Raw genomic sequence first — 57,671 nt, 5'->3', positions numbered from 1 at the left:
CATCAACCGTTCCAACGGCGCAGTGGAATTATACGCCGTAAACGCCGCCTCCCATGAGATGACGGTCTCGATCAACGGCGCGTGTGTCGAACAGAAATAGACCCAGGATTTCGGGCCCCTCGAACACTTCTCCAAGATATCGACGCGATCGAGCGCCGGACGGCGCTGCAAGAACCCGTCCGGCATCGTGCTCCTCACCACGGCCTCCTCGCGCCAAGTCAGGCGCGACGCGTGAGCCAGGAAGCATATTCTCAATCTGATTTGCGATCGTCTCCTGAAGCTGCAAGGGAACCAATCCCAGTGCTGGCGGTTCTAGTTCCGTGTTCTCGGATCAGGCCATGCAAGGAAGACCGCAGGCGACATCCTACCTTCCTCAGCGGAGCTTGCCGCCGGAGTTCGAGGTGGGCTTTCACGTCAATGGCGTGGAACGCCGCGTAGTCCTGCGGCCGTGGACCACCCTGCTTGACGCCCTTCGTGAACATCTAGACCTCACCGGAACCAAGAAGGGTTGCGACCACGGTCAATGCGGCGCGTGCACGGTACTCATCGACGGGCGGCGCGTCCTTTCATGTCTCACGCTCGCCGTCATGAAGAACGGCGCCGAGATCACCACCATTGAGGGATTGGCGCAAAATGGCGAGCTGCATCCGCTTCAGGCCGCCTTCATTTCGCATGACGGTTTTCAATGCGGCTACTGCACGCCCGGACAGATCTGCTCGGCCGTGGGATTGATCGCCGAGGGCCGCGCCAAGACGAGCGATGAAATCAGAGAATTGATGAGCGGCAATATCTGTCGCTGCGGCTGCTATCCCAACATTCTCGCGGCGATCGAGGCGGTCATGCAAGGAGCGCAGACATGATCGATTTTGATTATGTCCGGGCGAACGACGTCGGCGACGCTCTTAGCCAGATCGCGAAACACCAGGCTGCGAAGTTCATTGCGGGCGGCACCAACCTCATCGATCTGATGAAGGAGGACGTCGAGCAACCGACCCGCTTAATCGACATCACAGGGCTGCCGCTTAACGAAATTCATGAGACGCAAACAGGGGGGCTGAAGATCGGCGCGCTTGTACCCAACAGCGACCTTGCCTACGACGAACGCATCACAAAGCGCTATCCCCTTCTCTCGAGCGCCATTCTTGCGGGAGCCTCGCCTCAACTGCGCAACATGGCGTCGACCGGCGGCAATTTATTGCAGCGAACGCGTTGTCTCTATTTTTACGACACCGCGACTCCCTGCAACAAGCGAAGTCCAGGGTCGGGCTGCGGGGCAGCGGAAGGGTTCAACCGCATGAATGCGATATTGGGTTGGAGCAAATCCTGTATCGCCGTGCACCCGTCGGATATGTGCGTCGCGCTTTCGGCGCTCGAGGCCGTGGTTCACGTGGCCGGCCCGAGGGGCGATCGCGCCATCAAATCCACCGATTTTCACCGTCTGCCGGGCGACACGCCCGAAATCGACACCAATCTCGCTCGCGATGAAATCATAACGGCGATCGAGCTGCCATCCGAGGAATTCCCTCGCAATTACAGCTATCTGAAAATCAGAGATCGGTTGTCCTACGCTTTCGCACTTGTTTCCGTCGCTGCTGCTCTGAGGATTGAAGCAGGCGCGATGACATGCGCGCGCGTCGCATTGGGCGGCGTCGCCCACAAGCCCTGGCGCGCGCCTGACGCCGAGCAGAGTCTCGTGGGCAAGCAGCCTGGCCGAAAGGCGTTCCTCGAAGCAGCCGATATCATCTTGCAGGGGGCTGTCGGCTTTGCCCATAATCGCTTCAAAATTGAACTTGCGCGGCGGGCGATCGTCCGCGCGCTTGAGCAGGCCGCCGCCGGAACGCCGCAGTCCCAGTCCGTGAAAGTGATCGTTTAGGTCGCGCTATGTCTCTCGGAACAAACAGTATCGGAAAGCCGGTCTCGCGAATTGACGGCCGGGTAAAGGTCACGGGGCGGGCGAAATACGCCGCTGAATTCAGCGCGCCCGACCTCGCATATGGCTTTGTGGTCTCAAGCGTGGTCGCCAAAGGCCGAATTCAAAGCATAGACCGAAGCGCGGCGCTGGCTGTGCCTGGCGTGATCGAAGTGTTTGCGCATGACAACAGGCCCTCCCTCCCCTCTTCGCATGAAAAATACACGGACCAAGTCGCCGCGCCGGGCTCGCCCTTCCGCCCGCTTTATAACGGTGAGATTTTGTTTTCGGGACAACCCGTGGCGCTCGTCGTCGCCGAGGAGCTCGAAATTGCGCGCTTTGCCGCGAGTCTTGTCGATATAAGATATGAAACCGAAGAGGCGGTCACCGATCTCGATACGCAGATCGACAAAGCTTTTGAGCCGCCGGAGAAGCGAGCGCCGGACTGGGATCCGCCCGCCCGCGGAGATGTCGACAGCGCCTTGTCGCGATCGCCCACGCATATTCGGAAGGAATATCGCACGCCGGTCGAACACCACAACCCGATGGAAACCTTTGCGAGCACGGCGGTTTGGGAGAAGGACGGCCGCCTCACGGTCTACGATAAAACGCAGGGCGCGCCCAATTGCCAGGAATATTTGTGCAGCGTGTTCGGCCTGGCCAAGGACAAGGTCCGGGTCTTGTCTCCCTATGTCGGCGGCGCCTTCGGAGTCGGTCTTAGGCCAAATTATCAGCTGTTCTTGGCGGCGCTCGCCGCCATTGGCCTCAAGCGATCGGTCAGGGTCACGCTGACGCGCCAGCAGATGTTCACGCTTGGCTATCGTCCGCAAACAATCCAGACGCTAACGCTGGGAGCGGAGAACGATGGACGATTGGTGGCCGTGAAGCATGATGCGATCGCCAATACGTCGCGCTTTGAAGACTACCAGGAGCCCACCGTCGTTTGGTCTGGCGCGCTTTATCCATCCGATCACTCGACGGTCACGTCGAGGCTTGCGCGGCTCGATCTCTTCACGCCTTGTGACATGCGGGCGCCCGGCGGCGCTGTCGGCATGTATGCGCTTGAAAGCGCCATGGACGAACTCAGCTATGCGGTTGGCGTCGATCCATTAGAACTTCGCCTCAAGAATTATTCCGAGAGGGATCAGAACAAAAACAGGCCTATTTCCAGCAAGGCGTTGAAGGACTGCTACCTTCAGGGCGCCGAGCGCTTCGGCTGGTCCAAGCGTCGGCCCGAGCCGCGTTTGATGCGCGAGGGGCGCGAACTGATCGGCTACGGAATGGCGACGGGGATCTGGTCAGCGTTTTTTGTGCCGACGAGCGCCAGGGCGATTCTCGCGCCTGACGGGACCTTGGAAATCGCCTGCGCCACGGCCGACATTGGCACCGGGACCTACACGATCCTGGCGCAGATTGGCGCTGAAATGCTCGGCCTTCCGCTCGACAAAGTCATTGTCAAAATTGGCGATTCCGATTTGCCGAGCGCTCCTGTCGAAGGCGGATCCTGGACGGCCGGCTCCGCCGGCTCAGCGGTGATGGAGGCATGTAACGGCATACGCAAAGAACTTCTCAAGCACGCCGGCGCGATCAATAACTCACCACTCCAGGGTGTCGACGTTGCGGATGTGACGATGGTCGACGGTCAAATCCGTGTGACGAGCGATCCCTCTCGCGCCGTGCCGCTGTCGGAAGTGCTACTCGGCCTCAACGAGCCCATTACGTCGGAAGTGTCGGCGGCGCCAGATGAGCGCGCCTTGGAAGAATATTCGCATTATGCGCATTCGGCGGTGTTTGCCGAAGTGAGGCTCGATGAGGAGCTTGGCATGCTGCGCGTCGCGCGCGTGGTCAGCGCGGTCGCCGCGGGCCGCATTTTGAATCCCAAAACGGCCAGGAGTCAGATCCTTGGCGCCGTCGTCGGCGGCATCGGCATGGCGCTTCACGAAGAGACGGTGATCGATCATCGCTACGGTCGGTTCATGAATCATAGTCTCGCCGAATACCATGTGCCGGTGCATGCCGACGTGCACGCCATCGACGTTATTTTTGTCGACGAGCAGGAGCATCGTTTAAACCCGCTCGGCGTGAAGGGCGTCGGCGAAATCGGCATCGTCGGCACGGCCGCCGCGATCGCCAATGCAGTCTTCCACGCCACCGGCGTGCGAGTCCGCGATCTTCCAATCACCATCGATAAGCTGCTCGAGCTGAGGCAGCCCACGAACGACCACGCGGCGTAAATGAATTATGTCCCAGACCCCTGCCAGCCGAGAGACGCACTCACCAGCGCCCGCAGATGGCTGGAGGAATTCGGACAAGCGGCGCTGGCGACCGTCGTCTCCACCTGGGGCTCCTCACCCGTGCCGGTCGGCGGCCAAATGGCGATCGGTCCAGGCGGACAATTCGAGGGCTCTGTCTCCGGCGGTTGCGTCGAAGTGGACGTGATTACCGAAGCGGCGGACGTTCTGGCGCGCGACAGGCCAAAGCTGCTAGAGTTCGGAGTCGGAGAGGAACTGGCGTGGAAGGCCGGCCTGCCCTGCGGCGGCGCGATCAGCATCTACGTCGAGCCGCTGCGTCGTGAGCGAGATTCGGCTTTTCTGGAGAGGGTGTTTTCAGCGCGCCGCGCGCGGACGTCGCTTGCCGTGCTCACGACTCTTGCGACCGCCGAGCGGCGCCTATTCGACGCCAGGGAGCCGATGCCGGCCGAGATCGCCCAATGCCTCAATTCGAGCGAGAGCCGGCTTCTCTCTCTTGGCGATGATCCGGTCTTCTTGCACGCACTCACCCCGCCAGTTCGCCTGGTCATTGTCGGCGCGACGCATGTCGGCCAGGTGCTCGCTGATCTGACGAACCGCATTGGTTTCGACGTCGTCGTCGTCGACCCGCGCGCCGCATTTGCGAGCGCCGACCGCCTCGGCGATTTCAAAAGTCTCACCGACTGGCCTGAAACCTCGCTGAAGACCTTGGGGCTCGACCCAAGGACGGCAGTCGTCACCCTGACCCACGCCGCCGCGATTGACGATGAAGCGCTCACCGAGGCGCTGCGCTCGCACTGCCTGTATATTGGCGCCCTGGGCTCGACACGGACGCACGCCAAGCGGTTGCAACGTCTCGCCGCCGCAGGATTCAACGATGCGGATCTCGCGCGCATCAGCGCCCCGGTCGGACTGCCAATTGGCGCGAAGGGACCAGCCGAGATCGCCGTCTCGATTCTCGCCGAAATCGTCAAGGTCGCGCGCGAAACGAGGCAAGCTTGAATATTGCAGCTGTGCTCTTGGCTGCCGGCGCCTCAAAGCGGTTCGGGGAGAACAACAAGCTTCTCTCTGACCTCGGCGGAAAGCCGCTCATCCGCAGGGTGGCCGAAGCAATCGTCTACAGCGGCGTCGAAGTTGTTGTCGTTACCGGCTGCGATCGCCTGCAGATCGAAAGAGCTCTCGAAGGCTTACCGCTGCGATTTGCACACAATTTGAACTGGGAAAGCGGCATGGGATCGTCGATCGCCGTCGGCGTAATGGCGCTCAGCCAACAAACACAAGGGGCGTTTGTGATCCTGGGCGATCTGCCCTTTTTGACATCGGATCTGATCAAAGACCTGACGGCTGTCTTTATGGAGAGCCGGGGAGCTTTGATCACTTATCCAACGACGTCCAAGGGCAAGCAGCGCAACCCGGTCTTGTGGCCCCGACGATTCTTCCCTTCGCTGGCGGCGCTCTCTGGGTCGTCGGGCGCCAAGCAATTGCTGCAGAACTGCGAGGATTCTCAAAAGCAGGCTGCGCACGTCCTCGACGAAGGCGCTTTTATCGACGTTGATATGCCTGCGGATTTGGAAGCCGCCCGTTCGCGATGGAACACTGCGAATCCCTAAGGCCTTTTACGCAGCGCAGAATTCGTCATGCGAGGGCCGCTTGTCACTGCGCACGCGACGATGGAAAAAGCAGCCGCGCGACTGCATGCCTCAAGAGCTGTGCGACCTTGATGTGTGTGGTTCAAGGAATATGATGCAACATAAGCGGCCATCAAGCGATTGACGTTCGGGAAGCGCTCCGACGCAAGAGGCTTCCGGCCGCGCCGAAACTGCAGGCCAAGCCATGCCGTATGAGTTCTATTATTGGCCCGGCATCCAGGGGCGTGGGGAATTCGTCAGACTCGCGCTGGAAGAAGCCGGCGCGCGCTACATTGATATGGCGCGTGAGCCAAACGCCGAGGCGACGCTTATAGCCTTCCTCGAACGGACCGACCTCGCCCATCCGTCATTCGCACCGCCGTTCTTGAAAGACGGACAGGTGCTCGTTGGACAGACCGCCGCAATATTGCTTTATCTCGGCGATCGTCACGGTCTCGCTCCGAAAGATCCGGCGCGCAGGCTTTGGGTTCACCAAATTCAATTGACGATCGCTGATTTGGTCGGCGAGGCTCACGACACACATCACCCTTTGGGCGGCGATTTGTACTATGAGGAGCAAAAACCCGAGGCCTCACGCAGAGCGAAGTGGTTCCGCGAGGAACGGATACAAAAATATCTTGATTGGTTCGAAACGATTCTCGCACGCAATCCCGCCAGCGACTCGCATCTCGTCGGCGATGCCTTAAGCTACGCAGATATCTCCCTGTTCCAGGTCGTCGAAGGCTTGCTCTATGCGTTTCCCAAGACAACGAAAGCCGTTCTCGCCGAGTCGCCGCGCGTGTCCGCTCTTCGTATGATGATCGCGCAACGCCCGCGCATTCGCGCATACCTCGATAGCGATCGCCGGGTGAAATTCAATGAGCAAGGGATATTTCGTCACTATGCTGAACTCGATGGCTGATCAGCGAGATCCGTCCTTACACGGATCTTAGATTGATCGGCTCGCCCTATATTGTCATCTTGTCCGGCGTCACAGTTCGGGTTCGGTTTGCTTCTTGGAGAGATGTTGATGGGCGGATTAGCCTTGATCCTCGATACGCAGCTTTCGGCGAGCGCCTCCAACGCCTTGAGCGATCGTCTTTTTGCAACCCGCAGGCTTTCGATCGAACTTGCGGCTCCACTCAGCGCCGAAGACATGGTCGTCCAAGCGATGGAAGACGCCAGTCCGACCAAATGGCATCTCGCTCATACAAGCTGGTTTTTCGAGACCTTTGTCTTGACGCCCTATCTGACTGGCTATCCCCTGTTCGACGAGGCGTTCAACTATTGTTTCAACTCCTACTATGAGCACCAGGGCCCCCGGCAGCCAAGGCCAAAGCGGGGACTTCTCACTCGGCCGTCGCTCGATCGGGTTCTCGCCTATCGGCAGCATGTCGACCTGGCGTTGGCGCAGCTCCTTGCTGATCAACCCGACGCGCCGCCAGCCTTGATCCATACACTCGAGGTCGGAATTCATCACGAGCAGCAGCATCAAGAACTGATGCTCACAGACATCCTCTCTCTTTTCGCTGCAAATCCCCTCAGGCCAGCCTACCGCCCGACCCAGCCGCGCTCCATTCCAGCGCTAAGCGAACCGCCACGCTGGATTGATTTTGCCGGCGGCGTCTACCAGATCGGCCACGAGGGAAAAGAGTTCGCTTGGGACAATGAGGAGCCTCGCCATGATGTGCTCCTCCGCCCATTTCGGCTTGCGGACCGTCTGGTCACAAACAGAGAATGGTTGGAGTTCGTCGACGACGGCGGCTACGAAACGGCGACCCTGTGGCTGTCCGACGGCTGGGCCGCGGTCACGCACGAGAACTGGCGTGCGCCACTCTATTGGGAGTCTCGTGACGGTGAGTGGTTTGAAATGTCGCTCGAAGGACTACAGCCGCTAAGCCTCGATGCGCCGGTTGCGCATGTGAGCTACTATGAAGCCGACGCTTTTGCGCGCTGGTCCGGCAAGCGATTGCCGACCGAATTCGAATGGGAGGTCGCGGCGGCCACAGCGCCCAAGCAGGGAAATTTTCTTGGAACGGCTGCATTGCGTCCGCGACCCGCCGAAACCGAACCAAATGGATCGCCTCGTCAGATGTTCGGCGACGTCTGGGAATGGACCCAGAGCGCCTATCTGCCCTATCCGGGCTATCGCGCCCCTGAAGGAGCGCTGGGAGAATACAACGGCAAGTTCATGGTTGGTCAGCACGTATTGCGCGGCGGCTCCTGTGTAACCCCACAAGATCACGTCCGCCCGAGCTATCGCAACTTCTTTTATCCGCATCAGCGTTGGCAGTTTTTGGGACTACGCCTCGCTTCGGAGATTGCCTGATGTCAGAGGCGACGGAACGCTCAGCGCCGCTCGTGCGGCAAGCGGACGACTTCTCCGTTAGCGTGCTCGAGGGCCTGTCCCGGCCAAAGAAGAGTCTTCCCTGTCGCTTCTTTTATGACGCTAAAGGCAGCGCGCTTTTCGAAGACATTACGCGCCAGCCCGAGTACTATCCCACAAGAGTCGAGCTTGGGATTCTCACAGCCAATGCGATGCAGATGCTCGAGGGAGCGCTCGGAGAGACGGTTCTCGTCGAATTCGGCTCGGGTTCGAGCATCAAAACGGAAATCCTGCTCGGACACATGCGGCGTCTACACGCCTATGTGCCGATCGATATTTCGGAGAGCGCTCTTACAGATGCTCGAGAGCGGCTGACGGCTCGATATTCCGGGCTCAACATTCAGCTGCTCTTGGCTGATTTTTCGCATCCGATCGAGCTTCCTCCCGAACTGGCGCCACGGCCTAAGCTGGGATTTTTCCCTGGGTCGACGATCGGCAATTTCGTCCCCGCGGAGGCGACGCGGTTGCTACGAGCGATGCGAGAGACACTTTCGCCGCGCGGAAAGCTGATCATCGGCGTCGATCTGAAAAAGGACGTTCGCCAGCTTGTTGCAGCTTACGATGACGCCAATGGCGTCACCGCCGCATTCAATCTGAATCTTCTAGCGCGCATCAATCGTGAGCTCGATGCGACGTTCGATCTTCAAGCGTTTCGCCATGCGGCGACCTACGAGCCCTTCGAAGGACGCATTGAAATGCATCTCGTCAGTGTGAAGGATCAGGACGTCTGGGTCGCAGGAAGAAAAATACGCTTCCGAGCAGCGGAGACGATTCACACTGAGAGCGCTTACAAATACACGATCGAGGAGTTCCATCTGATAGCGCAGGCGGCGGGTTGGACCCCTCTGCGCGTGTGGAAAGATGACCTAAGCTTGTTCAGCGTACATGAATTGGTCGCGCCTTGAGCGGAGTGCGACCCAGCCGGGACCAGCTGAATGACTGCGACCAGGATGAGCGAAGCAGAGCGAAACGCTTGGCCAGCATTGCCTTACTTCGCCTGGCGAGAGACCTATACGACTCTGCATCTTTGGACTCAGATCGTCGGTAAGATCCGGTTGTCGCTGACTCCCTGGCAAAACCACTCCTGGCACGTCGCGCTTTATGTGACGACGCGTGGCCTCACGACGTCGCCGATCCCATATAGCGCAAGGGTTTTTCAGATTGATTTTGATTTTATAGACCACGTGCTGCGTATAACGACGAGCGATGGCGGAGAACGTCAAATGCAGCTCCGACCTCAAACTGTCGCCGACTTTTACGCGGATCTTTGCAGCACGCTCGAGGAGTTGGACATTTTTGTCCATATCAATAAGCATCCCAACGAGATGCCTGATGCGCTTCCCTTCACCAAGGACCGGATTCATGCTGACTACGATCCTGCTTATGCAAACTGCTTTTGGAGATTGCTTGTACAAGCCGATCGCGTATTCAAACTCTTTCGCACGGGCTTCGTTGGCAAGGCCAGCCCTGTGCATTTTTTCTGGGGCAGTTTTGACTTGGCGGTGACGAGGTTTTCCGGTCGCCGTGCGCCGCGCCATCCGGGTGGCGTTCCAAATCTTGCAGACGCCGTTGTGCGCGAAGCTTACTCGCATGAGGTGAGCAGCGCGGGCTTCTGGCCTGGCGGCGGCTCGATCGAATTCCCCGCTTTTTATTCCTACGCCTATCCCGCGCCGCCGGGATTCGATCGCGCGCCGGTTGCACCGGACGGCGCATTTTTTAGCGAAGATCTCAAGGAATTCATCCTGCCCTATGACATCGTGCGCAAAGCCAAGCATCCAGATGAGACGCTCCTTCGCTTTTTGCAGAGCACATATGAGGCGGCCGCCGACGCCGGCGGATGGGACCGCGCCGCGCTCGAATGTCCGTTAGGAAACGTCGGCGTCCCGCGTCCAGTTCAAGGATAAGGTCGTCGACCGGTCAATTTGCGCGCGACTCTCTTTCTCACTCAGATCTCGGAGCACGGCGCGGTCCCCGCTTGGCGACGCCGCGGCGTCTCGGCCCTCGACAGACCAAGGCTTTGCGCTAGATTTTGCTTTATTCACAGATTCATTGGTTCAGCAACTGATGGAGAACTTAAATGCGGCATTCTCTTCCACGCAGGCTTCTGGCTGAATTTCTTGGGACTTTTTGGCTCGTGTTCGGCGGTTGCGGCAGCGCGGTGATTTCCGCCAGCTTTCCACAGCTCGGCATTGGCTTCCTCGGCGTGGCGCTAGCCTTCGGGCTCACGGTGCTGACGGGCGCTTACGCTTTCGGCCCCATATCCGGCGGGCATTTCAATCCAGCGGTGACGCTCGGCGTCGCGACGGCCGGCCGCTTCTCCTGGAAGGAGGTCGGACCGTTTTGGGTGGTGCAGCTTCTCGGGGCGACATTTGCGGCTTTCGTGCTGCTCAAGATCGCGCAGGGCAACATTGATTTTTCGGTCGCGAGCGGCTTTGCCGCTAACGGCTATGACGAACATTCACCCAATGGCTACACATGGCAGTCTGGCCTGCTTGCCGAAATCGTGCTGACGGCGTTTTTTCTGCTCGTCATCCTGGGCACAACGGAAGGTCGCGCGCCAGTCGGCTTCGCGCCCATCGCCATCGGATTGGCGCTGGCGCTAATCCATCTGGTCGACATCCCCATCACCAACGCTTCCGTGAACCCTGCGCGTTCGACAAGCCAAGCGCTCTTCGTCGGCGGCTGGGCGCTCGAACAACTTTGGCTGTTCTGGGTCGCCCCGCTCGCCGGCGCCGTCATCGGGGGACTCATTCATCGCTTCACCCTCGCTGATGACTGAGTGACACGAAGCGCCACGATCGTTGCGCGAAAAGCAGCTGCTTCTAGATGCATTCAGTGGACGCTCGGCTTCGCCGTAGCGTCCCTGACACACTTCTTCGTGAAGCTCGTCCGAGCTGCGCCTGCCAGCTTCTTTTCAGCCGCAGCGGCGTCGCAGGCGCTTGCAGCGGCGTCTCTGTCGCACTTTCTCATGAAACTTTTCAGCGCTGCGCCGTGCAGCTTCTTTTCCGTCGCCTGCGCGGCGCAGTCGGGGCCAGCTGGCGTTGTTTGAGCGAAAGCAGGAGCCGAGATCAAAGCGCCAGCGACGCATATACCGGCAATCAAAATTCTTACCGACATGTTGTCCTCCCGTAGCTTCGGCGAAGAGACCAAGTTAGCATGATGGCGACGCGATCTGCTGACATGGCCTGAGCCCAAGACACTAGGCGTCAAGAATGTCAGCGCTCCATGAGCGCATGATCGGCGTCGCTGTCTTCGCGCGCTCGCGCTTCCGCTAAAGAGAACGGCCTGTCCCTTTCCAGCCCCTCCAACAGATCGCGCAACCGATCGGGAAGCGGCTCTCGAAGAACGTCGTCGTACGTTTGCCGTAGCAATTCGCCGATTTCATCGCCGACCTTTTTGCCATGCATAGGGGACCGACGCATGTTACGCCTCCACTCGTCCACAGCGGACGTGAGAGCGTCGACTTAGGTTGCGGCCACAATGTGAGCGACGCTCCCCGGCGTGCCTGCAACAGGCGATTTGTAAAATTTATGGTAAATTAGACACACCACATCCTGCTCAATCGGCCCGCCATCGGTCTTCGGCAGCGGCAGCCGTTCGCATGGCGCCCTTGTCAGCATTGAAGGCAAAGCGAATTTTGACCGCTGGTCAAAAAGCTGAGCTCGAGTAGGCGCTTTCAATATCGATCATTTTGGCGCTATCTTTGCGCGACCAGCGCAGAGCGCTTGTTTTCTCTCTCGGAGGATCGCGTATGTGTCAGGCGTGTGGCTTTGCCGATATCGTCCATGGAAGCAAAATGCGCCGCAGAGCCTTTGTCTTTGGCGCCGCCACGGCGGGAGCGCTGACGGTCGTCGCAAACGCGCACGCGCAGAGCCGTAAATCTCAGTCGAAACAAGCTAAGCAGAGTAGTGCGCCGCCCAAGCCTGAGAATGTGATGACTCCGGACGACGCGTTGGCGCGCCTGATGGAAGGAAATAAGCGATATCAGCAAGGCATGGCGCGACGGCACGACTTCGTCGCGGAGCGCGAGGCGCTCGTCGGCGGACAAAATCCTTACGCCGCGATTCTCAGCTGTGCGGATTCGCGGATCGCGCCGGAATACGCGTTTGACAGTTCGCGCGGAGATCTCTTCGTCGTTCGCGTCGCCGGCAATTTCGCCAACCCGGACAATATTGCGAGCATGGAATATGCCGTCGAGGTCCTAAAGACGCCTCTCATCCTGGTGCTCTGTCACGAAGCCTGCGGCGCTGTTAGATCCGCAATTTCCTCAATCCAGGACCATACGACTTTGCCTGGCCACCTTCCCTCGCTCGTCGCTGCTCTGGCCCCGGCCGTCAAAGCAGTCGCTGGCCGTCCAGGCGATCAGTTAGAAAACGCGACGATGGAAAACGCCCGTCTTGGCGTTGAGACGTTGAAGACCGCAACGCCTTTGCTGAGCGCCGCTTTCAATGAAAAACGCTTCAAAATCGCGAGCGGAATTTACCGGCTCGGCGACGGTCGGGTCGATCTGTTTGCGTGAGGCTGAGGAGCTGACGCTGGCTTGTCGGCGCGGTTACAAAACCTAAGTCGATCGGCGGCGCAAGAACGTCAGTCGAGCGCGAAGGCTACCGCGCCTGCTATCAAGCGAGTATCCGCCGATCGATCTGCGCAACAGAAGCGACGCCCGTCAGAGTCATCGCCACGCGCATTTCCCTGGCGAAAATCTCGAGCATATTCTCGACGCCCGCCTGTCCGGCCGCGGCCAGCGCAAAGGCGGCGGCCCGGCCGAGCAGGACGCCCTTTGCGCCGAGCGCCAGCATACGCACCACGTCCAGTCCGGATCGAACGCCTGAATCGACAAATACTTCAAGATCGCTTCCGACGGCGTCGGCGATTGGGGACAAGGCTTTGACTGTCGACAGCGCCCCATCGAGCTGCCGTCCGCCGTGATTGGAGACGATGATCCCATTCGCGCCGAACCGCACGGCGTCCCGCGCGTCCTCAGGGTCCAATATGCCTTTGAGGATCAAGGGCCCTTTCCAGAAATCGCGGATCCATTCCAGGTCCGACCAGCTGATCGACGGGTCAATGTTTTTTCCAAGCCAGCCGATGTAATCCTGCAGTCCGGTCGTCTTGCCGAGATAATCTGAGATATTGCCGAGATCGTGCGGTCGTCCGCGGATCCCGACGTCAAAGGCCCAAGCGGGTTTTGTTATCGCCTGCAGTATTCGCCGCGGCATGGCGTAGGGTCCTGACAGCCCGGAATGGGCGTCGCGGTAGCGCGATCCATGCACGGGCAAGTCTACCGTAAACACAAGTTTTTCTATGCCTGCGCGCTGGGCGCGCTCCAACATCGACTGCATGAATCCACGGTCTTTGAGCACGTAGAGCTGGAACCAGATGGTTCCTGCGCTGCATTGCGACGCAACTTCTTCGAGCGAACAGACCGAGAGCGTCGATAACACGTAAGGAACGCCCTTCTTCGCCGCAGCTTTGGCCGCCTGGACCTCGCCTCGACGGGCAAACATCCCGCTCAGCCCGACCGGCGCCAGGATCACGGGAAGCTCGGAAGGCTGACCGAACCACTCCGTCGCCAGACTGAGGTCGGAAACGTTCTTCAGCACGCGCTGTCTGAGGTTCACGGCTCTCAAATCAGCGACATTGGCCTGCAGGGTGTCTTCGGCGTTCGCCCCGCCGTCGATATAATCAAAGAGGAAGCGCGGCAGCTTTCGCCGTGCGGCCTTTCGATAATCCGAAGCTGACGAAACGATCATTCGATTCTCCAAAGGCTCGTCGGGCGCCGGAACGAGGGCGCGCGTCCGCGCTTGAACGCACAGGCGCGCCGAGGCTCACGGCCTGCGCCTTTGATCGCAGCAGCGCGGCGCATCGTCAAACCGGTCTTTCGTCTCGGGACGCTTGCCGCTTCGTCACAGCTCAAGAGCGTTCGCCTGCAAGCTGGCCTGGTATCAAAATGGTTGGATTAGCAACACACGGCGCGCGGCGCGACGGCGGCGTGGCGCTGGGCGTGATCCATGAGAAGGTTTTGGACAAAGCCCAGCTTCTCTTTCACGACCGGCGAAATCACGAAGGGATAGATATCTGGCTGCCCCATCGATCGGTTGATGTTGTTCAACGCGAACGAAATGTCGAGCCAACTGTCGATCATCTCATTTATGTCGGGATAGCCATAGGGGTCAAAGTCGACCCGCGCCGGAGAACCGTCATTCCGCCGCACAACGAGTCCAGCGCTGCGACCCGTTTCAAGCGTGTCGACGATATGGAGATAATGCGCGAAGGTTTCCGCGAAATCTTCCCACGCGTGACAAGAGGCGTAGGCGCTTATGTGCTTCTGTCGCCAGTCGGCTGGGGGACCTTCATCATAATGTCTCTGCAGAGAGCTGGCGTAATCTTGCCGCTCGTCGCCAAAGAGCTCTCGAAACGGCCTAAGATGTTCGGAGCGCGGCACGATGCGATCCCAATAATAGTGGCCGATCTCATGCCTGAAATGCCCGAGCAACGTACGATAGGGCTCACCCATATCGTCGCGCATTTTTTCCCGGACCGGATCGTCCGCTTCCTTCAAGGCGATTGTAATCAGGCCCGAGCTATGGCCCGTTAGCACCGGCCTTTGCGATGGCTCCTCCGCCAAAAAATCAAAGACGAGCGGCTCGCCGTCGTTCTCGGAAGCCGTTGGCGCAGGAAGATTCAGTCTGATCAGGCTATAAAAGAGCCGCCGTTTGGCGGCTTCGATTTTTTGCCACGCGGCGTGGCGCTTCTCGTCCGACAAGTCGGGCACGGTTCGATTGTGCTGGCAGGCGAGGCAATATTCCGAAGGGCCGCCCTTCTCCACCATCCAATTACATCCGTGCAGCTCCCAGTTCTTGCAGAAGCGATATTCGCGGGTTCCGTCAGCGAACGCGCGCCATCCATCACCGACGGGTTCGACAGCGGTCATCTCGCCGTGCGTCGGCAAATAGCCGAGCGTGCGCCCGCAACTTTCGCATTTGGCGTTCTCGAAAAGTATGCTCTGGCGGCAAACCTGGCATCGAAAGGCTTTCATGGAGGATCTTTTCCAAACCGCGTTTGGCGCCTTAACTGCGCTGCAGGCGGAATGTTCCTGGTCAAGCAGAGCGGTGATCGCTGGGGAGCCTCGGTCTTCCGGAGCATCCTATACCGGCGCCAGTTGAATGCGCAGCCCCTATTCACCCGCTAGGCTTATTGCCGCAATTTCGGACAAAGCCGCCATTTTGGCGGCTCTTCAGATTGACACTGCGCGGCGCGGCCCCGCTAAACTCTCAGCCATGGCCATGCGCCAATTCGTAAGAGAATGGCGCTGAAATGAGACGCTGATTAACGTGTCGATCCAGATCGCACTTCACCATATCACCCACTACAAATATGACCGCCCGGTCGCGCTCGGTCCGCAGATCATCCGCCTGCGCCCGGCTCCGCATTGCCGCACGAAAATCTTGAGCTACTCGCTCAAGATCGCGCCTTCGGAAAATTTCATAAACTGGCAGCAGGACCCCCACGGCAATTGGCTGGCGCGTCTGGTGTTCCCCGATAGCGCGAGTGAATTTAAGATTCAGGTCGACCTGCTGGCGGATCTCGCCGTCTATAATCCATTCGATTTCTTCATCGAACCTTATGCCGAAGAATTTTCGTTCGCTTATCCCGACGAACAGAAAATTGAGCTTGCCGCCTATCTTAAACCCGAAGACGTCGGGCCTCTGACGGAAGAATTCGTCCGAAGCCTTCCGCGGCAAAAAATGCGGACAATTGATTTTCTCGTCGAACTTAATGCGCGGCTGCACCGCGATATTCGCTACGTCATCCGGATGGAGCCTGGCGTGCAAGCGCCGGAAGAGACTCTCGCGCTGGGGACGGGATCGTGCCGCGACTCCGCTTGGCTTCTCGTGCAGATCTTGCGCAAGCTCGGTCTCGCGGCGCGTTTCGTCTCCGGCTACCTCATCCAGTTAAAGGCCGATGTCGATCCTATTGAAGGCCCGAAGGGAACCGATCATGACTTCACCGATCTGCACGCCTGGGCAGAAGTTTTTCTGCCCGGCGCTGGTTGGATCGGTCTTGACGCGACGTCGGGACTGTTCTGTGGCGAAGGTCATCTGCCGCTATGCAGCGCGCCGCACTATCGCTCCGCCGCGCCTCTGTCGGGCCTCGTAGAGCCCGCCCAAGTCGAATTCGGTTTCGAGATGCGCGTCGATCGCATCAATGAGGCGCCGCGCATCACAGCGCCTTTTTCGGACGACGCATGGCGCCGGCTCGACGAGTTGGGCGAGAAGGTCGACGCCGACCTCGGCGCGCTGGACGTTCGCCTCACCATGGGCGGCGAGCCGACGTTCGTCTCGATCGACGATTTCGAATCCCCCGAGTGGAACACGGCCGCGACCGGCCCTACCAAGCGCGACCGAGCGGACGACCTCATACGCCGGCTGCGCAATCGCTTTGCGCCAAACGGGTTTCTGCATTACGGCCAGGGCAAATGGTATCCGGGCGAAAGTCTGCCGCGCTGGGCGTTTGGGCTTTACTGGCGCCGGGACGGCAAGCCGATTTGGTCGCAGCCGCAACTGATCGCCGAGATCGCGGAGCCGAAAGGCGCGACCACGGCGGAAGCGGAAGTCTTTGTGCAGGATCTAGCCGAGCGTCTCGGGGTGGGCGCCGAACATGCTTTGCCGGCCTACGAAGATCCCGCGCATTGGATGGTCAAGGAGAGCGTCCTCCCGATCAATGTCGATCCCTCCGATCCCAAGATCGACGATGCGGAGGAACGCTCGCGCATGATGCGGGTGTTCGAGCGCGGCCTGAGCAGGCCGACGGGTTTCGTCCTGCCGATTCAGCGCTGGAACGCGCGCGCCGAGTCCCAGTCGCGCTGGACATCGGAGAAGTGGACGCTGCGTCGAGGAAAGCTGTTCTTGGCGCCGGGCGATTCGCCTATCGGACTGCGTCTCCCGGTTGCATCCTTGCCCAAGCTGCCCGAAGGCGAATATCCGTTCATCTATCCGCAGGATCCCTTCGCGCCCCGCGAGCCGCTGCCCGAACCCGGTCATTTTCGCCGCATTCAAGGCGGCGGGGCGACGTCCGGCGGTCACGCGCGCCAGGACGTGCACGAACAGTCTATTGTCGAAGGGGCCGTGCGCACCGCCTTCACCATCGAACCACGAGACGGAAATCTCTGCGTGTTCATGCCGCCGGTCGAAACGCTCGAGGATTATCTCGAGCTGCTCGAGGCGGTGGAAGAGAGCGCCAAAGCGACCGGGCTGCCGCTCTATATCGAAGGCTATCCGCCGCCCGACGACCCGCGCCTCGAAGTGATCAAGGTGACGCCTGATCCTGGCGTCATCGAGGTCAATATTCACCCGGCCGCCACATGGCGAGAGGCCGTCGAAACGACGACCGCGCTCTATGAGGACGCGCGGCAAGCACGGTTGACGACCGCCAAATTTATGATCGACGGACGGCAGATCGGCTCCGGCGGCGGCAATCATGTCGTGCTTGGGGGCAAAACGCCAGCCGACTCGCCCTTCCTGCGCCGGCCCGACCTGTTGAAGAGCCTTGTGCTTTATTGGCAGCGGCATCCCTCGCTATCCTATCTGTTCTCCGGACTGTTCATCGGTCCCACCAGCCAGTCGCCCCGCGTTGACGAGGCGCGGCATGACTCGCTGTATGAGCTGGAGATCGCACTGGCGCAGGTGCCGTCTCCCGGAGAGGGCTATGTGCCGCCGTGGCTCGTCGACCGGCTGTTCCGCAATCTGCTGGTCGATGTCGGCGGCAACACCCATCGCGCCGAAATCTGCATCGACAAGCTCTATTCGCCCGACGGACCGACCGGGCGTCTCGGGCTGGTCGAATTCCGCGCTTTCGAAATGCCTCCCGACGCCCGAATGAGTCTGGCGCAGCAGCTGTTGCTTCGCGCGCTCGTCGCCTGGTTCTGGCGGGAGCCGCAGCACGGCGATCTGGTGCGCTGGGGGACGGCGCTGCACGACAAATTCATGCTACCGCATTTCGTATGGCAGGACTTCCTCGGCGTTATCGATGATCTGCGCCGCGCCGGCTACGCCTTCGAGCCGGAATGGTTCGAGGCGCAGCGCGAGTTCCGCTTCCCGCTCGCCGGAAGCGTCGAGCACGGCGGCGTTCATTTGGAAATCCGCGGCGCGCTCGAACCCTGGCATGTGATGGGCGAGGAAGGCGCGAACGGAGCCACGGTGCGCTACGTCGACTCATCGCTTGAGCGCCTGCAGGTCAAAGCGAAGGGTCTCGTTCCGGGCCGACACATCATCGCCTGCAACGGACGCCGCGTGCCGATGACCGGCGTTGGAGTCCCCGGCGAGGCGGTGGCGGGCGTCCGGTTCAAGGCCTGGCAGCCGCCCTCCGGCCTGCATCCGACGCTGCCGGTCCATGCGCCATTGACCTTCGACGTCATCGACTGCTGGAGCAAGCGTTCACTGGGCGGTTGCGTATATCACGCGACGCACCCCGGGGGCCGCAATTACGACGCCTTCCCCGTCAATAGTAACGAAGCTGAAGCGCGGTGCTTGGCGCGATTTCAGGATCATGGGCACACGCCCGGGCCTGTCGATCCGCCGCGTGAGGAGCCGGGCCAAGAGTTTCCGCTGACGCTGGATCTACGGAGGAGCATTGTCCGCTGAGCGCCCGATTGAAACGGACAAGGCGTCGCAGCGCGTTGCCGCCTGGATCGCTCAATATGCGCCGACGCGCGACGCGCCGGATGAGCTTCTCGACCCAGATGGACGGCCGCGCGCGCACTGGCTCCAATTCCTCGACTCGCTCGCCGCATTCGGCGATATCGGTCTTGAGCAACGCTTCGCCGCGGCTGGCCGCCGCATCGACGACATGGGAATTTCCTACCGGGTTCATGGAGAAGCCAAGGAGCGCAGTTGGCCGTTAGGGCGTTTGCCGCTTCTGATCCCGGAATCAGAGTGGCGCGATATTGCGGCGGGCGTTGCACAGCGCGCCGAGCTTCTCGACCAGATCCTGCATGACGTTTACGGCGAGGCGCGCCTTGTCGCTGAGGGCGTCCTGCCGGCTGCAGCCATCACCGGGTCGCCGGACTTCATTCGACCGATGCGCGGAGTCTCGCCGCCCGGCGGACGTTGGCTTCGCTTTTACGCCGCCGATATCGGGCGCGGGCCCGATGGCGCCTGGCGGGTGCTCGGCGATCGCGCGCAGGCGCCTTCGGGAGCTGGTTACGCTTTAGAAAATCGGATGATTCTGTCGCGCGCTCTGCCGAGTCTCTATCGAGACATGAACGTCGAGCGCCTCGCGCCGTTTTTCCGAGAATTCCGCGCGAGCATCTCCCGCGCCGCGCAACGCGTTGATCCGCGCATCTGCCTGCTGACGCCTGGCCCTTGGAGCGAGACCTATTCCGAACAGGTGCATCTCGCCCGATATCTCGGCCTTACGCTGGTCGAAGGCGAAGATCTCGTGATGAGCGACGGCAAGCTGCATGTGCGCACCATCGCCGGCTTGAAGCGCGCCGATGCGATTTGGCGTCGCGTCGACGCTGACTGGTGCGACCCGCTGGAGCAGAACGCCGCGTCGCGTCTGGGCGTCGCCGGGATGTTTGAAGCCATCCGTCGCGGCGCCGTTGTCGTCGCGAACATGCCCGGCGCGGGGCTCATCGAGTCGCGCGCGCTCATGAGCTTCTTGCCGGAGCTGTCTGAACGCGTGCTCGGCGCGGGCCTCAAACTTCCCAATGTCGCGACGTGGTGGTGCGGACGCGAAAGCGAACGCAATCAGGTTGTCGAGGCCTTGAGCGACTATGCGATCAGCGGGGCGTTCAGCGACAGGCTCCCGGGATTTGGCGAACGTCGCGAGGCGCTCGGCCATGCGCTTTCCAGCGAGGAACGCGCGCGGCTGACCGACGCCATAAATCAGCGCTGCGTCGACTATGTCGCTCAGGAACCGGTCAAGCTCTCCACGACGCCGGCTTGGACCGACCGCAGGCTGACGCCGAGACCTTTCGCCTTGCGCGTGTTCGCCGCCGCGACGACTGACGGTTGGACGGTGATGCCCGGCGGATTCTGCCGAGTCTCCAACCGGCTTAATGCGCGCGCCGTGTCGATGGACGCCGGCGCGCAATCGAGCGACGTCTGGGTGTTGACGAGCCGTCCGATCGAATGGTCGACGCTGCTGCCTTCCGACGAGAATCCTCCGATCGTGCGCGCGCTCGGCAATCTGCCGAGCCGCGCCGCCGATAATCTTTTCTGGATGGGACGCTATCTCGAGCGCGCCGAAGCGACGTTGCGCGTCGTACGGTCGCTCGGAGCGCGGCTGGGCGAACTCCAGCACATCGATCTGCAAGGGCGCCAGTCGATCGAACGGCTTGCGCGACTGCTGCTCGCCTGGGGCGCCGCGCCCGAAGACATGCCGGATATGGACCCGACGCAGATCGCATGGGCGGCGGCCGCAGGCGCCGACAATTACGGTTCGGCGCTCTCTGTCGTGCGCTATGCAAGACGCGCAGCCTCGATCGTGCGCGAGCGCTTGTCCCAAGATATCTGGCACCTCGTCGGACGCATCGAAACGCGTCTGACGCGCGCCGGCGCCGGCGCGATAACCGAGCCCGAGGCGCTCGAGATTGTGGAGCGTTCGCTCCATACGCTGGCGGCTTTGTCCGGACTGATCGACGAAAATTTCAACCGCGTCGCCGGCTGGAGTTTTGTTGATCTTGGCCGGAGAATCGAACGCGCCATCGGGACGTGCCGCTTCGCCCGACAGTTTGCCGGCGACGATGCGACGGTCGAGACGTTGGACGCTCTGCTCGATCTACTCGATTCGCAGATCACCTATCGCTCCCGCTACATCGCCGGCGCCGCGCTGGCGCCCGTCCTCGACATGGCCATGCTCGATCCGTTCAATCCGCGATCCGTCCTCTTCCAGGCGATGCGTATCGACGAACATCTCGCGGCGCTGCCGAATCTGCGCGACGATGGAGTCATGGAGCCGCCGCGGCGACTCTCCGTCAAGCTGCGCGCCGAGCTCGAGTCGGAAGATGCGCGCCGCTTGGACGCCTCGATCATTCTTGCGTTTGAGCAACGCCTGATGTCGCTCGCCGACAAAATCGCCGAGCGCTATTTCACGCATGACGCCGATGGCGCAGCAAATTCTCAGCCGTCGCGGATCGCGTGATTTACGATATCGCCCATCGCACGATCTACAAATATGACGCGCCGGTCGCTTCGGCGCGCTGCGCCATGCGCCTGGTCCCGCGAAACGATCGCGGCCAAACACTGCTGTCCCATCGTATCGAGCTGACGCCATCAGCCGAAATCCTCAATGAAAGAATCGACTTTCACGGAAACCGGGTCTGCGAAGCGCGCATCCTCAAGCCCCACACGAAGCTGCAGATCGCCCTTGCGGCGCGCGTCGCCGTCGAACGGGCGCCGCCGCCTGCTCCGGCCCTGACCCCGGCATGGGAAATCGTGAGGAACGCCGCCTACGCGTCCGACTCGCTCGCCGCGTCCTCTCCCGCCCATTACATTTATGCAAGCCGCTTTGCGCCGCTGTTCGACGCGGCGACGCATTATGCGCGCGAAAGCCTTTCGCCCGGGCGGCCGATCCTCGAAGGCGCAATCGAACTGACCCAGCGCATCCACGCCGACTTCGCCTATGATCCGGATGCGACGCATATTGCGACGCCGATCGCGCAGGCGTTCGAACGGCGCCGCGGAGTCTGCCAGGATTTCGCGCATATCATGATCGCGGCTTTACGCGGTGTCGGATTGGCGGCGTCCTATGTAAGCGGCTATCTTCGCACCTTCGCCGCTCCAGGCCAGGCGCGGCTGGAAGGCGCCGATTCAACCCACGCGTGGGTTTCTGTCTGGTGCGGGCCGGAATTTGGCTTCTTCGACCTTGATCCGACGAACGCCCTTGTCGTCGGAAACGACCATATCGCTATCGCCATCGGACGCGACTATGCGGATGTTTCGCCGATCGACGGCGTGATTATCGGCGCCGGCGATCAAGATTTGGATGTCAGCGTCGACGTCAAGGAAGCGACGATTTAGGGGAGGACGGCCTTACGCTGTCTTTACAGAAGCGCCTGTTCCTTCGTCGCGCTCATCTGCGCGTCAATCCAATCATAGAGCGTCTGCATCCCCTCACCTGTCTTGGCGGAGACTTCAACGATTTCAGCATCCGGATTGACGCGGAGAATATTCTCTCGCGCCCGCGCCATCGAGAAATCAAGATGCGGCAGGAGATCAATCTTGTTGAAGATGACGAGCTTGGCGGCGCTGAACATATGCGGATATTTGAGCGGCTTGTCTTCGCCTTCCGTCGTCGAAAAGATCACCGCCTTGGCGTGTTCGCCAAGGTCGAACAGCGCCGGACAGACGAGATTGCCGACGTTTTCGATGAAGACGAGCGAACCCACGCTCGGCTTGAGTTCGGAAAGACCGCGCGCGATCATTTCCGCGTCGAGATGGCATCCGGTCCCGGTGTTGACCTGAACCACCGGCGCGCCCGCCGCGCGAATGCGCTCGCCGTCGTTCGACGTCGCCTGATCGCCCTCGATGACGAACAGCGGGAGTTCGCCTGAGAGGTCCGCGATGGCGCGCTCCAGCAGCGTCGTCTTCCCCGCGCCGGGCGAGCTCACGAGATTGAGCGCCACGATCTCGCGGCCCGCGAGCCAGGCCCGGCATTTGGCGGCGATCGCGTCGTTCTTCGCGAGAATGCGCGCTTCCAAGTCGACTCGATGATGGGAGTGATCGTGTGCGTGATCGTGATCGCTGTGATCATGCGCATGCGCGTGGCTGTGATCATGCCCGTGCGCATGATGCTCATCATCTGCATGATGATGTTCGCCATGAAAATGACCATGGCCATGGTCCCCATGCGAAAGGGCTGCGCCGTCTTGCTCCGGCCGCGCCGCGATCTCCGCGCGCGCGCCGGTCTGTAGATTGGTCATCGTGGTCCCCTGCCCTTGGCAGCCGCAGCTCGTGCACATTATGCAGCCTCTTCAACTTCGATGCTTTTGATGTTCAGCTCTTCGCCGCGCAGGCGCTGGAATTGACGAGAGCCGCATGGACACGCCGAGAGCATGTCGGGCGTGGGAAACTCAGCGCCGCAAACATCACAGCGCGCCTCGGCGTCGACTTCGCGGATGTCCAGCGTCGCGTCTTCAACCGGCGTGCCTCGGGCGACTTCCGGAAAACAGAAGGCGACGGCCTGCGGCTCGACGCCCGACAATTTGCCGATCTCGATTATCACGCGGCGCACAGTACGGCCCTCGGCGGCCTGCGACGCCAATTCGACGATGCTGCAAACGATCGAGAGTTCGTGCACGTCAGCTCCTTTAGCAGATGCGCGGCAGTTGCTCGCCGACCAGCATGTCGACGATGCGGCGGCCGCCGAAAATCGTGCGCATGGTGACGCGACCCGGCTCGCCTGCGACGACACTGCCGATGATGGCCGACTGTCCGCCCAGCGGATGCGCCCGCATGGCTTCGAGCGCCTGTTCGGCCTCGTCGGGCGGGACAATTGCGACGATCTTGCCTTCATTGGCGAGATAGAGCGGATCAAGTCCCAGAATTTCACAAAAACCGCGCACCTCGTCGCGCAGCGGCGTCGCGGCCTCGTCGATGTCTATGGCGACCTGAGCGGCTTCGGCGATTTCATTGAGCACAGTCGCCACTCCGCCGCGCGTCGGATCGCGCATGAACCGCGTGTTCGGCGCCGCATTGAGCAGGCTTGCGATAAGACCCTGCAGCGGCGCGCAGTCGCTCTCGATCGGCGATTGCAACGCCATATCGCCGCGCGCGCCAAGGATTGCCGCGCCATGATCGCCGAGGAGTCCATTGACGAGCACGGCGTCGCCCAGTCTTGCGCGATGCGCGCCAAGCTCGACGCCGGCGGCGACAACGCCAACGCCGGTGGTGGTGATGAACATCTGGTCGCAGGCGCCCTTGTTCACGACCTTGGTGTCGCCGGTGACGATCTTCACCCCAGCCTCCTGCGCCGTCGCCGCCATAGACCTTGCGATCTGCCGCAGAAAATCGATCGAGACGCCCTCCTCGACGATCACCGCGCAGGAGAGATAGAGCGGAAGCGCGCCGCCCACGGCGAGATCGTTCACCGTGCCGCAGACCGCAAGCTTGCCGATGTCGCCGCCGGGGAAGACCAGCGGTTCGACGACGAATGAGTCGGTCGTGAAGGCGAGCCGGTCGCCATATTGCGCGAGGTCTAGGAGATCGATCCGCGCCTGATCGTCGAGCGGCGCCAGCAGCGGATTGTCGAAGGCTTCGACGAACACGTCGTCGATCAGATCCTTCATTGCCTTGCCGCCGCCGCCATGCGCCAGCGTGACGGTCGGCACATGCACCTTGCCGCGCGGACGCCGGGGCGGGAAGGAGACCATGTTCATGCGACGCTCGCCTCCGCTTCGTCGCGTCCCCGCTTTATGCCGCCATATTGGTAATAGGCCGCGCAAGCGCCCTCGGACGACACCATCAACGCGCCGAGCGGCGTCTCGGGCGTGCAGGCGCGGCCAAACACTTTGCACTGCCAGGGCTTGATGACGCCCTTGAGGACTTCGCCGCACTGACAGGATTTTGGATCGGCTATTTTTGCATTGGGCACCGCGAATTTGCGCTCGGCGTCAAAGCCCGCATAGGCGTCGCGCACTTTGACGCCAGAGTGATCAATGGAGCCGAGCCCGCGCCATTCGAAGAATTCGCGCAGTTCATAGACCTGCGCAACCGCCTGCAGCGCGACGGCGTTGCCTCCCGCCGGCGCGACGCGCGCATATTGGTTTTCTATCTCGCAGCGTCCCTCATTGATTTGCTTAAGCAGCATCCAGATCGACTGCAGAATGTCGAGAGGCTCGAACCCCGCGATCACCATCGGCTTCTTGTAGTAGCCCGCGATAAATTCATAAGGCGCGTCGCCGATCACCATGGAAACGTGGCCCGGTCCCAGAAATCCGTCGAGGCGCAGATCCGGGCTGTCGAGAATCGCTTTGATCGTCGGGACGATGGTGATGTGATTGCAGAAGATTGAAAAGTTCTTGATCCCTTCACGCTCCGCCTGCAGCACGGTCAACGCCGTCGACGGCATCGTCGTCTCGAAGCCGATGCCGAAGAAGACGACCTCGCGCGCGGGATTTTGGCGCGCGAGCGCGAGCGCATCCATCGGCGAATAGACCATGCGCACGTCACAGCCGTCGGCCTTCGCCTGCAACAGACTCTTGCGCGAGCCCGGCACGCGCATAGCGTCGCCGAAAGTGGTGAAGATCACCTCCGGGCGCTCGGCGATGGCGACGCAATCGTCGACGCGTCCCATCGGCAGCACGCAAACAGGGCAGCCGGGTCCATGTACCAGTTCGATGGACTTCGGCAGCATGCCTTCGACGCCGTAGCGGAAAATCGAATGCGTGTGTCCCCCGCAGACTTCCATGATCTGCAGCGGTCGACTTTCATCGCGCCCGATTCGCGCAAGCAGCCGCTCGATCTCCTTGATCAGAACATCCGCCTTCGCCCGATCGCGAAATTCGTCGACATATCTCATGCCGCGACGTCCTTGCTTATGGCCGAGCCGCGATCGTCGGCGAGCAGCGTGTGAACGAGGTCCCACAGGATGTGATAGGCGGCGACGTGACACTCTTGGATGCGATGGACGGACGTCGTCGGCACGACAAGACAATGATCGCAGACACCCGACGCCATCTTGCCGCCGTCGCCGCCGCTAAAGCCAATGGTCGTCAGACCCATTTCCTTCGCCTTCACGAAGGCGGCGATCAGATTTGTCGAATTGCCGCTGGTGGAGAGGCCGATAAGCCCGTCTCCCGCCCGGCCATGAGCGATGATCTGGCGCACGAAAATGTGCTCGAAGCCCACGTCATTGCCGACCGCCGAAGTCATCGCAACGTCAGCGGTGAGATTTATCGCCGCAAGCGCTGGCCGCCCGGCGGTGATCGGATGGAGGAACTCGACGGCGACATGGGAGGCGTCGCAACTCGAGCCGCCATTGCCCATGGTGAACATCCGGCCGCCGCGCCGATAAACGGCGGCGAGCGCCTTCGCCGCGTCGAGTAGGACCAACGCCTGCTCGGCGAAGAAACTCGCATTGGTCTCGCGCGACTCGCGCGCCTTTTCTTCGATCGACTGCATCAAGCCCGCGTCGACGGCGGCAGGATCCTGCTCTTTGCCATGCAAGAACGGATAAAGGACTTCCAATGCGCTCTTGCTGGTCATGATCCCTATTCCTCCGCCGCGACTGCGTCGGTGAGCGTTTGCATAGTCTCAAGTTCGGCTTGGAGTTCGCCAAGCTCTTGCAGCAATCTGAGCGTCTCCGCCGCCTCCGCCTCGTTGATCCGGCTCATCGCGAAACCGACATGGACAAGAACCCAATCGCCGACGCAGGACTCGACAGGATGTTCTTCATCCACGATGCAGCTGATGTTGATCTGACGACGCACCCCGCTCACCTCGACGGTCGCGACGAGATCGTCGGCATTGTCTATGCGAACGATGCAGCCGGGGATGCCGAGACACATGCGCCGTCCTTTCCATCTCTTGTCATGTCGGTTCTCATCAGATGCGCGGCGCCGATGGCGGCCTGGCCAAGCGAGAGCCCGCCATCATTGGCGGGCGCGTCAGCATGTGTGAGCACCGTGAAGCCAGCCTCGCACAAACTGTCGCAGACACGTTCGAAAAGCAGGCGATTCTGGAAGCAGCCGCCCGACAGCGCCACCGTTTCAAGGCGTCGCGCAGCCGCCAGTCGCATGGCGACTTCAGTGATTGACTGAGCCAGACCAAGGTGAAACCGGCGCGCAATGGTCGGCGCCGAAACGCCCTGCCGCAGGTCATCGAGAATTGCGCCCCACATCGGCGCCGCATCGATGTCGATGAGCTCCGAGCCCGAAATCTCGAATGCATAGCCCCGCTCTTCGTTCGGCGCCGCAGCCGCAAGCGCCTCGAGTCGCGCCGCCGCTTCGCCTTCATAGGCCTGACGGTCGGCGCAGACGCCAAGCGCGGCGGCGACCGCATCGAACAGCCGTCCGCAAGAGGAGGCTAACGGTGAATTAAGTCCTTGCGCGATCATCCGGTCGATCGTGGCCAGCGGTTTGCCGTTCAAGGCGGTCCAATCGCCAGCCGCAGAAGGTGTCGTGAACGCGTCCGCGGCCTTAAGATGCGCATAGAGGTTTCGCCACGGTTCGCGCACCGCCTGTGCGCCGCCGGGCATGGCGACCGGCCTCAAGCGCGCCAGCCGCTCGTAGTCGTTATAGTCGGCGAGCAGGAATTCCCCGCCCCATATCGCGCCGTCATCACCAAAGCCGAGTCCATCGAGCACGATCCCGAGCGCCGGCGGCGCATAGAGCGGTCGACCGTTCTCGGCAAGGCAGGCGGCGACATGGGCGTGATGATGTTGAACGTCAATCAACGGCAAGGCCCGTGTGTCCGCCTCGGCGCGGCCGCGCTTCGACGAGAGATATTCCGGATGCCTGTCCACGACGATCGCCGACGGCGCGTGATCGAACAGGCTCCGATAGAGCGCCAGATTCTTTTTGTAATCATCCAACGTCGCCGCGTTCTCGAGATCGCCCTGATGCTGCGACAGGATCGCCTGACCGTCCTTGACCAGGCAGAAGGTCGCCTTCAACTCTCCGCCCATCGCCAACAAGTCGGGCGCATTCTCGAAGCCGCTCGGCAACAGGAGCGGCGCGGGCGCGTAGCCGCGGGCACGGCGAAGAACCCTCGGCCGCCCGCTCATAACCCGCACAACCGAGTCGTCAACGCGATTGGCGATGGCGCGATCATGCGTCAACGCAAAGGACGCGATATCGGCAAGCTGTCGGTACGCCTCCGCGTCGTCGACGACTGCGGGCTCGTCCGAAATATTGCCGCTCGTCATCACGAGCGGATGTTTGAATTGCTCGACGAGCAGCAGATGTAGCGGCGTCGTCGGCAACATGAAGCCGAGCGTGTCGAGTCCGGGCGCGATGGCCTCGGGCAGGCGCTCCGGGCCTGTTGCGCGTATCAGCACGATCGGCGCCTTGACGCTTGTGAGCTCGCGTTCCTCGACGGCGTCGATTGCGCAGTAGCGCCGCATGACATCAAGATCGCGCGCCATCAGCGCGAATGGCTTTGCGTCACGACGCTTCAATCGGCGCAGGCGCGCGACCGCTTCGGGGTTGGTCGCGTCACATGCGAGATGATAGCCGCCGAGTCCTTTGACGGCGATGATGTCGCCGCGCGTGATCAGGCGAGCTGCAATTTCGACCGCGTCGGCGTCGCCGGCGCGCGAAATTTTTGCTTGCCCGAAGGGAGCAACCGATGCGGTCGGCCCGCAGGACGGACAGGCCACAGCTTCGGCATGGAAGCGGCGATCCGTTGGATCATTATATTCCGCCTCACATGCCGCACACAGGGCGAAGGGCGCCATCGTCGTCGTCGCGCGGTCGTAGGGAATGGCCTTCACGATGCTGAGGCGCGGTCCGCAATGGGTGCAATTCGTGAACGGATAGCGATAGCGGCGTTCGTCCGGATCGCGCAGCTCCGCTGCGCATGCGCCGCAGAGCGCCGCATCGGGCGCGACCTGGGTGCGAGCGGGTCCCCCGATGCTCTCGGCGATACGAAACTCCTGTGGCAGTCTGCCGCTGTAGCGCCGCCTTTCAATGCTGTCGATATGCGCCAGCGGCGGCGGGTCTCGTTCGATTCGTCGAAACAGCGCAGCGATTCGCGACTGGTCGCCGCTGACGCGCACCAATACGCCCTCGCCGTCGTTGAGAACCTCGCCAGCAAGCCCAAGTTCGCGCGCCATGCGCCAGACAGTCGGGCGAAAGCCGACGCCTTGAACGCGGCCGCGCACCCGAAATTCGAGCGCCTGCGATGGCTCGGTGGCAAAACTCATGATTGTCCTGTCAGCCTCACATGTTGCTAATTTTGATATAGCGCCAAAGATCCTTCGCGTTCATGACCAGCAACAGGAGGATAATAATCCCCAGGACGATTCCTGTAATCTCCCATCCGCTCATGACGTTTCTCCCTTTTTCGATACGCGACGCTAGCGCGAATTGCGCCAGGTTACGCCGCCATCATTCCATCGATCAGCTCTTCTACCGTCTCGGTGGCGACGGCCACCGCCGCCGTGACAGGCTCGCTCAAACCCATGACGCCTTCCTCGCCGCCAAGCGTCAGGGGTTCGCACGCGACCAGGAGCACGCGCCGGCAAGTTCCGCCGAGCGCCGACGCCAGGCGAAGAACTTTCGCCGGATCGAGCTCATGCGGCGAAAGCGCCAGATCCTCGAGTGTGGAGTCTCCCGCCTCGATTAGGTCCGGCTCGACCACTGAGACGACGCCCGGCGCATGCCCCCGCTGCGCCGCGTCGACGAGAATCACGGCGTCATAGCCATCCATCAGCGCGTAGGTGAGATCGATTCCGCGAATGCCGAAATCGATCACTCGAACGCCGTCCGGGAGCGTGACCTGTGAGAGCCGGCGCGCCACCTCGACTCCGAAGGCGTCATCGCCATTAAAGATGTTGCCGACGCAGGCGACGAGGATCGAGGTCATGGCCCATCTCCCGCGGCAATCGGCTCGATCTCCTCCTGACTGAAAAAGAACCGGTGTCCGGGAAAGCCCGCCGCGCCGAGATCCCGGCCCGGATCGTCAATCAACGTCACCGCGACATGGATCCGGTCTTCGAAATCGCGCTCAATCGCCTCGACGACCGCGATCTTGTCTTTCAGCGCGATATCCATGATGTCGCCGCCCGATTTTGGACGTAACCGCACGCGGGCGCCGACACATAGACTGCGTCCGCTATCGAGCAGCGAGACGAGTCGAGGCTTCTCATGATCCCCGCCCATCGGCGGCGGTTCAATCGGACTGGCCTGAGACTGGTGATCGCGCATGACGCCATGAAGTCGCGCCATGTCCTCGGCGGTCAAAGCATGCGTGCGCTCCAGAAGCGCGCGCGCACGGGCGTCGACGGACGCCATCTCGCGTTTTTCGGCGTCGGTCATCGCGAGGATGCGAAGCGTCAAGATTTCGTCGATCTCAGTGCCGTCGAAGAGGTCGCCGGGACTTTCCGGCGCGATCGCCGGATGATCATAGAGGATGATCGGCGAAGCGAGCATGGCGCTATTGTCTTGTCCCCCGACCAGCACCGGGAAAGCGCCGACATTTCGGCACTGCGCCGCAGCTTCCCGCAGATCGTCCGGAGGATCGAGCAACGAGACGAACGCGCCATCTTCAACCGTGAGGATTGCATGCGTTGAGGCAAAGGCGCGAAGTTGCGCTGCTGCGCGTTCCTCACGATCCGTGCCCGCAAGCGGCGTGACGTTCTCGATTCCTATCGTCAGCTTCCACACATCCGGCGCGAGTCTCTGCGCCTTCGCGTCGATGACGCCCTGAATCTTATGCGACGTGCGAATGAGAACGGCGGCGATGCAGCCGTCTTCGCCGCGCACCGGCTCAATTTCGGGTGCGCCTTCGAAGCGGAACGGCAAGACAGCGGATACCTCTTGAATATCGGCCGCCCGCAGCGGCCCTAAGGCGATCTCCCGTTCGATCGCCTCCTCCCAGGCCAGCAACTCCCGACCGTCGACATTGAGGCTCGGAACGCGCGTCAGCGCCGGCTCGCCCTCTTCCGGAAGCTCTTGCGTCGGCGTCGTCAACTGTCCGACCTCGCGCGTCATGACCTGCAGGAATCGAAAATGGACGTTGAACGCCGCCTGCTCTCCGCCCCGCAAGAGAACCTGCGTCTCCATGCGCGAGGCGTCGCCCTGTCGATCGAACGCCTTCGGAAAGACGCCCCCGATCGTCCAGCGCTGACGATTCTTTATTGACGATGGCCGATAGGGATAAAGGATGTAGCCCTCGTAAAGAACGGCGTTGGCGATCGCTCTCATGGAGTCGAGTTTCATGTCGCCTCCGCCGCGTTGGCTTCGAGTAGCGCCTGCAAGGCGCGTTCAAATGTCGGAAGTCCTTGCCGGCGCCGGTACCGGTCCAGTTCGTCAAAAGCGTCGCGATGCAGGCAGAGCCACATGCTTTGCGGATAGTAATGCTCCATCATCGCGCGCCATACGCCTAACGGCAGGCGATACGCGCATTCCTTGCTCCACGCGACCTGCTCAATCTGCAACCTGCCTTCGCTGTCGCGGTAAAAAATCGAGCCGCTGAACAGAAAATTGAGCGGAACGTCGCCCTGCTCCAGGCCATGAAAATATTTCGTCGCGGCAATATTGAAATCATAACTGCAAGGCGCCGGCAGATCGACTATGCGCTCACCGTTGACGGCGGGAATGGAAACGCTCGCATGCGTCCAAAGGAAACTCCGCATCGTCTCGCCCCAGCGCGACGGCTGACCGAAGAGATCGGAAAGCCGATCGTGCTCATCACCGTCATAGCGCCGCCGCGCAGGCTCGATGCGAATCTGGCAGTTCAACATCACGTTGAGAACGGGCAGATCAGGCGTCTTGTTTACGACATGCAACGCAAATAGCAGCAGCGGCGCCGCCGAATATTTCTCGACTTTGACGTCTTCGATGCGAAAGTCGAGATCAACCATGAACCCTGTCCTTCGTCTCGACGTCGTCTCGTAGCGTCCCAAAATAGTCGCGAACAGCCTCCCAGACCTCTGCGCCGCCCGACAATCCGCGCCAATGACTTCGGATCAGCCCGATGAGCGCATAGCAGCGATCAATCGAAACGAGATAGTATTCCCGTGCGCCATTCACTCGATTGACGAGCAACGCCTCAACGTCCGGATCAAGGTGGGCCAACATCGGATTGGCCGCGATCAGTCGCGACCAGCCATCGGCGGCAAAAGGAGACTCGATCGCTCCGGCTGGGCCTGGATAGATCGCCACGGGACCCTGGGCCGGCGTGCTGCGGAACACGAAGGCGAGATCAATTGGGATGCGAAAGCCCTCCCATTCGTCGTCGCTCAGCTCGAAGTCGTGCAGCGCATCGGCGCGTGCGCGCAAGGCGGCAAAACGCTCTCCCCCTCCCAAGAGGCACGCACATTGAGGACAAGCGCAAAAGAACTTTCGCGTCGCGCGCTCGACCAAATGCGCGTGCCGGGAATCGATGGCCTTCGAGCAGAACTCGCAATGCTCTTCTTCCGTCGCGCGCACGAAGCGCCGCAGCCGAGACGCCCAATTCCCCGATTCTATTCTTTCCATGCTGTCGCGCCCCTTTATCTCTAGGCGGCGGTTTCGGCGTAAAGCGTGGTCATGTCCAATTCGATCAAAATATCGTCGAGGTCGGGCGCCGCGTCGGTGAGAGCGTTCTCGATCTCCAGCCGCAACTGGTCGGTAGGCTCAGCAACGCCATTCCTTTGCAGCTGAACCATTGCGAAGGCTTCATTCACGCTCATGAGGCTCACATGGAGGCCGCGCGCGCTCCACTGCGGCTGCATGCGCGCGATGATATCCTGTAGACGACGCTCAACGCTGTGCGGATGTAGTCCGTGGAGGAGCAATATCGCCCGAACGTCCCGATCCTCGACGATCTTCTCGAGTAAGGCGGCGCCATCATTCGATGCTGCAATGATTGTGCTGAGTCGCGCGAGCGAACGAGCATGCAAATCGAGCACGAGCGCCAACAGCTCACGCGCCGCCTCCCGCCCCGTCCCGTCCGCAATCCCCTCAAGCGCGGCCGTCAGCTGCTCCAGCCGGGCCAGAGACTGCTCCAGCGTCTCCGTCTCGCGCGCCTCTCCACTCATGGCGACTGCTTTCGCGACGCGCCGAACATGGGCGAATGCGTGGTCTTAACGGTTTTGCCGCCGCCCACATACATGTGCACGCCGCATGGCAGACAGGGATCGAAACTGCGCACTGCGCGCATGATGTCGATTCCCTTGAACTTGTCCGGACCGTTCTCTTCGAAGATCGGCGTGTTCTGAACTGCGTCCTCGTAGGGCCCCGGCGTTCCGAAATCATCTCGCGGCGTCGCGTTCCACGGCGTCGGCGGATAGGGATGATAATTGGCGATCTTCTTGTCTTTTATGACGAGATGGTGCGACAGCACGCCTCGCACCGCCTCGTGGAAGCCACAGCCGATCGCCTCGTCGGGAACTTCGAATGGCGTAAAGGTCTTTGTGCGGCCCGCCTGAATCTCTGCGAAGGCCTGCTCCAGGAAGTAATATGCCGCAGCGGCGCAGTAGGCTTGAAAATAGGTGCGCGCCCGATCGCGTTCGATCGCGTTGCTCCACTTTGGCACCTTCCATTCAAACTCCACTGCAGGCTTGAGCGCCGTCTTGGGAAGATTGATCTTCACGCTGTCGCCCGTGGCTTTGACATAGCCGTTCATGTCGACCAGTCCCGCCAGCGCCGTGGAGAACAGACGCGCGAAGGCGCCTCCGCCGGTGTCGAGCGGCAGATGATCTCCGCTGCTCTTGTCGAGCCAGCGCGGACACATCACCCAGGAGTAATTCTTGTCGAAATCTCGCTTCTGCGGTCTTGGAATCGTCGTCTGATTCCATGGGTGCTTTTGGTCGACCGGATTGCCCAGCGGATCCGTCTTGACGAAGGTTTCACAATTGTCCCAGTCGTCGTAGTAGGACTGCCCGCGCAATATGCGAATCTGCAAATTGATGTCGACGAGGTCGGTCGTGACAAGCTTGCCGTCGACGACAACGCCTGGAGTGACGAACATTTTTCGACCCCAGTCGGTCATATGCTTATAATTGTAGTCGCAATGGTTTGGATCCTGAAACGCGCCCCAGCACCCGAGCAGTATTCGTCGACGTCCGACCTCCTCGTAGCCGGGCAGCGCTTCGTAAAAGAAGTCGAACAGATCATCGTGCAGCGGCACGCATTTTTTCATGAACTCGGCATAGCGCACGAGGCGTGTCAAATATTCGGTAAAGAGCTGATTTGACGGCACGGTGCCGACTCCGCCCGGATAAAGAGTGGAGGGGTGCACATGGCGCCCCTCCATCAGGCTGAACATCTCACGCGTGTAGCGGCTCACAATCAATGTCTCACGGTAGAATTCTCCGGAAAATGGATTGAGCGCGGTCATGATCTCGGCGATCGTGCGATAGCCATGAGCGTCTGCGTTCCGCGCCGGAGTCCGTTGCGCCTTTACCCAGACGCTTGGATTGGTTTCCTTGACCATCTGCTCGCAGAAATCGACCCCGACGAGATTGTCCTGAAAGATATTGTGGTCGAACATATACTCCGCGGCTTCGCCCAGATTGATGATCCAATCGGCGAGCGGCGGCGGCTTGATGCCATAGGCCATATTCTGCGCATAGACAGAGCACGTCGCGTGATTGTCGCCGCAGATTCCGCAGATGCGGCTGGTGATGAAGTGGGAATCACGAGGATCTTTGCCCTTCATGAAAATGCTGTAGCCGCGAAAGATCGACGACGTGCTGTGACATTCGGCAACTTGCCGATTTTCGAAATCAATTTTGGTGAAAATTCCGAGACTGCCGACGATTCGGGTAATCGGATCCCAATTCATCTCGACGAGATTGGGCGACGCTTTATGGGGGCTCGGAGACGCGGAGCGACGCGTTGCAAGGTCGACCATGATCGCAGTCCCTTACTTTAGAGTGGATGAGTCTTGTTCGGCCGATCAGGATCGTACCCGGTGGTGTAGGACGGCTCCTTATTGCGCCACTTCGGCTCCTTGTTGAGCGTGTGATTGGTGATTTTCCGCAAATTGCGGATCAGCACGCCATAGGGCTTGATGAGAACCGATGAGATGCGGGCGCCGGGCGGTTCGTCCATGAACGGCATGAACTTGTCGGGAAAGCCCGGCATGGTGCAGCCGATGCAGATTCCGCCGACATTTGGGCAACCGCCAAGACCCGCGATCCAACCCCGCTTGGGCACGTTGCATTGAACAACCGGGCCCCAGCATCCGATCTTCACCAGGCACTTCCGCGAGCCATACTCTTGCGCGAAATCGGCCTCTTCGTAGTAAGCGGCGCGGTCGCATCCCTCATGAACTGTGGGACCAAACAGCCAGCGCGGGCGGCCGTGTCCGTCGACGGGAATCATCGGCGCCAGACCGGCGAGCTGGCGCAGCAGGTAGAGGAATGTCTCCATGAAATTGTCGGGCTGGACAGGACAGCCTGGAACGTTGACGATCGGGAGACCGGCTTTTGATTTCCACTCGGCGCCCAGATAGTCCTGAAGGCCCATGCAACCGGTTGGATTGCCTTTCATCGCGTGGATGCCGCCAAATGTCGCGCATGTTCCGGCGCCAATTACGGCAAGCGCCTTTGGCGCTAATCGGTCGATCCATTCAGTGGTTCTAATCGGCTGGCCTGTCGCCGCATCCGTGCCAACTGCCGCCCAATAGCCATCGCCGCTGAGCTTCTCGTTCGGGATGGAGCCTTCGACCACAAGCACGAAGTTTTCGAGTTCGCCCCGCGCGCCTTGATGGAACGCCTTCATGAAGTCATCGCCCACTTCGTAGGAGAGCACTGCATTGTGCAAGCGCACCTTCGGTAGTCCGGGGATCGCTCCGAGAATGACGTCTTCTATGCTCGGTTCGCTGGCGGCGGTGATTGAGACCGAGTCGCCGTCGCAACCCAGTCCCGCCGTAAGCCAGAGCACATCAAGCTCTTCGATTGTGGATGGAGGCCGTTCTTGTCCTTTGGGAACTGGATTGGGGTCTGGAGCCATCGGTCAATCCTTTCACCAAAAGACGTGGCGACGGAAAGTTTCCAACCGTAGCGAACCTGCTCAGCTTTCGCTTTTTTTGGCTGCGAACAACGCAACCACGCCAACGCGCAGCGGCGGCGTACAGCCTGTCACGGCCGAAGAAAAACTCTGGAACTTGAGAAATGTTCCTAGGAAGGAACAAAATGCACAGCTCGTATGCTCTCCAGAGCCTGGCAGCGAATTTCAATTTTGACGCGACGGTTCGATCACCGCATGTCAGGGTCCGCTGCGGTCAAATGCTTGCCAAGGATTCATTACCTATCAGGAGTCTCGCGAAGACAATGTTCCACAGTCGAATAACGCCACCCAAATTCAAGGCGGTGAAGCTCTTGAACAGCGGCAAGACGGCTGTCATCGGGTTCTCGGGGCAGTTCCCGGCCAAATGAATTTGAAGGCGAGAGCGTAACTGAAGCGGCCCTGTAAGCGTAATTCAGAAGCGAACTGGCGCTGCCTTAACTGACGCAGCGCCTCGCACTTTAGCTTGAGCCTATTTCGCTTCTGCGATGCTGATGAGATCGAAGTGACGGTTGACGCCGGCGTGGACGAGATTGCCATTGAAGCGCGTCGAGCTTGTCGCGCCGTAAGCGTAAAAGCCTGTCGACTGGGCCGCGTAATTGAACCCTTCAGCGGCCCCGAGATCGTAGCGAAGATAGTCGATCTTGACGCTCCAGTCGGGCGTAAACATCCATTCGGCGCCGCCGCCCGCCGTCCAGCCGATCAAGCTGTCCTGATAGACGGGATTGACGAGCGTCTGGTTCGTGCCGCCAATTCTTCGGGTGAAGATCGCGGCGTTGGAGATGACGCCGCCATAGGCCATGCCGCCCGTGCCATAGACGGCGAGCGTCGGGGTGACGAGATAGCCCAATCGGCCGCGGATCGTTCCCAGATAATTGAGAGTCGCGGTGTGCTGCGCATAAGTGGCGAAACTATTGCCGCCCCCCTGCGCGAGGGTCGCTTGCCACCGCGTGTCGGTGTTGCCGGAAACGCCGTGCAGATCCGCCTCGGCGCCGGCCAAGAAGCTGTCGAGGAACTTCCAATTGGCGCCAATCTGGAATCCGCCGATGAAGCCGGCGAGATGGTTCGTCTGGTCGAGCGGCGTCGCGCTGGCGGCCACGGCTGGACTCGCGGCGGCGGCGCCGAAGGGCCAGGGCTGCACGATCGACCGCGGGCTCGACCACGCCCCACCGCCATTGAGGCCGACGTAGACGTCAGACCAGCTTGGCGGCGGCGCAGGCGGCGGCGGAGGCCCTTCAGGCGAGAAGAGAGCGAGAAAATCCGAGCTTGGCGGCTTTGTGATCTGATTGCCATCGCCAAAGGCGTTGGCTGAGACTTCCAGATAGAAGAAGTCGGTCGGGCGCCCGGTCAGACCATTCGTGGTCGTGCTCTGCCCGGAAAAGGATTGCGGGAAGAACGGCTGCAGCGCGACCGGCGGCGCGAAGCTCGAGGTAAAGGAGCCCGGCCAGAACCGCGCGTAGCTCGCCGTCAAATTGATGAACTGATTCAGTTTGTAGCGGATGCGCAGATCATATTCCGTGCCGATGAACGTGCCTCTGTTGCCGAGCGGCGCAAAGAGATTAGCCCGGTCCCAGGCCGCCGCCGCGCTCGCCAGCCAATAGGCGCTAAACGCCGTATCGATCCGGAGATCTTTGAAAGGCGAAAACTCCAAGCGCGCCTTGGGCGCCTTGATATTATTCCAGGCGATATAGTCGTTGCGTGAAAATGGCTGGTTGAAGCCATAGAAGATGTCGAATGTCTGATTGGCGCTGTCGTATGGACTCTTGTTACCTGTGCCATAGGCGTAGTTGGCGCTGATCCGCGGCTTCCACGGATGCTCTGAAAATGTGTAGCCAGCCTCGAATGCATAGGCGATGGCGTCGTGCTGGACGGTCGTTTGAATGGCGTTGCGACGCGCGCCGAGATCGCGGAATTCGCCGGTTTCGCCAAACTGCTTGTTGATGTCGACGTCGTAATCGAAGTCGCCGAGCACGCCATAGACTCGCAGGCCAGGCGCGTATGTGTCGCGATGAAACTTCCGCGCGTTCGAGACGTTGAGCGGATCTCCATATTGCTTGCGGCCCAAAAAATAAGGCTGGATCGTCGCATATTCCGACCAGCGCCGGATGCTAAACACGCTGCCGTAGATCCAGTTCTGCCAGTCAGGTCGGTCGAACTGATAGGGATAACGAATAACCGGCCGCATCAGGAAACTGTCAATGTCCCAATCATTATCCTTCTTGCCGATTTTGATCCGGAAGCCGTCGAACGTATTCGTGGTGTTGCGGAACTCATTCTGGGCGATCAGGCGGCGATCGAGCAGCTCGAAGTGGAAGCGTCCGGCGCGAAGGGTCAGCGGACGATCATTGCCGAGATCGTCCTTGCCGAAGGCGTCCTTGAAAAAGAGTTCGCCGTAGCCCGAAATGACCTCCGTCTGATTGATCTCCTGGCCCTGATATTCATAGATGCTGTTGTAGGCGCGTGAGTCCTGAAATTCGACAACGAAACGGAAGGGATCGAGGATGTTCTGCACGCCCAGATAGGCCCGCGTGCGCGACAGCCAAAGCGAATTGGGGAAATACTTGCGCTGCGACGTCGGCGGATTGGTTGTCGTGTTCGTCCAAGGTCGATAGTCGTCCTTGCGATATTCAAAACGCACGCGCGAATCGAGACCGACGTTCAGCCAGTCGACGCCTTCGAATTCCTTGTAGGTCTTCGCCAGATTGCGCACATAGGGAGGAATGTCGGGCTGCGGCTCCAAACGATAGCCGCGGGTCGGCACGTAATAGCTCTTCTTCACCAGCGGGGCGGTCGGCGCCGCAGGACCCGCCGCGACCTTAGGATCGGTCTTCGTTTTCACTGACCCTTTTTCCGACGCGGCTGCTTTTGCGCCGCCATCCGACTGACCCCCTTTTTCCGAAACTTCCTTAGAGGGCGCTTTGTCTTCGGCGCCCGCAATTTCGGGAACGCTAAGGGCAGCGCCGACAACGGCGCCAAACGCGGCTAACCTCAACTTCTTTCTGCTTTTGCTTGTCGACATCGACTTTTGTCCCGTATCGCTTAACCCAACTCCGGTTGACGCGTTTTGAACGACGTACCGATATGTAAATCGTATACATATCGGTATGCCGTCACGGTTGAGCTGTTAAGCTCATGTTTTAGTCAATTCGATTTTTCGACTTGCGCTGTTGCGAAATAGCCACAGTAAACGCCGTAACTGCAGCCCGCGCCTTAGTTTTCGCTTCGACATTCGAGCTCTCTCTGGGCCGCCGAGGGTGCCCCTCTGCGACCGTTTTCCGTCCGCGCCGCGAGAGGCAGTAAAGCGAAACATTAGCTTTTCGTCTATCGATTTAGTAGACTACTTAGCACATTAAGCGAAAGCGTTGCGGCAATGTCACAGTTTGTCGGATTGGGCGCCGCCGTAGCGACCAGAGACCTAGACCGCCGCCCTATTTCTGCAGGGCGAAGAAGAGGCGCGGATACCGCAGAAGCACTTTGCCGTCCGGCTGGCGGGGATAGGCCTGTGCGAGCCTATCTCTGTAGCGCGTGAGAAATTCGGCGCGCTCATGTTCATCGAGCAAATCAAGAAATGGACGAAGGCCCGATCCTTCGAACCACTCGACCACGCCGTCAGGGCCGTCGAGCGGGTGGACATAGACCGTCTGCCAAATGTCGATCGTGCTGCAGAGCGGCGCGAGCAGATTGTAATATTCCTCGAGCGGACCGAGCGTCATGATCGACTTGGCGACTGGAAGCAGACGCGGCGCCCAGGGGCCATCCGCCGCCACCATGCGCATCGCCGCGTGCGAAAGCTCATGCGTATTGTTCGGCATCTGGACCGCAAGACGTCCGCCGGGCCGCAAATAACTCAAAAGCCTGGTCATCAACCCGCGATGATCGGGAAGGAAATGCAGCGCCGCATTGGCGAAGATGAGATCGGCGGGCTCCGACGGCCGCCAATGCGCGATATCCTCTTTGATAAACGTCGCCGTCGGCGTGCACGCCCGAGCGACCGATAGCATATTGTCAGATTTGTCGATTCCGATGATGTCAGCGCCGGGAAAGCTCATCGCGAGGAGCCGAGTGCTGTTTCCAGGTCCGCATCCCAGGTCAAAAACCGCTCGCGTGTCGCAATAAGGCACGTGCGCAAGCAGGTCGCGGGCGGCGCGCGTGCGCTCGGCTTCGAATTTCAGATAGAGCGCCGAATTCCAGTCGTTGGCGGCGTTCTTCGCATCGATCGCGTCAGCAGGCGCCGCGCTCAAATGCCGTCTCCGGCGTCGACATAGTCGCCATTCTCGTCGGCCGGAAAGATGCGTGCTTTCGCGAGCGAAAGCGGAACGCGGCCGCCGAGCGAAGCCGAACGTTCGAGCGGCGAGTCGATCTCAAGCGTTTGATCATAGCCGTCGATGGCGATCGTGGCGCGAACGCCGGCAGGCGTGCGTCGCAGGCTCTCGACGCGTCCTTCAAGATCGCCGTTGCCTTCAGCCGTGACGGCGATGTCCGCCGGGCGAAAGAAGACTCTCGCCGGCCCGCTACGCAAGCCGTGGGTGTCGATGTGCAATTCGCGGCCGCCGAATGTAACGTGGCCGTCGGAGATGGTGACGGGCAACGCGATCGCTTCGCCAACGAAGGAGATGACGAACGGCGAAGCCGGACGATCGTAAAGTTCTTCAGGCGTGCCGATCTGTTCGATGCGGCCTTCGTTGAGCACGACGACGCGATCGGCAAGCTCCATCGCTTCATCCTGATCATGCGTGACGAAGACCGTCGTCAATCCTGTTTGCTTATGGATGTCACGCAGCCAGCGACGCAAATCCTTGCGCACGCGCGCGTCAAGCGCGCCAAATGGCTCGTCCAGCAGCAGCACGCGCGGCTCAATGGCGAGCGCGCGCGCCAGCGCGACGCGCTGGCGCTGCCCGCCGGAGAGCTGCGCCGGATAGCGGCCGCCAAGCCCGTCGAGCTGCACGAACTGCAGAAGCTCCGTCACGCGCGCCTTGATCGCCGCCCGCGAGGGACGCGTGCGCCTGGGGCGAACTCTCAGACCGTAGCCGATATTGTTGGCGACGGTCATATGTTTGAAGAGCGCATAGTTCTGAAAAACCATGCCGACTTGGCGGTCCTGCACCGGGAGATTGGTCGCATTCTCGCCGTCGAAGAGGATCCGGCCGCGATCGGGAGAATTGAGGCCCGCGATCACGCGCAGCAGCGTCGTCTTGCCCGAGCCCGAGGGTCCGAGCAGCGCGACGAGTTCGCCAGGCTGAATGTGAAGGCTGACGTCGCGCAAGGCCGGAAAGGCGCCGAAATCCTGCTCGACTCCCTCGATGCGAATGGACGTTCCGCGCTTGCTTCCTTCAGTGGCGGCGAGCGCGTCCGGAGAGCGCGTCGGCGTGACGCCATTCGAGGAACGTCTTGAGCCCGAGTGTGACAAGCGCCAAGCCTGCAAGAAGAACCGCGAGCGCGAAGGCGGCGACATTATTGTACTCATTGTAGAGTATCTCCACCTGAAGCGGAATTGTGTTGGTCAGGCCGCGTATGTGACCCGATACGACCGAAACGGCGCCGAACTCGCCCATGGCGCGGGCGTTACACAGCAGCACGCCGTACAGCAGGCCCCATTTGATGTTGGGCAGCGTCACGGTGAGAAAAGTCTTGAAGCCGGAGGCGCCGAGCGTGAGCGCCGCTTCCTCCTCAATCTTGCCCTGCTCCTCCATCAACGGAATGAGTTCGCGCGCAACGAAAGGAAAGGTGACGAAGATGGTCGCCAGCACGATGCCGGGCACGGCAAAGATGATCTGCACGCCGTGAGCGGCAAGCCATGGGCCGAAGAGGCCCTGGCCGCCAAACACCAGCACATAGACGAGGCCGGCGACGACCGGCGATACGGAGAACGGAAGATCAATCAGCGTGATGAGAACGCTCTTGCCGGGAAAGGAAAATTTGGCGATCGACCAGGACGCCGCGAGTCCGAACACAAGATTCGCCGGCACGGCGATCGCCGCGACAAGAAGCGTCAGACGGATCGCGGCGCGCGCGTCTGGATCGTCGAACCCCGCAAGAAAGGGGCCGATCCCTTTGCTGAAGGCTTCAACGAAGACGATTGCAAGCGGCGCCAAAAGAAAGATGGCGAGAAACAGCACCGCGGTCGCAATAAGCGCGTAGCGCGCAAACGACGAGTCGTGCGTGACCGGACGGAGTTTGACGCCGCGATCGCGGCCGCTGGACGTGACCGCGATCTCAGACATGGCCGAATCTCCTGCGGCTCCAGGCCTGAACCAGATTGATGAGAAGCAGCGCGGCGAAGGAAATCGCCAGCATGATCGTCGCGATTCCGGTCGCGCCGGGGACATCATATTGTTCAAGCTTCACGACGATGAGCAGCGGCGCGATCTCGGAGACGTAAGCGATATTGCCGGCGATGAAGATCACCGACCCATATTCGCCAATGGATCTGGCGAAGGCGAGCGCGAAGCCGGTGAGCAGCGCCGGCGCCAGGGGCGGCAGCATCACACGGATGACGGTTTGCAGCCTGCCCGCGCCAAGAGTGGCGGAGGCTTCCTCCAGTTCCGCTTCGAGCTCGGAAATAATGGGCTGCACCGTGCGCACGACGAACGGCAGTCCGATGAAGATGAGCGCGACCAGAATGCCCCAGCGGGTGTAAGCGACCTTGATGTCGTAGTCGGCGAGCGGCGCGCCAAACCAACCATTCGGCGAATAGAGCGCCGCAAGCGAAATGCCGGCCACGGCCGTCGGCAGCGCAAAAGGCAGATCGACGAATGCGTCGAGCAGTCGACGGCCGGGAAAATCGTAGCGGGTGAGCACCCAGGCGACGATGAGGCCAAAGAACAAGTCGACGACCGCCGCCGCGAAGGAAATGAAGAATGTCGTGCGCAGCGACGCGGCGACGCGCGGCTCCGCGGCGATCGCATAGAGGCCGGAAAATCCTAGTCCCGATGACTGCCAGATGAGCGTGGCGAGCGGAAAGAGAACAATGAGGCCAAGATAGATCAGCGTACAGCCGAAGGTCAGGCCGAAGCCTGGAATGACGCTCGGCGCCGTGAAGCGCCGAGCGTTTTTGCCGACAAGGCTCGGGGAGGTCACCTTGTCAGCTCTTGTTTCTGAATTTCATCGAAAATACCGCCGTCGGCGAAGTGTTTCTTTTGCGCCGCCGCCCAGCCGCCGAAACTTTTATCCACGGTGATGAAGTCAATCTTGGCGAATTTCTTTACGTCGTCCTTCGCCGCATATTCGGGATGAACGGGACGATAGAAATGGCGTGCGATGATCGCCTGCGCCGGCGGCGAATAGAGGAAGTCGAGATAGGCTTCCGCGAGCTGCCTGTTGCCTTTGGCGTCGGCGTTGGCGTCGACGACCGCGACTGGCGGCTCGGCCAGAATGGACTGCGGCGGAGTCACGATCTCGAACTTGTCAGCGCCGAATTCCTTGAGCGCAAGGAAAGCTTCGTTCTCCCATGCGAGGAGCACGTCGCCGATGCCGCGCTGGGCGAAGGTGATCGTCGAGCCTCGCGCGCCTGTGTCCATGACCGGGGCGTTCTTATAGATCGCCTTGACGAAATCTTTGGTCTTGGCTTCGTCGCCGCCGAACTTCTTCAGCCCATAGCCCCAGGCCGCAAGATAATTCCAACGCGCGCCGCCGGACGTCTTGGGGTTTGGCGTGATCACCGCGACGCCGGGCTTGGCCAGATCGTCCCAATCCTTGACGGCTTTCGGATTGCCCTTGCGGACGAGAAACACGATCGTCGACGTATAGGGCGACGAGTTATTCGGTCGGCGCTTTTGCCAATCGACCGGAATCTTGCCGCTCTTGCTGGCGATCGCGTCGATGTCGGCGGCGAGCGCCAGCGTCACGACATCAGCGTTCAGCCCCTCGATCACGGCGCGCGCCTGCGCGCCCGAGCCGCCATGCGACGCTTGAATTTCGATCGTTTCGCCGGTCCGGGCTTTCCAGTCCGCCGCGAAAGCGGGGTTGATCGCCTTGTAGAGTTCGCGCGTCGGGTCATAGGAGACGTTCAGGAACGTCTGTCCCGCTTGAGAATGCGCGCTCGCCAGCATCGTGAGGGCGACCAAGCCCCCTAAAATTCCCAGACCAAGACTCTTCTGCAAATTCTCGCTCATGGTGACGCCTCTCCAATAGTCTATAAAAACGGTAGCATGAGTAGATTGATGGAGCAAGGCGAAAAAGGCCCGCGTCAAGCTGGCCTGTTTGGCGTCAATGAAGTTTGGAGTTGGACGGCCGCGAAAGGAAACGCCTACCAGCGCAGCACTGCGCCGCCCCAGGTCATTCCCGCGCCGATCGCCATCATCGCGATGACGTCGCCCTTTTTCAGCTTTCCGGCGCGATTGGCCTCATCGAGCGTAATCGGCATCGAGGCGCTCGACGTATTGCCGTAGCGGTCAATGTTAATCCAGCATTTCTCGAACGGAACGCCGAGATTCTGCATTGCGGACTCGATGATGCGCTTGTTGGCCTGGTGGGCGATCACGTGATTGACGTCGGCTGCGGTCAGACCGGCGGCTTCAAGCGTGTCGCCGACCACTTCAGGCAACAGGCGCGTCGCCACCTTATAGACCTCGCGCCCGCGCATCTTGATTTTGCCGGCCTTGTCTTCGAGCATTTCGGCGGAAGGCGGGCGACGGCTGCCGCCGCCATAGATGCCGAGAATCCCTGTCATTGAACCGTCCGTGCGCAGGCTCGCGGCGAGCAGGCCGCGCCCTTCCTCTTCGCTGGCGCCGAGCAAAATTGCGCCCGCGGCGTCGCCAAACAGCACGCATGTCTCGCGATTGGTCCAGTCGACGAAGCGGCTGAGAGTCTCGGCGCCAATCACCAGCGCGCGCTTCACCTTGCCGCTTTTGATGAACTGGTCGGCGATAGACAGCCCGTAAAGAGAGCCGGCGCATGCCGCGCCGACGTCGAAAGCGAAGGCGTTTCTCGCGCCGAGCTGCGCCTGAACAAACGACGCGCAGGACGGCGTCGGCGCATCGCCTGTCACTGTGCACACGACGATCATGTCGACGTCGTCCGGCTTTACGCCAGCGAACTGCAGCGCCTCGCGCCCTGCAGCCGCGGCCAGATCCGATGTGGCCTCATGATCTGCGGCCACCCGGCGCTCTTTGATGCCGGTGCGGCTGACGATCCACTCATTGTTCGTCCTGACGATTTTTTCGAGGTCGGCATTGGAGATGACGCGCTGCGGCGCATAAGACCCAGTTCCGAGAACTATGGAATTCGTCAAGACGTGGCGCTTCCTTCTGAGACGGCGTGGCTAAAGCTCGTAGCGAGGCGCTATTCATTAAGAGCGGCTCAGGCCGAGCGCAAATTTTTCTTTTTGAGCTCCGGCAAGGGCCCTCATCGTCGCTGACTTATTGGCTTTTTTGCGCCTGCCGCCGAAAACTCTCCCAGAACAAGGCCCTCAACGCCTTCTTAAAGCGCGCGCAATTAGACCAACTCGGGGCTCGTCGGAGTTGCGTTTATGGTCCACGCGATCATCTTCGCCGCCGTCGCGCTCTTCGCTCTCATTGGCGCGCTGACAGCGTAACGCCGAGCCCGCGATTGCAAAGTCCGCCGCCGCATGGCAAGGGGCGCCATGCAGGAACAACAGAGGCCGCTGAGCGCCGCCCCGCGCGTCTCCTTCGTCTCGCTCGGCTGTCCGAAGGCCCTCGTCGATAGCGAACGGATCATCACGCGGCTGCGCGCCGAAGGCTACGAGCTCTCGCGCAGCCACGCCGGCGCCGACGTCGTCATCGTCAACACATGCGGCTTCCTCGATAGCGCCAAGGCGGAGTCGCTCGAAGCGATTGGCGCCGCGCTGAATGAAAACGGCAAGGTGATCGTCACCGGCTGCATGGGCGCGGAACCCGAAGCGATCGCTGAACGCTTTCCACAAGTGCTGGCGATCACCGGCCCGCAGCAGTACGAGAGCGTCGTCGATGCGGTGCATCGCGCCGCCGCGCCCGCGCATGACCCGTTTGTCGATCTTCTCCCCGAACAAGGCGTGAAGCTCACGCCGCGCCACTACGCCTATCTGAAAATCTCGGAAGGCTGCGACAACAGCTGCTCCTTCTGCATCATCCCGCATTTGCGCGGGCCGCTCGTCTCGCGGCCGGCCGCCGATGTGCTACGCGAAGCGGAAAAGCTGGCGCGCGCCGGCGTCAAGGAGCTGCTCGTCATTTCGCAGGACACGAGCGCCTACGGCCGCGACATTCGCTACGCCGAGAGCATGTTCGGCGACCGTAGCGTGCGCGCGCGCTTTCTCGATCTGGCGCGCGAACTTGGCGATCTCGGCCTTTGGGTCCGCCTGCACTACGTCTATCCCTATCCTCATGTCGACGAGGTCGTGCCTTTGATGGCGGGGGGGAAAATTCTTCCCTATCTCGACATTCCTTTTCAGCATGCCGCGCCGAACGTGCTGAAGGCCATGAAACGCCCCGCGAATGAGGAAAAGACCCTGGCGCGCATTCGAGCCTGGCGCGAGGCGTGTCCCGACCTCGCGCTGCGCTCGACGTTCATCGTCGGCTTCCCCGGCGAGACCGACGCGGATTTCGATTATCTTCTCGATTGGCTGGAGGAGGCCGAGATCGACCGCGCTGGCGCCTTCAAATATGAGCCCGTCGCCGGCGCGCCGGCCGAGGCGCTTGGCCTACCCGCCGTTCCCGACGACGTGAAGGAGACGCGCTGGAAGCGCTTTATGGAAAAGCAGCAGGCGATCAGCGCGCGGCTGATGAAGCGCAAGATCGGCAAGCGCCTTTCCGTCATCATCGACGAGCCGGGCGGCGGACCATCGGGCGCGCTCGCCAAGGGCCGCACCAAGGCCGACGCGCCGCAGATCGACGGCGCAGCCTTTGTCGCATCGCGGCGCCCGTTGCGCGTGGGTGACATTGTCACGGCGAAAATCGAGCGCGCGGAGGCATATGACGTCTATGGCGCGGCGACCTAAAGCAGCCCTATATTGGGGCCAAGGATAGAATCTCGGGAGAGAAGCCCATGACCGAAGAACCCCACGACGAGGGCAAGCCTCAGAATGAGCCGCAGGAAACTCCGCCGCCCAAGCCTGAAGATGCGCCGACGCAGCCGCATGTGCCGAAGATCGTGATTCCGCGCAGTCTCTACATCGCGACCGCGCTGATCGTCATCGGCTCATTCGCGATTACGCTCTTTGTGCGCAATCCCTATACGCAGTCCGTGACCGAGGGCGGCGGCTTTTACGAGCACAGCACGGACAATTCGGCTCTGATGTGGGTCGCGATCTTCGTCGGCATTCCTCTGAGCTTCTGGGCCTATAAGCGCTGGATATTGCCGCTCTTCGAGCGCAAATAGCGGGAGCGTTTCCGCCGAAGTCGACGCGGGTTTAGCGCAGAAAGTGCATCAATCAAGAAAACCGGAGCGCGTTCACGAACGCGTCCCGGCGCGCAGTTCGGTCGACGAACGCTCGAGTCTCGGCCCGTGCAGATAGACGATCGCCGGCGGCGGCGTCACGGCGAGCATGCCGGCCTCGCTCTCGGGAATCCTCGCGCTCTTGAAATAGACCGCCGCCTTGGCGTTGGCGGCTTTGAGCGTCGCGCCCGGCCGGTCGATGACGGCGATCGGCGTCGTCCGCGCAATGTCCTGCCATCGCCGCCAGCGATGAAACTGCAAAAGATTATCCGCGCCCATGATCCAGACGAAACGCACGCCTGGACAATGCGCGTGCAAAAACTCGAGCGTGTCGCAGGTGTAGTGTGCGCCGATCTCGGTTTCGAATCCGGTGAAGGCGACCCGCGGATCGCGCAGGATTTTTTTTGCGGCCGCTATTCGCGATTCGATTGACGGCAGTTGGCGCGCGTCCTTGAGCGGATTGCCGGGCGAGACGATCCACCACAGCCGATCCAGCTTCAAACGCGTCAGCGCGAGCCGCGAGACCAGCGCATGGCCTTCATGCGGTGGATCGAAAGAGCCGCCAAAGAGACCGATGCGCATGCCGGACGCGTGCGGCGGGAGGCGGACGGGGGCGGCTGTCATAGCCCGATATGCGGCGCCGGCTTGGGTTAGATCAAGCGTTCTCAGGCGGCGCGCGGCTCGATCGCGCCGAGCTCGGAGCCGATCTGCCGGCGCCGGGCCATAAGGTCATAGTCCGCCTGCAGCCCGAGAAAGAAGCCTTCCGAGATCCCGAAATATCGCGCCAGGCGCAAATCCGTGTCGGCGGTGATCGCCCGCCTGCCAAGAACGATCTCATTGATGCGGCGGGGCGGCACGCGAATGGCGCGCGCGAGCGCATTCTGGCTCAGTCGCATGGGCTTCAAAAATTCCTCGGCAAGAATTTCGCCCGGGGTCGGATTGGGCAACAGCTCAGTCATGGCACTCGACGATCGCGACATCGGACGGCCCTCCCTCGACTTCGCCCTATCCCCGCACCTGGCCGTCGCCGTAGACGCGATATTTGAAGGAGGTCAGCTGCTCGACGCCGACGGGTCCGCGCGCATGCATACGGCCCGTGGCGATGCCGATCTCGGCGCCAAAGCCGAATTCGCCGCCGTCGGCGAATTGCGTCGAGGCATTGTGCAGCACGATCGCCGAGTCGACCTCGTTCATGAAGCGCTGCGCCGCAGTGGCGTCGCGCGTGATGATGCAATCGGTGTGATGCGAGCCATAGGTCTCGATGTGATCGATCGCGCCCTCTAGCCCGTCGACGACCCGCGCCGCGATGATGGCGTCGAGATATTCGGCGCGCCAGTCGTCTTCGCGCGCCGGCTTCACGCGCGCGTCGGCGGCTTGAGAGGCTGCGTCGCCCCGCACTTCGCAGCCTGAATCGATCAGCATCGAGACGAGCGGCGCAAGGTGCGTCGTCACACAGGCCTTGTCGACGAGCAGCGTCTCCGCCGCGCCGCAGATGCCGGTGCGCCGCATCTTGGCGTTGAGCAACACGCGCCTCGCCATGTCGAGATCGGCGTCCCTATGCACGAAGACATGCACGATGCCCTCGAGATGCGCGAAAACCGGAACGCGCGCCTCATGCTGCACGCGGGCGACGAGACTCTTGCCGCCGCGCGGCACGATCACGTCGATATTGCCGTCGAGGCCCGCCAGCATCGCGCCCACGGCGGCGCGATCCGCCGTCGCGACAAGCGAGATCGCCGCTTCGGGAAGCCCTGCGGCCTTCAGCCCCGCGACGAGGCAGGCGTGAATGGCGGCCGACGAGCGCAGGCTCTCGGAGCCGCCGCGCAGGATCGCGGCGTTGCCGGCCTTGAGACACAGAGCGCCAGCGTCGGCGGTGACGTTGGGCCGGCTTTCGTAAATCACGCCGATGACGCCAAGCGGCGTCGAGACGCGCTCGATTTTCAGGCCGTTCGGGCGATCGAAACTCGCCAGAACGCGGCCGACAGGGTCCGGCAGATCGGCGATCTCCTCCAGTCCACGGGCGATCGCCTCGACGCGAGCGGGATCGAGCGTCAGCCGATCGAGGAAAGACGCCGCCGTTCCGCGCGCCTTGGCGTCGGCGACGTCGAGCGCATTGGCGGCGAGTATGGCGTTGCTCTGGCGGCGAATTTCGCCGGCGGCTGCGCGCAACGCGTCGTTCTTGGAGTCGGTGGAGGCGAGCGCCACCGCCCGCGCCGCCGCCCGCGCGGCGCGCCCCAGCGCGACAAACGAGTCGCTCAGCGTCGCGTCTGCGCCGCCTGCCTGCGGCTCGCTGCGTAATGCCTGCGTCATAGCTTTCTCACGGGATATGCTGGAGTTTCGCTAACATGGCGGCCCCGGCAAGAAAAGCCGCCCTCAAGAAAAGCCGCCCTTGCGAGGCCTGCCGCGATATGAAAAAAAGCCGCATGTCCGCGCTTCAAGAAAATCCGTTCACTGGGCCCATTGCGGCCGAATATGACGTGCTGCGGCTGATGTGTCCAAACGCCGCCACGCTCGCCAAAAAGATCGGCGACAGAGTCGCCGGGTGGCGTTCCGACGCAGGGCCGATCGATGGCTTCGAGATCGGCTGCGGAACGGGGATCAGCACGCTGGCGGCGCTCTCGGCGCGGGACGACCTGAAGCTTACCGCGATCGACAGCGCCGGCGAAATGCTCGATCAGGCGCGAACCAATCTCGCCGATTACGCCCTGGCGGGCCGCGTCGAATTTATCGAAGCGGATGCGCTGACAGCGCTGCGCGCATTGCCCGATGCGCACAGGGATGTCGTCATTTCGAATTACGCGATCCATAACTTCCCTGACGAGTACCGTAAGGCCGTGGTTTGGGAGATTTTCCGCGTCCTGAAGCCGGGCGGAATTTTCGTCAACGGCGACCGCTATGCGATGGACGACCCGGCGGCGCATCTTGCCGATACGCAAGCCGTGGTGCGGGGTTGGTTCAAGATTTTCACGAAGATGAACCGACTCGATCTGCTCGAAGACTGGATCGTGCATCTGCTCAGCGACGAATCCTCTCTGCACATCATGCATTTCGAGCCGGCGCTCGAGCAGTTGCGCGCCGCAGGCTTCGCGCCGGTTACGGTCGAATTTCGTGACGGCGTCGACACACTGGTGACGGCGGTGAAGCCCGGCGCGTAAGGCAACGCGCGCTTCTCCTTCAAGACGAGGCGCGCAACCCTCTCCCATCGGGAGAGGGTGGCCGCGAAGCGGCCGGGTGAGGGGTTGCTACGCCGTTCGTCTAATGCGGAAAAAACCAGAGACTCTTTCCCCTCACCCCGGCCCTCCGGGCCGACCCTCTCCCCTTGGGAGAGGGTTTGCCGCGCGCAAGCTCGATATCTCAGGCAACGCCAACTCCCACTCTCGCTGATCATGCGCTATAGCGCGCCATGGATCTCGCGCTTCTCGCTCTCTTCGCCTCGCTCGTCACCGCCATTTGCCAATCCGTCACCGATCTCGGCACCAAGGCCGCGACGCGAACGGCCGACGATCGCGCCATTCTCGCCGCGCAATGGTGCGCGGGCGCTGTCCTGCTGAGCTTTGCTTGCCTCGTTTACTATCCGGGCCTGCTCGGCGCGCCGCGCGAGACGCTTGTTTCGCTGACGAAGCCTGATTTCTGGACTCTGCTGGCCTGGTCAGGCGCGCTCAACGTCGTCGCCTATGTGCTGTACATCCGCGCCTTTCGACTGTCCGACGCGTCGCTGGTCGCGCCGCTCGTCCTGCTCACGCCCGTGCTGATGCTGTTCACCTCGCCGATCATGACCGGCGAGCACGCGCCGCCGATGGGCGTCTTCGGCGTGCTGTTCACCGTGCTCGGCGTCGGCTTGCTCGACGCCGACCGGGCAAACGGGCGCCGCTTCAACTTCCATGTCTTCGCGCGCGACAAAGGCGCGCGGATGATGATCGGCACCGCGTTGATCTGGAGCGTCACCGCCAACATCGACAAGCTCGGCGTCCGGTCGTCGACGCCGCTCATCTGGATCGCGGCGGTGACGATCGTCATCTCGCTCTGCGCTCTGCTCTACTGGTTTGCCGGGCGGCGCGCCGCGCCAAGCGCGTTCGATTTGCGTTACGCCATCGGCGCAGGTTCGGCGATGGCCTTCGGCAATACTTTACAGATGTGGGCGCTCACCGTGCTGTTCACGCCCTATGTCATCGCCATCAAGCGATTGTCGGCGCTCTTTACCGTGGTCGCGAGCGGACGTGTGCTGAAGGAGGAGTCGAGCGGCCGGCTGCTTGGCGCGGCGGTGATGTTGCTTGGCGCGGTGATGATCGCGCTGGCGCGGGAGTAAGACGTCAATAATGATAGCGACACTGAGCAATCAGCAAGGCGCCGTTTTCGAGTTGATGAGCGTATTGATGCGTTCGGGAGTCTTTTTATCCTGTGTCTGCCGATAGAGATAATCGACCCAACCCTGCTCGGAGAAGACGAACTTCATTCAACGAGCTTGCGCTCTTTTCCACGCCCCGCGTCGAGTTCCTGGATGGCAGCGCGCAGGCGCTCGGCGTTGCAAGGGCTGTTCAGAAGATGATTCGTCTCCGAAAAGCCGCTGATCGAAGATCGCGGATATACGATGTTCGGAGCATCGCGCCTTTCGGCCAGTCTAAACACGTAAGAACGATGCATCCCACGAACTTTGTGCACCTTGAATCGTTGCGCCTCAACTAACTCTTTCCAACAAAAAAGCCAAATGCGATCGATCGCATAATGGTCGTCGAGATGGACGAACAGCAGATGAGTGGGGCACTGATCGCCGTCGTAGGTCGGAATAGGGCTTGTTTGCTTCCAGCCTTTACCCCAGCCTTTTCTTGTCTTGACCGAAACGCGCCAGCCGGCAGGGGTCTCGAAATCGTGCTCGTGCTGATCGCCGACCAATGAACCGCCGAAGAGCGTCTTTCCATATACTTCGCCGAGCCAACCGACGCGCTCATTGCCCTTTAATCTATTGCCGACGGCATGCTCCGTGATGCGTTCGCGAATGCGCCGCTCGATCTCCGAAAGCTGGATGAAAAGCTCTGAGAAATCCGCTTGCAATAGATCCAGAGCCGTCGGATCGGCGGCCGTCATTACTCCTCCATTTTCAGCGCGGCAATGAAGGCTTCCTGCGGAATCTCGACACGGCCGAACTGGCGCATCTTCTTCTTGCCTTCCTTCTGCTTCTCCAAGAGCTTGCGCTTGCGGGTCACGTCGCCGCCATAGCATTTCGCGGTGACGTCCTTGCGGAAGGCGCGCACCGTTTCGCGGGCGATGATCTTGCCGCCGATCGCCGCCTGAATCGGCACCTGGAACATATGCGGCGGGATGAGCTCTTTTAATTTCTCGCACATCTGCCGGCCGCGTCCATCGGCGCGCGTGCGATGCACGAGCATGGAGAGCGCGTCGACCGGCTCGGCGTTGACGAGGATGCTCATCTTGACGAGATCGCCGGCGCGATAGTCGGTGATCTGATAATCGAAGCTGGCATAACCCTTCGAGATCGACTTCAGCCGGTCATAGAAATCGAACACCACCTCGTTGAGCGGCAGATCGTAGACCGCCATGGCGCGCTTGCCGACGTAATTGAGATCGACCTGCACGCCGCGCCGGTCCTGACAGAGTTTCAGCACCGATCCGAGATAGTCGTCGGGCGTCAGGATCGTCGCCCTGATCCAGGGCTCCTTGATCTCTTCGATCTTCACGACGTCGGGCATATCGGCGGGATTGTGCAGCTCGATCTCGTCGCCATTCGTCAAGGTGATCTTGTAGATGACCGACGGCGCCGTCGCGATGAGATCGAGATCGAATTCGCGCTGCAGCCGCTCCTGAATGATTTCGAGATGGAGCAAGCCCAGGAAACCGCAGCGGAATCCGAAGCCGAGCGCGGCGGATGTCTCCATCTCATAAGAGAAGCTGGCGTCGTTGAGGCGCAGCTTGCCGATCGCCGCGCGCAAATCCTCGAAGTCGGCGGCGTCCACGGGGAACAGTCCGCAGAACACCACGGGCTGCGCCGGCTTGAAGCCCGGCAGCGCCTCGGCGGTCGGCTTCTTGTCGTCGGTGATCGTGTCGCCGACGCGCGTATCCGCCACCTGCTTGATCTGCGCCGTGATGAAACCAACTTCGCCGGGACCAAGCGACGCGACATCCTGCATTTTGGGACGAAAGACGCCGATCTTATCCACTTCGTAATGGGCGTCGGTCGCCATCATCTTGATCTTCTGACCCTTCTTCAGGGTTCCGTCGAAGATTCGCACCAGCACGACGACGCCGAGATAAGCGTCGTACCAACTGTCGACGAGCAGCGCCTTCAAAGGCGCCTTCTCGTCGCCATTTGGCGGCGGCAGGCGCGTGACGATCGCCTCGAGCACGTCGGGAATGCCGATGCCGGTCTTGGCCGAAATGAGCACCGCGCCCGAGGCGTCGAGTCCAATCACCTCCTCGATCTGCTCCTTGATGCGGTCGGGCTCGGCCGCCGGCAGATCGATCTTGTTCAGGACGGGAACGATCTCATGGCCGGCGTCGATCGCCTGATAGACATTGGCGAGCGTCTGCGCTTCGACCCCCTGGGAGGCGTCGACGACAAGCAGCGAGCCTTCGCAGGCCTTCAGCGAGCGGGACACCTCATAGGCGAAGTCGACGTGGCCCGGCGTGTCCATCAGATTGAGGACGTAATCCTTGCCGTCCTTGGCCTTGTAGTTGAGGCGCACCGTCTGCGCCTTGATCGTGATGCCGCGCTCGCGCTCGATATCCATCGAATCGAGCACCTGCTCGACCATGTCGCGCGCGGCGACCGTCCCTGTCTCCTGAATGAGCCTGTCGGCCAGGGTCGATTTGCCGTGGTCGATATGCGCGACAATCGAGAAATTGCGGATGTTTTCGATCTTGTGGGAGGTCATGTGCGCGGGGATAGCAGCGCCCGCCAAGGAATGAAAGGGCGCGTCAGCCCGCGCCCAGCGCCATTTCGAACGCAGGGCGCCCCAGGGAGCGGGCCGGAGCCTTCTGGAAGGCTATTTCTTCTCCATCCGCGCCTCGAGCTCCGCCTTGCCCTTGTTAAAAAGCTCGATAGCTTTGGGCACGGCCCAGCGGATGAAGGCGTCCGCCGCCTTCACGGCCATGCAGCCGACCTGGGTCACGAGCGAGACCGTCTTGTCGAACCAGGGCAAAGCCGCGCTGTCGGCGGGAATCTTGCCTCTCACCCAGGCGACGCCATCCCTGGTCTTTTCCGAAATGAGGCTCCACAGCACGACGGCGGGATCGGATGAGGGTGCGGTGGCGATCGCGTGGCGCAGCCGCACGACCTCCGCCGCAGCCTCGTCGGCCCGACAATTGGCGGCTTCGAGCTGCCGGGAGGTCTCAAGCGCTTTCGTCGACGCCCCGGCGTTCTCCGCGGCGAGGCGGTCGCGCTCCGCGGTCATCGCCGCCAGGCTGTCGCGAACATCGTCGCGCTCCTTGGCGTAGGCGTTCGCCTTCGCGACGATCTCAGACTTCTCGAAAATCTGCCGGTCGCGCTCCATGCGCGTCGCCTTGAGCTGCTCCTGCAGATTGGTCAGTTCGGAGCGGGAAACCGTATCTTCGGGTTGCGATGAAGTTTCTTCGGACATGGCCGCCTCCTTTAGGGAGAGGATGGCTCGCGATGTGCGAACGGGTCGCGCGAGCAAAAAACGGAATGGCCTCGGTGGCGGTTCGGCCTCAAAATCGCGCGCCAAGCGCAAACATGTTTAGTGTCAAAAAACTGATTCTGCAAAACCGGCGCAGCAGCGCGGCTATTGCACACTCTACCCTCGTGGATTGGCTGTTACTGCGCGCGACCGGCGGCAGACTGCACGCGCTGCGCCGCCGAGAGGCAGTCGCGCGGCGCCGCCAGACATTTATCGCGCGCCGCGCCGGCGAGCGCGTCGCCGCCGGCGCGAATCAGCGCGGACGCTTTCTCGATAGCGTCCTGTACGAGGCCAGCCGCGTGCTGCGGCGCAGAAGCGCGGACGGCTGCGTTTTTCGGCGCAACTGGCGCGTGATCCGCCCGCCATTGCAGGGCGACGCAGACGAGGAGAATGCAAATCGCGCATTTGGCGAGAAAAACCAACACTCGTCTCCATCAGGCAAAGCGGTTTTCTTTGTAAGTGATGTGGCCGCCAGGTTGAGCCTTCGTAAACGCTCCATCGAATCTTTCCCTGCGATTCTTTCCCTGAGAGTTACGGCAATAAAATGCAAACCATGTCGATGCGTCGCCGAGCAACGGATGAAGCTTTCGCATCGGCTTAGCGGCTGCTTAAGGACGCCCTGCTATCGCTATTGCCGATAGGGAGCGTACGCCTTGAGTAGCATCGCCGAGGACAGCCACGACCGGTCTTGCGTGGACGCCGCATTGCATGAGCGGGTCGCCGGACGACCGGTGGAAGAGGCGCGTCATCGGGCGTTCATCATTGCTCGGCTCGTCGTCACCGCCTGTGTCCTGCTCTCGGCGCCGCTGTTTCTCTTCTTCCATGGCGCGCCGACGACAAGCGACTGCGTCCTTTTCCTTCTCGCGCAGATCCCGCTCGCCTCCGTGATCGTGTTGTCGCGCGCGGGAGATTTGCGCGTCGCGCGGAGCCTCTCGATCGGCGGCTGGCTCGCGATGGCGACGGCCATCCACGCGCTAATGCCGGGCTATGACGCCTTTTCAATCGCGCTGCTGCTCGTTGCGCTCATCGAGGCTGCCCTGACGCCGGACGTCGGCGCGGTCATCGTCATAGAAGTGGTCGCCATCGCCGCCCTTGCGCTGACAGCCGGTCTCAATCTGCGGGCGCCGCGCGAACTGCTGACCGAACATGCAACGACGACCATGCTTCTCGGAGCGCCGCTATTTCTCTATATCGCCGCTCTCGTCTTCGGCGCCGTCCGGGTCGAGCAGGCTCGCGCCCGCGCCGAAGCGCGCAACGACCGCGACCTCATGCTCCTGACAGGCGCCGTTGGCGACATCCTGCTGCACCTCGATCGCGCCGGCGTCGTCAACGCGGTCCTGGGCGACGGACGCCACGTCTTTGATCTCAAGCGCGATCTGATCGGCCGCGAATTCTTCAAGCGCATTCACGTCGCCGACCGGCCGAGCTTCCTCAAGGCGGTCTCCGACGCCGTCGACGGCAAGGCGGTGGCGACCGCAGACGTTCGCGTTCAGGTTGGCGTTGCGCGCAATGCTTCCAGTGAATTCGTCGCGCCCGTTTTCAACTCTTTCGAGGCCCGCGTGCGCCGCGCTCAATCAAACGGCGAAGAATGCGCGGCGGAGGCCGTCCTCTGCGCCCTGCGAGACGTAAACGCCACGCTCGAAGCCGATATCGCGCTCGCGGCGGCTCACGCGGCAGCCGAGCGCGCTGCAACCCGCAACGTGCGCCTTCTCGCCAATGTCAGCCACGAGCTGCGCACGCCGCTCAACGCCATCATCGGCTTCTCTCAAATGTTGGCGACCGACGCGATTGCGCCTTCCGAACCCGCCAAACAGCGGGAATATGCGTCAATCATCAGCGACTCCGGCCACCATCTGCTCGAGATCGTCAACTCCATCCTGGACATGTCCAAGATCGAATCCGGCGCCATGGAAATCGCCGTTGAGTCCTTCGATCTGCGGATCGTCGCCGATCAGTGCTGCGACATGATGCAGCTGAAGGCCGATCAGTCGGGCGTGACGCTCGCGCGCGAATATGCCGAAGCCCCTGGCGAGATCGTCGCCGACAAGCGCGGCTGCAGGCAGATCCTGATCAACCTGCTCTCGAACGCACTGAAATTCACGCTGCGTGGCGGCACGGTCAAGCTATTGCTTCAGGCCGAAGGAAATCACGTCGTCGTCACCGTCGCCGACGATGGGGCAGGCATCGCCGCAGGCGATCTTGCGCGGCTCGGCGATCCCTTCTTTCAGGCGCGCGCCTCGCTTGAACGCGGGCATGAGGGGACGGGCCTCGGACTTTCCGTGGTGCGCGGACTCGTGGGTCTGCACGGCGGCTCGATCGCCATCGAAAGCGGACCGCAGGCCGGCACGGCGGTTTCCGTGCGCCTGCCGCTCGACTGCCGTAACAGCGGCGCTACCCGCGCTCCGGCAAGAATCGCAACGATCGCGCGACTTGGCGCGCCGCCAAGCGCGGCCGTCGGCGTCGGCGTAGAACCAGCAACGGTGAAGAAAATTGCGTGACGCCTCGCTCTACGCCTCTCGCTTTCAGGCTTCCCCCGCCGATCGCGCTCCGCCGCGCGACGGACGACGCAATGGTCGTCGCTCAGTCCTTGCGCGCGTGTTCGGCGCGAAGCGAATCGGCGTCATGCTTATCCTCGGCATCGCCGCCGTGGCGGCGATCGGCGTGCCCATGAACGCGCTGTTCCTCCAGGACGGACGACATCCGGCGCCGCTCTTCTCGTCTCCGCCTTCGAACGCGGTCCTGGGCGCGCCGACGCCGCCGGCGCGGCGACCTGCCGTGATTGAATCCGCACGGATCGAGCGAGACGCGAATGTGCCCGCGCG

The 57,671-nt window shown here is 61.4% G+C and carries 53 protein-coding genes (2 of these 53 only partly in view); 21 read left to right on the top strand and 32 right to left on the bottom strand.

Annotation, left to right across the window (positions count from 1 at the left end; genetic code table 11):
* The 11 genes from ACR65W_RS15640 to aqpZ all read left to right on the top strand — a co-directional run.
* A protein-coding gene (locus tag ACR65W_RS15640) for a hypothetical protein (protein WP_434500801.1) crosses the window boundary here: on the top strand, positions 1-100 show its end. 260 nt of this gene lie to the left of the window's left edge; only the last 100 of its 360 coding nucleotides appear in the window; its start codon lies beyond the left edge, outside the window; its stop codon occupies positions 98-100.
* A gap of 238 nt (positions 101-338) precedes the next feature.
* Complete coding sequence (locus ACR65W_RS15635) at positions 339-860, top strand: (2Fe-2S)-binding protein (RefSeq protein ID WP_434500800.1); 522 nt, start codon at positions 339-341, stop codon at positions 858-860.
* The gene (locus tag ACR65W_RS15630; RefSeq protein ID WP_434500799.1) at positions 857-1,873 is read left to right on the top strand and encodes an FAD binding domain-containing protein; all 1,017 of its coding nucleotides are present in this window, start codon (positions 857-859) and stop codon (positions 1,871-1,873) included. Before ACR65W_RS15635 ends, ACR65W_RS15630 begins: the two co-directional genes overlap by 4 nt.
* An 8-nt stretch (positions 1,874-1,881) precedes the next feature.
* On the top strand, positions 1,882-4,143 hold the full coding sequence (locus tag ACR65W_RS15625; protein WP_434500798.1) for a xanthine dehydrogenase family protein molybdopterin-binding subunit: 2,262 nt from the start codon (positions 1,882-1,884) through the stop codon (positions 4,141-4,143).
* Complete coding sequence (locus ACR65W_RS15620) at positions 4,144-5,160, top strand: XdhC family protein (RefSeq protein ID WP_434500797.1); 1,017 nt, start codon at positions 4,144-4,146, stop codon at positions 5,158-5,160.
* Positions 5,157-5,768 carry a nucleotidyltransferase family protein gene (locus tag ACR65W_RS15615; RefSeq protein ID WP_434500796.1) on the top strand — a complete coding sequence of 204 codons (612 nt, stop codon included), beginning with the start codon at positions 5,157-5,159 and terminating at the stop codon, positions 5,766-5,768. The genes ACR65W_RS15620 and ACR65W_RS15615 overlap by 4 nt, the downstream gene beginning before the upstream one ends.
* A 223-nt stretch (positions 5,769-5,991) precedes the next feature.
* A complete protein-coding gene (locus ACR65W_RS15610) occupies positions 5,992-6,708 on the top strand; it encodes a glutathione S-transferase (protein WP_434500795.1) in 717 nt (238 codons plus the stop codon).
* A gap of 102 nt (positions 6,709-6,810) precedes the next feature.
* Positions 6,811-8,115, top strand: a complete 1,305-nt coding sequence (gene egtB / locus ACR65W_RS15605; RefSeq protein WP_434500794.1) for an ergothioneine biosynthesis protein EgtB — start codon at positions 6,811-6,813, stop codon at positions 8,113-8,115.
* Positions 8,115-9,077, top strand: coding sequence for an L-histidine N(alpha)-methyltransferase (gene egtD, locus ACR65W_RS15600; RefSeq protein WP_434500793.1), 963 nt, complete (start codon positions 8,115-8,117; stop codon positions 9,075-9,077). Before egtB ends, egtD begins: the two co-directional genes overlap by 1 nt.
* A 30-nt stretch (positions 9,078-9,107) precedes the next feature.
* On the top strand, positions 9,108-10,076 hold the full coding sequence (locus ACR65W_RS15595; protein WP_434500792.1) for a DUF5996 family protein: 969 nt from the start codon (positions 9,108-9,110) through the stop codon (positions 10,074-10,076).
* A gap of 173 nt (positions 10,077-10,249) precedes the next feature.
* Positions 10,250-10,951 (top strand): aquaporin Z, encoded by a 702-nt coding sequence (gene aqpZ, locus ACR65W_RS15590; RefSeq protein ID WP_434500791.1) that lies wholly within the window; start codon positions 10,250-10,252, stop codon positions 10,949-10,951.
* Positions 10,952-11,004: 53 nt separating this feature from the next.
* On the opposite strand, the gene ACR65W_RS15585 is transcribed toward aqpZ, so the two are convergent.
* Positions 11,005-11,289, bottom strand: a complete 285-nt coding sequence (locus ACR65W_RS15585) for a PsiF family protein (protein WP_434500790.1) — start codon at positions 11,287-11,289, stop codon at positions 11,005-11,007.
* A gap of 98 nt (positions 11,290-11,387) precedes the next feature.
* On the bottom strand, positions 11,388-11,594 hold the full coding sequence (locus tag ACR65W_RS15580) for a NepR family anti-sigma factor (protein ID WP_434500789.1): 207 nt from the start codon (positions 11,592-11,594) through the stop codon (positions 11,388-11,390).
* A 329-nt stretch (positions 11,595-11,923) separates the two neighbouring features.
* Here ACR65W_RS15580 and ACR65W_RS15575 point away from each other — a divergent pair, with 329 nt between their 5' ends.
* Positions 11,924-12,691 (top strand): carbonic anhydrase, encoded by a 768-nt coding sequence (locus ACR65W_RS15575; protein WP_434500788.1) that lies wholly within the window; start codon positions 11,924-11,926, stop codon positions 12,689-12,691.
* A 100-nt stretch (positions 12,692-12,791) separates the two neighbouring features.
* On the opposite strand, the gene lldD is transcribed toward ACR65W_RS15575, so the two are convergent.
* Entirely contained in the window at positions 12,792-13,925 is a 1,134-nt protein-coding gene (gene lldD / locus ACR65W_RS15570; protein WP_434500787.1) for an FMN-dependent L-lactate dehydrogenase LldD, read from the bottom strand.
* 206 nt (positions 13,926-14,131) lie between these two features.
* Positions 14,132-15,211 (bottom strand): zinc-binding metallopeptidase family protein, encoded by a 1,080-nt coding sequence (locus ACR65W_RS15565; protein WP_434500786.1) that lies wholly within the window; start codon positions 15,209-15,211, stop codon positions 14,132-14,134.
* A 295-nt stretch (positions 15,212-15,506) separates the two neighbouring features.
* Here ACR65W_RS15565 and ACR65W_RS15560 point away from each other — a divergent pair, with 295 nt between their 5' ends.
* From ACR65W_RS15560 to ACR65W_RS15550, 3 genes are read left to right on the top strand one after another with little or no spacing between them, the layout of a single operon-like run.
* Positions 15,507-18,815 carry a DUF2126 domain-containing protein gene (locus ACR65W_RS15560; RefSeq protein ID WP_434500785.1) on the top strand — a complete coding sequence of 1,103 codons (3,309 nt, stop codon included), beginning with the start codon at positions 15,507-15,509 and terminating at the stop codon, positions 18,813-18,815.
* Entirely contained in the window at positions 18,805-21,318 is a 2,514-nt protein-coding gene (locus ACR65W_RS15555; protein WP_434500784.1) for a circularly permuted type 2 ATP-grasp protein, read from the top strand. The genes ACR65W_RS15560 and ACR65W_RS15555 overlap by 11 nt, the downstream gene beginning before the upstream one ends.
* The gene (locus ACR65W_RS15550) at positions 21,315-22,196 is read left to right on the top strand and encodes a transglutaminase family protein (protein ID WP_434500783.1); all 882 of its coding nucleotides are present in this window, start codon (positions 21,315-21,317) and stop codon (positions 22,194-22,196) included. The genes ACR65W_RS15555 and ACR65W_RS15550 overlap by 4 nt, the downstream gene beginning before the upstream one ends.
* Before the next feature lie 23 nt (positions 22,197-22,219).
* Here ACR65W_RS15550 and hypB read toward each other — a convergent pair whose 3' ends face one another.
* The 21 genes from hypB to ACR65W_RS15445 all read right to left on the bottom strand — a co-directional run bounded on the left by hypB (position 22,220) and on the right by ACR65W_RS15445 (position 45,062).
* Complete coding sequence (gene hypB, locus ACR65W_RS15545; RefSeq protein WP_434500782.1) at positions 22,220-23,137, bottom strand: hydrogenase nickel incorporation protein HypB; 918 nt, start codon at positions 23,135-23,137, stop codon at positions 22,220-22,222.
* Positions 23,137-23,475, bottom strand: coding sequence for a hydrogenase maturation nickel metallochaperone HypA (locus tag ACR65W_RS15540; RefSeq protein ID WP_434500781.1), 339 nt, complete (start codon positions 23,473-23,475; stop codon positions 23,137-23,139). The genes hypB and ACR65W_RS15540 overlap by 1 nt, the downstream gene beginning before the upstream one ends.
* 10 nt (positions 23,476-23,485) lie before the next feature.
* Positions 23,486-24,553, bottom strand: a complete 1,068-nt coding sequence (gene hypE / locus ACR65W_RS15535; RefSeq protein ID WP_434500780.1) for a hydrogenase expression/formation protein HypE — start codon at positions 24,551-24,553, stop codon at positions 23,486-23,488.
* Positions 24,550-25,695 (bottom strand): hydrogenase formation protein HypD, encoded by a 1,146-nt coding sequence (gene hypD, locus ACR65W_RS15530; protein WP_434500779.1) that lies wholly within the window; start codon positions 25,693-25,695, stop codon positions 24,550-24,552. Before hypD ends, hypE begins: the two co-directional genes overlap by 4 nt.
* Complete coding sequence (locus ACR65W_RS15525) at positions 25,692-26,381, bottom strand: D-sedoheptulose-7-phosphate isomerase (protein WP_434500777.1); 690 nt, start codon at positions 26,379-26,381, stop codon at positions 25,692-25,694. The genes hypD and ACR65W_RS15525 overlap by 4 nt, the downstream gene beginning before the upstream one ends.
* A gap of 5 nt (positions 26,382-26,386) precedes the next feature.
* Positions 26,387-26,683: a HypC/HybG/HupF family hydrogenase formation chaperone gene (locus ACR65W_RS15520; RefSeq protein WP_434500776.1), complete on the bottom strand. Its 297-nt coding sequence runs from the start codon at positions 26,681-26,683 to the stop codon at positions 26,387-26,389.
* On the bottom strand, positions 26,647-29,040 hold the full coding sequence (hypF, locus tag ACR65W_RS15515) for a carbamoyltransferase HypF (RefSeq protein ID WP_434500775.1): 2,394 nt from the start codon (positions 29,038-29,040) through the stop codon (positions 26,647-26,649). Before hypF ends, ACR65W_RS15520 begins: the two co-directional genes overlap by 37 nt.
* A 173-nt stretch (positions 29,041-29,213) precedes the next feature.
* Positions 29,214-29,702, bottom strand: a complete 489-nt coding sequence (locus tag ACR65W_RS15510) for a hydrogenase maturation protease (protein ID WP_434500774.1) — start codon at positions 29,700-29,702, stop codon at positions 29,214-29,216.
* Entirely contained in the window at positions 29,699-31,057 is a 1,359-nt protein-coding gene (locus ACR65W_RS15505) for a hypothetical protein (protein WP_434500773.1), read from the bottom strand. Before ACR65W_RS15505 ends, ACR65W_RS15510 begins: the two co-directional genes overlap by 4 nt.
* A complete protein-coding gene (locus ACR65W_RS15500) occupies positions 31,054-31,701 on the bottom strand; it encodes a DUF6084 family protein (RefSeq protein WP_434500772.1) in 648 nt (215 codons plus the stop codon). The genes ACR65W_RS15505 and ACR65W_RS15500 overlap by 4 nt, the downstream gene beginning before the upstream one ends.
* The gene (locus ACR65W_RS15495) at positions 31,694-32,317 is read right to left on the bottom strand and encodes a DUF5947 family protein (RefSeq protein ID WP_434500771.1); all 624 of its coding nucleotides are present in this window, start codon (positions 32,315-32,317) and stop codon (positions 31,694-31,696) included. Before ACR65W_RS15495 ends, ACR65W_RS15500 begins: the two co-directional genes overlap by 8 nt.
* Before the next feature lie 20 nt (positions 32,318-32,337).
* Complete coding sequence (locus ACR65W_RS15490; RefSeq protein WP_434500770.1) at positions 32,338-32,859, bottom strand: nitrogen fixation protein NifU; 522 nt, start codon at positions 32,857-32,859, stop codon at positions 32,338-32,340.
* Entirely contained in the window at positions 32,856-34,676 is a 1,821-nt protein-coding gene (locus ACR65W_RS15485) for a nickel-dependent hydrogenase large subunit (RefSeq protein WP_434500769.1), read from the bottom strand. The genes ACR65W_RS15490 and ACR65W_RS15485 overlap by 4 nt, the downstream gene beginning before the upstream one ends.
* A gap of 17 nt (positions 34,677-34,693) precedes the next feature.
* Complete coding sequence (locus tag ACR65W_RS15480; RefSeq protein ID WP_434500768.1) at positions 34,694-35,779, bottom strand: hydrogenase expression protein HypE; 1,086 nt, start codon at positions 35,777-35,779, stop codon at positions 34,694-34,696.
* Between the two features lie 526 nt (positions 35,780-36,305).
* Positions 36,306-38,672, bottom strand: a complete 2,367-nt coding sequence (locus ACR65W_RS15475) for an alginate export family protein (RefSeq protein ID WP_434500766.1) — start codon at positions 38,670-38,672, stop codon at positions 36,306-36,308.
* 589 nt (positions 38,673-39,261) lie between these two features.
* Positions 39,262-40,074: a trans-aconitate 2-methyltransferase gene (gene tam, locus ACR65W_RS15470; protein ID WP_434500765.1), complete on the bottom strand. Its 813-nt coding sequence runs from the start codon at positions 40,072-40,074 to the stop codon at positions 39,262-39,264.
* Positions 40,071-41,141, bottom strand: a complete 1,071-nt coding sequence (locus ACR65W_RS15465) for a sulfate/molybdate ABC transporter ATP-binding protein (protein ID WP_434500820.1) — start codon at positions 41,139-41,141, stop codon at positions 40,071-40,073. The genes tam and ACR65W_RS15465 overlap by 4 nt, the downstream gene beginning before the upstream one ends.
* Positions 41,142-41,163: 22 nt before the next feature.
* Complete coding sequence (gene cysW / locus ACR65W_RS15460; RefSeq protein WP_434500764.1) at positions 41,164-42,054, bottom strand: sulfate ABC transporter permease subunit CysW; 891 nt, start codon at positions 42,052-42,054, stop codon at positions 41,164-41,166.
* Positions 42,047-42,910 carry a sulfate ABC transporter permease subunit CysT gene (gene cysT, locus ACR65W_RS15455; protein WP_434500763.1) on the bottom strand — a complete coding sequence of 288 codons (864 nt, stop codon included), beginning with the start codon at positions 42,908-42,910 and terminating at the stop codon, positions 42,047-42,049. Before cysT ends, cysW begins: the two co-directional genes overlap by 8 nt.
* On the bottom strand, positions 42,907-43,881 hold the full coding sequence (locus ACR65W_RS15450; protein ID WP_434500819.1) for a sulfate ABC transporter substrate-binding protein: 975 nt from the start codon (positions 43,879-43,881) through the stop codon (positions 42,907-42,909). Before ACR65W_RS15450 ends, cysT begins: the two co-directional genes overlap by 4 nt.
* A gap of 197 nt (positions 43,882-44,078) precedes the next feature.
* Positions 44,079-45,062, bottom strand: a complete 984-nt coding sequence (locus ACR65W_RS15445; RefSeq protein ID WP_434500761.1) for a beta-ketoacyl-ACP synthase III — start codon at positions 45,060-45,062, stop codon at positions 44,079-44,081.
* 351 nt (positions 45,063-45,413) lie between these two features.
* Between ACR65W_RS15445 and rimO the strand changes: the two genes are divergently transcribed.
* Both rimO and ACR65W_RS15435 read left to right on the top strand, forming a co-directional pair.
* A complete protein-coding gene (rimO, locus tag ACR65W_RS15440) occupies positions 45,414-46,763 on the top strand; it encodes a 30S ribosomal protein S12 methylthiotransferase RimO (RefSeq protein WP_434500760.1) in 1,350 nt (449 codons plus the stop codon).
* A gap of 47 nt (positions 46,764-46,810) precedes the next feature.
* On the top strand, positions 46,811-47,143 hold the full coding sequence (locus tag ACR65W_RS15435; RefSeq protein WP_434500759.1) for a hypothetical protein: 333 nt from the start codon (positions 46,811-46,813) through the stop codon (positions 47,141-47,143).
* A 72-nt stretch (positions 47,144-47,215) separates the two neighbouring features.
* On the opposite strand, the gene ACR65W_RS15430 is transcribed toward ACR65W_RS15435, so the two are convergent.
* Genes ACR65W_RS15430 through ACR65W_RS15420 form a run of 3 tightly spaced genes read right to left on the bottom strand, consistent with a single transcriptional unit; the run spans position 47,216 to position 49,510 of the window.
* Positions 47,216-47,824 (bottom strand): nicotinate-nucleotide adenylyltransferase, encoded by a 609-nt coding sequence (locus ACR65W_RS15430; protein WP_434500758.1) that lies wholly within the window; start codon positions 47,822-47,824, stop codon positions 47,216-47,218.
* A gap of 41 nt (positions 47,825-47,865) precedes the next feature.
* Entirely contained in the window at positions 47,866-48,180 is a 315-nt protein-coding gene (locus tag ACR65W_RS15425; protein ID WP_434500757.1) for a HigA family addiction module antitoxin, read from the bottom strand.
* A 25-nt stretch (positions 48,181-48,205) separates the two neighbouring features.
* Positions 48,206-49,510, bottom strand: coding sequence for a glutamate-5-semialdehyde dehydrogenase (locus ACR65W_RS15420; RefSeq protein WP_434500756.1), 1,305 nt, complete (start codon positions 49,508-49,510; stop codon positions 48,206-48,208).
* Between the two features lie 113 nt (positions 49,511-49,623).
* Between ACR65W_RS15420 and ACR65W_RS15415 the strand changes: the two genes are divergently transcribed.
* Both ACR65W_RS15415 and ACR65W_RS15410 read left to right on the top strand, forming a co-directional pair.
* Positions 49,624-50,355 (top strand): class I SAM-dependent methyltransferase, encoded by a 732-nt coding sequence (locus ACR65W_RS15415; protein WP_434502791.1) that lies wholly within the window; start codon positions 49,624-49,626, stop codon positions 50,353-50,355.
* A gap of 248 nt (positions 50,356-50,603) precedes the next feature.
* A complete protein-coding gene (locus tag ACR65W_RS15410) occupies positions 50,604-51,506 on the top strand; it encodes an EamA family transporter (RefSeq protein ID WP_434502789.1) in 903 nt (300 codons plus the stop codon).
* 143 nt (positions 51,507-51,649) lie between these two features.
* Here the strand turns inward: ACR65W_RS15410 and ACR65W_RS15405 are convergent, their stop codons facing one another.
* The 4 genes from ACR65W_RS15405 to ACR65W_RS15390 all read right to left on the bottom strand — a co-directional run bounded on the left by ACR65W_RS15405 (position 51,650) and on the right by ACR65W_RS15390 (position 55,274).
* Positions 51,650-52,282, bottom strand: a complete 633-nt coding sequence (locus tag ACR65W_RS15405; RefSeq protein WP_434500406.1) for a type II toxin-antitoxin system Phd/YefM family antitoxin — start codon at positions 52,280-52,282, stop codon at positions 51,650-51,652.
* Complete coding sequence (lepA, locus tag ACR65W_RS15400; RefSeq protein WP_434500405.1) at positions 52,282-54,087, bottom strand: translation elongation factor 4; 1,806 nt, start codon at positions 54,085-54,087, stop codon at positions 52,282-52,284. The genes ACR65W_RS15405 and lepA overlap by 1 nt, the downstream gene beginning before the upstream one ends.
* A 111-nt stretch (positions 54,088-54,198) precedes the next feature.
* Positions 54,199-54,792, bottom strand: a complete 594-nt coding sequence (locus ACR65W_RS15395; protein WP_434500404.1) for a hypothetical protein — start codon at positions 54,790-54,792, stop codon at positions 54,199-54,201.
* Between the two features lie 194 nt (positions 54,793-54,986).
* Positions 54,987-55,274: a hypothetical protein gene (locus tag ACR65W_RS15390; protein ID WP_434502787.1), complete on the bottom strand. Its 288-nt coding sequence runs from the start codon at positions 55,272-55,274 to the stop codon at positions 54,987-54,989.
* Between the two features lie 228 nt (positions 55,275-55,502).
* Between ACR65W_RS15390 and ACR65W_RS15385 the strand changes: the two genes are divergently transcribed.
* Together ACR65W_RS15385 and ACR65W_RS15380 are read left to right on the top strand one after the other, a co-directional pair.
* Entirely contained in the window at positions 55,503-57,347 is a 1,845-nt protein-coding gene (locus ACR65W_RS15385) for a sensor histidine kinase (RefSeq protein WP_434500402.1), read from the top strand.
* A gap of 124 nt (positions 57,348-57,471) precedes the next feature.
* On the top strand, positions 57,472-57,671 hold the beginning of the coding sequence (locus ACR65W_RS15380) for a peptidoglycan-binding domain-containing protein (protein WP_434500401.1). Its footprint extends 424 nt past the window's final position; the window shows 200 of its 624 coding nt (coding positions 1-200); it begins with the start codon at positions 57,472-57,474; its stop codon lies beyond the right edge, outside the window.

This window comes from Methylocystis sp. (assembly GCF_051062815.1).
Taxonomy (GTDB): domain Bacteria; phylum Pseudomonadota; class Alphaproteobacteria; order Rhizobiales; family Beijerinckiaceae; genus Methylocystis.
Note: the sequence above shows the minus strand (reverse complement) of the source record. Positions and strands in the feature narration are given on the sequence as shown.

Excerpts from the sequence above, each read along its gene's own strand:
- ACR65W_RS15635 (WP_434500800.1), top strand. The coding sequence starts at position 339 with ATGCAAGGAAGACCGCAGGCGACATCCTACCTTCCTCAGCGGAGCTTG.
- ACR65W_RS15500 (WP_434500772.1), bottom strand. The coding sequence starts at position 31,701 with ATGGTTGATCTCGACTTTCGCATCGAAGACGTCAAAGTCGAGAAATAT.
- ACR65W_RS15410 (WP_434502789.1), top strand. The coding sequence starts at position 50,604 with ATGGATCTCGCGCTTCTCGCTCTCTTCGCCTCGCTCGTCACCGCCATT.
- ACR65W_RS15575 (WP_434500788.1), top strand. The coding sequence starts at position 11,924 with ATGTGTCAGGCGTGTGGCTTTGCCGATATCGTCCATGGAAGCAAAATG.
- aqpZ (WP_434500791.1), top strand. The coding sequence starts at position 10,250 with ATGCGGCATTCTCTTCCACGCAGGCTTCTGGCTGAATTTCTTGGGACT.
- ACR65W_RS15625 (WP_434500798.1), top strand. The coding sequence starts at position 1,882 with ATGTCTCTCGGAACAAACAGTATCGGAAAGCCGGTCTCGCGAATTGAC.
- ACR65W_RS15585 (WP_434500790.1), bottom strand. The coding sequence starts at position 11,289 with ATGTCGGTAAGAATTTTGATTGCCGGTATATGCGTCGCTGGCGCTTTG.
- ACR65W_RS15495 (WP_434500771.1), bottom strand. The coding sequence starts at position 32,317 with ATGGAAAGAATAGAATCGGGGAATTGGGCGTCTCGGCTGCGGCGCTTC.
- hypF (WP_434500775.1), bottom strand. The coding sequence starts at position 29,040 with ATGAGTTTTGCCACCGAGCCATCGCAGGCGCTCGAATTTCGGGTGCGC.
- ACR65W_RS15595 (WP_434500792.1), top strand. The coding sequence starts at position 9,108 with ATGACTGCGACCAGGATGAGCGAAGCAGAGCGAAACGCTTGGCCAGCA.
- cysW (WP_434500764.1), bottom strand. The coding sequence starts at position 42,054 with ATGTCTGAGATCGCGGTCACGTCCAGCGGCCGCGATCGCGGCGTCAAA.
- ACR65W_RS15450 (WP_434500819.1), bottom strand. The coding sequence starts at position 43,881 with ATGCTGGCGAGCGCGCATTCTCAAGCGGGACAGACGTTCCTGAACGTC.
- ACR65W_RS15525 (WP_434500777.1), bottom strand. The coding sequence starts at position 26,381 with ATGACCAGCAAGAGCGCATTGGAAGTCCTTTATCCGTTCTTGCATGGC.
- ACR65W_RS15395 (WP_434500404.1), bottom strand. The coding sequence starts at position 54,792 with ATGTCCGAAGAAACTTCATCGCAACCCGAAGATACGGTTTCCCGCTCC.
- hypD (WP_434500779.1), bottom strand. The coding sequence starts at position 25,695 with ATGAGATATGTCGACGAATTTCGCGATCGGGCGAAGGCGGATGTTCTG.
- ACR65W_RS15415 (WP_434502791.1), top strand. The coding sequence starts at position 49,624 with ATGTCCGCGCTTCAAGAAAATCCGTTCACTGGGCCCATTGCGGCCGAA.
- ACR65W_RS15480 (WP_434500768.1), bottom strand. The coding sequence starts at position 35,779 with ATGGCTCCAGACCCCAATCCAGTTCCCAAAGGACAAGAACGGCCTCCA.
- ACR65W_RS15430 (WP_434500758.1), bottom strand. The coding sequence starts at position 47,824 with ATGACAGCCGCCCCCGTCCGCCTCCCGCCGCACGCGTCCGGCATGCGC.
- ACR65W_RS15420 (WP_434500756.1), bottom strand. The coding sequence starts at position 49,510 with ATGACGCAGGCATTACGCAGCGAGCCGCAGGCAGGCGGCGCAGACGCG.
- ACR65W_RS15485 (WP_434500769.1), bottom strand. The coding sequence starts at position 34,676 with ATGGTCGACCTTGCAACGCGTCGCTCCGCGTCTCCGAGCCCCCATAAA.
- lldD (WP_434500787.1), bottom strand. The coding sequence starts at position 13,925 with ATGATCGTTTCGTCAGCTTCGGATTATCGAAAGGCCGCACGGCGAAAG.
- ACR65W_RS15620 (WP_434500797.1), top strand. The coding sequence starts at position 4,144 with ATGAATTATGTCCCAGACCCCTGCCAGCCGAGAGACGCACTCACCAGC.
- ACR65W_RS15505 (WP_434500773.1), bottom strand. The coding sequence starts at position 31,057 with ATGAAACTCGACTCCATGAGAGCGATCGCCAACGCCGTTCTTTACGAG.
- egtD (WP_434500793.1), top strand. The coding sequence starts at position 8,115 with ATGTCAGAGGCGACGGAACGCTCAGCGCCGCTCGTGCGGCAAGCGGAC.
- ACR65W_RS15610 (WP_434500795.1), top strand. The coding sequence starts at position 5,992 with ATGCCGTATGAGTTCTATTATTGGCCCGGCATCCAGGGGCGTGGGGAA.
- ACR65W_RS15425 (WP_434500757.1), bottom strand. The coding sequence starts at position 48,180 with ATGTCGCGATCGTCGAGTGCCATGACTGAGCTGTTGCCCAATCCGACC.
- hypE (WP_434500780.1), bottom strand. The coding sequence starts at position 24,553 with ATGAACATGGTCTCCTTCCCGCCCCGGCGTCCGCGCGGCAAGGTGCAT.
- ACR65W_RS15435 (WP_434500759.1), top strand. The coding sequence starts at position 46,811 with ATGACCGAAGAACCCCACGACGAGGGCAAGCCTCAGAATGAGCCGCAG.
- hypB (WP_434500782.1), bottom strand. The coding sequence starts at position 23,137 with ATGTGCACGAGCTGCGGCTGCCAAGGGCAGGGGACCACGATGACCAAT.
- rimO (WP_434500760.1), top strand. The coding sequence starts at position 45,414 with ATGCAGGAACAACAGAGGCCGCTGAGCGCCGCCCCGCGCGTCTCCTTC.
- ACR65W_RS15630 (WP_434500799.1), top strand. The coding sequence starts at position 857 with ATGATCGATTTTGATTATGTCCGGGCGAACGACGTCGGCGACGCTCTT.
- ACR65W_RS15520 (WP_434500776.1), bottom strand. The coding sequence starts at position 26,683 with ATGTGTCTCGGCATCCCCGGCTGCATCGTTCGCATAGACAATGCCGAC.
- egtB (WP_434500794.1), top strand. The coding sequence starts at position 6,811 with ATGTTGATGGGCGGATTAGCCTTGATCCTCGATACGCAGCTTTCGGCG.
- lepA (WP_434500405.1), bottom strand. The coding sequence starts at position 54,087 with ATGACCTCCCACAAGATCGAAAACATCCGCAATTTCTCGATTGTCGCG.
- ACR65W_RS15580 (WP_434500789.1), bottom strand. The coding sequence starts at position 11,594 with ATGCGTCGGTCCCCTATGCATGGCAAAAAGGTCGGCGATGAAATCGGC.
- ACR65W_RS15510 (WP_434500774.1), bottom strand. The coding sequence starts at position 29,702 with ATGACCTCGATCCTCGTCGCCTGCGTCGGCAACATCTTTAATGGCGAT.
- ACR65W_RS15405 (WP_434500406.1), bottom strand. The coding sequence starts at position 52,282 with ATGACGGCCGCCGATCCGACGGCTCTGGATCTATTGCAAGCGGATTTC.
- ACR65W_RS15490 (WP_434500770.1), bottom strand. The coding sequence starts at position 32,859 with ATGAGTGGAGAGGCGCGCGAGACGGAGACGCTGGAGCAGTCTCTGGCC.
- ACR65W_RS15565 (WP_434500786.1), bottom strand. The coding sequence starts at position 15,211 with ATGAAAGCCTTTCGATGCCAGGTTTGCCGCCAGAGCATACTTTTCGAG.